This is a genomic window from Microbulbifer pacificus, from assembly GCF_002959965.1.
Taxonomy (GTDB): domain Bacteria; phylum Pseudomonadota; class Gammaproteobacteria; order Pseudomonadales; family Cellvibrionaceae; genus Microbulbifer; species Microbulbifer pacificus_A.
Window position 1 is genome coordinate 238,187 of the sequence record NZ_PREV01000026.1, and the last position, 57,671, is coordinate 295,857.

Below are 57,671 nucleotides of genomic sequence, written 5' to 3' on the forward strand. Positions count from 1 at the left end.
GTCGTTCTTCAGGATCCGCGGCGGTTGCGGGCTGGTGCCATTACCCCCGCCGAGAGCGACCGCCACATCCTGATCGCCATCCCCGTCATAGTCACCGGCCGCAATACCATGTACGTCCCAGCGCATAATCGGGGAACCGTGCTCGCGGTAGCGACCATCAGCACCGCCCCAGAATAGCTGCGCAGGTACCTTGTCATGATTGCTCAGCAACAGCTCGTAGCGGCCATCACCGTTCAGGTCTGCAACCGCAGGCCCCCCATATTTCCAGGTCGGCTCGGTATTCAGCCCCTGCTGCTCACTGACTTCCGTGAAACGCAATTCCGCAAATGCGCAACTGGAGCCTATTAGCGCAAGGACTCCGAGAGGAACACGCAACGACGGAGACAGTTTCATGATCAGTGAGCCTCGCTACTGGAACCCGCCGCTTTTCCGAATCGGCGTTGGTACAGGTTCTCGTTCACTTCCTTGACCGCGTCCACCAATGGTTGATACGGAGTGTCAGTAACTGACACGAAGCCCACGTTATAGTTTTCGCCGTCGTATGCGCGGCCGGTTAGCGGGGAGTCGATGTACTGGAACCAGTGCGCGCCGACAAAGTAAGGATTGTCGATTACGCTGTTCATATACTCGGCGAATTTCTTGCCGCGGTCCGCTTGTGAGCTGGCATGGATCAGACCTGGGTTCAGCAGTCCGGAATCCAGCGATCCGTTGTGGAATTCACCAATAATGGAAGGCCGATCAAGGTCTTCGAGGAAGTGCCAGAACTTATCGCTGACGCCTTCCTTGTAGTAGTTGTAGCTCACTACATCGGCGTATTTCGCCGCAGCACGGCGTACCTCCGGCGTCATACCCCAATCGGCAAAGCGAGCTCCCAGGTACATATGATTCGGCATATAGTGCTTGACGGCTTCCCGCACGATCTTGAAGTACTGCCCGGTGTAATGCTCCAGCATTGTGGAGAAGTCTTCGATCATGGCATCGTTGAAGTCGGTCAGCGCGACACCGTTTGCAAAAGTCTCCCAATCCGTCAATTGAATATTCCAGGCACTATTCAGTTTGCCAATCTCTCCGTATTTTTCCTGCATCAGCTGTACAAACTGTGCCTTGGTGGGACTTTCGCCAGCGGCGCGGCTCAAGGTATTGATCACAATGCCGTACTGAGAAGCGGTAGAACCCTCCTGGCCCCAGCTCTTCTCATTGTCTACAAATACACCCACGCACCAGGGGTTGTTTTCGACTTCTTTGGCAATCTGCTCGGCGGTAATATAGGCACGTTCTTTGAACTGCGGATCGAACGGATCCGGCAACGGGCTCCAATAATCATTGCCGCTACTCACAGTCTTGAAGTTGCCGATGATCCATCCGTTAGCAAAATACGGAATTCGATTCATCTGATAGTAGGCGGGGTCGATCCAGTTACCGAAGGAAGTGAATCCCCAGCTCAGCATGCGATCGATCGTAGTCTCCCGCCACTTCGCCATCAGCCTTTCTTCATCAGCAATATCGTACTTACGCTGTAAATTGGCCCGGTAAAAACTGAACGTCTCACCGTGTTCAATAACGCCGGTGTGCACTTCACGGCGATAGCCAAAGTTCTGCCCCAGGGGCTCATCGTACTCCGGCAACCAGTTAAACATATCCGCACGCAGAGGTGAGCTGATATGACGCGTCGGAATGGCTGTATCGGGCACGCGGTTGAGACCAAGAGAATCCTCCGGCGTCAGGTCGCCGGGGGTACGCTGGGGGACTCTGGCTTTGTCAAAGTCATATCCCGTAATGGTGGAGGTATTGGCCAGGCGCACGTTGGCAATGCCCGTGGAGAAGAACAGGTGCCCCTCCGGATCTACCAGGGCCCATTTGCCATCGACTTTCTCAGTGCGGAAATAGCCGGTAGCCTCCAGCTTAGGCCCATCTGCCCAACCACCGAAGCGAGAGCGGCCATCCATAGGTGTTTTGCGCAGCTGTGATTGCTCTTCTTCGGAGATTGCGCGCAGCTCCTCCAGCGAATCCACCTTATTTACGAAATCCAGCTTGTTGTTCTGGCCAAACTCATCCACAAGACCTTTGAGATAGCTTTCGTCCAGCGACTTGGGCTGAATCAGGCGCACGTTATCGATAATCAGGACTTTGTCTTCAAGTACCCCGGTAACGGTAAAGGCGATGCTCTCAATCGCACTGACATCCAGTTCCTTCTCACCCCACCGGTAAATCATGTCCTGAAACTGGGAATCCCAGCTCGGCGGATTAGAGCGAATCCCGGTCTCTACCGTCAGGTCCGGTCCTTTCAACTCCATAAAGTAGGTGCCGCTGGAATTCTCAGGCACCACAAAGCTGCGGTTGTGTGCCCTTCCATTCTTGTCAGTCGCAGTAACATACACGTGAACTGAAGATGCCTTCGGATTGGCGATATCCAGAGCAAAGGCAAAATCGCCCAACCCACTCCAGTCCCACGGCTGCTCAGGAGCGAAGATGACATTTGCCGAATAATGGGATTTGGTCTGTAACTGAACTTCCAGCGCCTTACCTTTCTCCCCATCAATCATTCGAGCACTCGTATGCTCCAACTGGATTGCAGTGGGCACCTCTCCCTGTTCGAACGTCCACAGGATATTGCTATCGTTATTTTCCGCGGCCACTTCTGTATTTCCAGTGGCAGTCTCCGTAAACGTGGAACGGGAATCGTTACCACAACCACTGATCAGGGATGCCAGGAAGACGGCTGCTGAAATGTGCTTTATCGGGAATTTCATAAATCGACTCATCGTTATTGTCAGGCAGAGTGCTCAAGCCGCTGGTTCGGTAGCTTCGAGATCAGAATTTTGTTTTGGTCTCTGCATGGGAATTTCTTCAATCTTTCCAACCAGAAAGACGTAGGCACACAGTCCCAGCAGTGCCAGGGCTCCAATCAGCGCTAACGCAGGACGGAAATCACCATCCTGTACCAAGAAGCCAATGGCCACGGGAATGGTTACGGCCGAGAGGCCACCAATAAAGTTGAAGCAGCCTCCCACCAAACCGACCATTTGCTTCGGGGCGATCAAAGAAACAAATACCCAGTTGATAGAGGCGAGACCGTTGCCGAAGAAGGCAAGGGATAGGAAAAAGGTAACGGCAGCAATCGAGTCTACATAATTGGCACCAATCACAGAGCCGGAAAGGAGCAAGCCAAGGATCACTGGTGTCTTGCGTGCAAACTCATTCGAGAATCCGCGCCGCACCAGCCAGTCGGAAGTAAAGCCGGAAAGCAGCACCCCGCAAAAAGCAGCCAGAAACGGCACCGAGGCCAGTAACCCGGTTTTCAGGTCCCCCATCCCCCGGTACTCGGCGAGATAGGTCGGAAACCAGGTGAGGAAGAAAATCAGGGTACTGCCCAGGCAAAATTGCCCGATATAGATCCCCCAGAGCTTTCGACTGGAGAAGGCCAGTCGGATATTGCCCCAGCTCAAGGCCACAGAGCTTTCGCTAACGTTCACCGAAGACTTCTGATCCCGCTGCTGGGTCGCCGCGTTACCAATGTCACTCTCGGGCTCACGATACAGCCAGTACCAGATCGCCGCCCACACAATGCCGATAACACCGGAGACAATAAACAGCCCGCGCCAGCCAAACCACTCCTGAATCAAAGCCAGTACCGGCATCAAAAATGCGAGACCGATAAACTGCCCGGAGGTATACACCGCAATCGCACTAGCCCGTTCCTGTTGAGAGAACCATTGGGTAACGATCTTATTATTCGCGGGGTAGGACGGCGCCTCGAAGAAACCGATCGCCATACGGCATCCCGCCATCGCCGCCAGTGAACTGACCAGCCCCTGTACAATGGTCGCCAGCGACCAGGCCACCAGAATAAACGGGTACAGAATCCGCACCCTTACCACATCCACAATCATTCCGCCGGGAATCTGCATGATGGAATAAGTCCAGGCAAAGGCGGAGAAAATGATCCCCATCTGCACCGGGCTAAGGCTGAGATCCTCTGAAATCGCGTTCGCCGCCACCGATATATTGGTGCGGTCCATATAGTTGATCACCACACTGATAAAGATCAGTGCCAGTACCCCAAATTTATTGGCTGCTTTCATACCGCTGCTGCATCGTCGCTGTTATTGGTTGGTGCTGTGGTTAGTCGGTGCTGTTGGCCGGTGTTGTGTCCGACCAATACGGCTCGGGATACCTGGAAGTGCGAGCAAACCCCCGATCCGCACCTGAGTAATCGTCGGCCATCCACAGCCATTAGTATCTACACAACGTAGGAGGCCGGAGCGATAAATCCCTCTGGCCTGTTTCTCAGAAAAATTCAGGAGAAAATGACTCGATAAAGCTCCGCGCCTACAAACCGAGTCCGATTACCCAGACTCCGCTCGATCCGCAGTACCTCATTCCACTTCACCATCCGCTCACTGCGGGCAAAGGAACCCACTTTGAGCTGACCCGCATTGGTGGCAACGGCGAGATGGGCGATGAAGGCGTCTTCGGTTTCGCCGGAGCGGGCGGAGACGACGGGGAGCCAGCCGGCTTGCTGGGTCATTTCGATGGCGGCCATGGTTTCGGAAACGGTGCCGATCTGGTTGAGTTTGATCAGAACTGAGTTGGCGAGCTGATTGTCGATGCCGTTCTGGATGCGTTCGATATTAGTGGTAAACAGGTCGTCGCCGATAACCTGTACGCGCTTGCCCACTTTCGCGGTGAACCGCTTCCAGCTGTCGAAATCGGTATCGGCGAAAGGATCTTCGATGGAAATGATCGGGTACTTGTCGCACCACTGGATCATCAGGTCGCAGAATTCTGCCGGGGTAAAGGAAGTACCGTCTTTTTTCAGGTGGTAGAGCTGGCCGTCGTAGAGATCGCTAGCGGCGATGTCCAGAGAAATGGCAACGTCTTTGCCTGCTTCATAGCCCGCCATGCGCACGGCTTCCAGCAGCACTTCGAAAGGTTCTTCGTTGCTGTCGAATGCCGGCCACCAGCCGCCTTCATCGGCCAGGCCGACGCTTTTGCCCCGAGCCTTCATCACTTCGCCAGCGGCGTGGTAGATATTGAAGGTCATTTCCAGAGTTTCTTCGTAGGTCTTGGCACCCACAGCGATGATCAGGAAGTCCTGAATATCAATGGCCCAGTCGGCGTGTGCACCGCCACCGAGGATTTGAATTTCGTTCAGCGGCAACAGAGTGCCCTGGCCTTTTCCAAGGTATTCATACAGTGGCACACCGCGAGCGTTGGCGGCAGCGCGGGCACACGCCATAGATACACCGAGGGTGGCGTTGGCGCCGAGGCGGGATTTGTTGGCGGTACCGTCCAGCTCGACCAATTTGTTGTCGATGGCTTTTAAATCGGTGACCGGCATCCCCTTTAATACTGGGGCGATTTCTTTCTGGATATTTTCAATGGCCCTGAATACGGACTTGCCGCGAAAGCGCGCTTTGTCGCCATCGCGCAATTCCAGGGCTTCGAATTGCCCGGTAGATGCACCGCTCGGCACCAGGCCCGTACCAGTGATGCCACTTTCAAGGGTCACCTGTACTTCTACGGTAGGAAAACCGCGGGAATCGTAAATCTGAAAGGCGTCAATACTCTGGATATTCATGGTTTTCTTACCGTTATTCATTCAGCGGTCAAAAGCTCGGTCCATTGGTGGACAAGTTGGTTAAGTGTTTTGGGAGAATCAGGAATTACAGCGTACGTGAAATCCCGTACTGTCTGTTGCTGGCTGCTGTCCAGGTATTCCACCGGGGATTTTCCATCCACACGCGCCAACATCAGCATCGGCAGCAGATGGCACAGTCGCGTCTCAAATACGTCGTCGACCACCGTATCTGCTGCAGCGGTGTAGCTTTCCCACACCTTCAGGCCAAGGCCCAGTATCTGTGCGGCATTTTTCGGCCGGTGCAGCGCTTTCAGCAGGAAGTGATTCACCAGAAAGGCAACATCGAATACCGGGTCGCCATACCAGGCGACTTCACAATCCAGTATCACCAACCGGCCACTGCCCACCATCAGGTTTTTGGGGCTGTAGTCACCGTGAATCAGACAGGTACTTGTGCGAGCGATCCGCTCTGCTTCTGCGCTGAAATATGCATTGAGCTGTGGATGCCGGCTGCCGGTTTTCAGCAGGTAGGGATCCAACCGCAGTTCGGTGAAGTCTTTGAGGGTGTCAAATTTTTCCCGGGCAACCGCATCCCCGAGGGATCTGCGGTGAATGGTTCCGAGATAATCACCGGCGAGACGCGCGTACTGTCGGTCGTATTCACCCAACAAGAGGCGTGACTTCCAGTTTTCCAGGCCACCCTCAATCATCTCCATACAGAAAAAGTACTTTTCCGTATCAGAGTAGAGAATGGCGGGTACGGATTCCGGCAGGAATTTACCGACGTAACGGAGGTACTCCTGCTCGGTAATGTTGCGTTTGATGTCCGCAAACCAATCGTCTTTTACCTTGAGCTTGTCCAGTGCGCGCTTCACCACGAAGCGCGACCGGCCGTCATCTACCAACAGAATTTCACAAGAAACCCCGCCGGAGAGCGGGGTAAAGGTTGCATCCTGTGAGTGCAGAAGACCTTTGTCGATCAGGTAATTAGATAACGCTACCTGATCCACAATTATCCCTCTTCGGGTTCGGCGATTGAAAGATTGCGCGTGTAGTCCAGCATGGTTTCACGGCTGTTCACCCCGCCACCCATACCACTGGCACTGCAGGCGCCGTAGGGGAGTCCGTAGGCAAATACGTTGTGGGCATTCACCCAGCTGTTACCGGAAACCATTTTCTTGGCAATGGCGATGGCGCGATCGTTGTTACCGGTCCAGACACTGTTGGCGAGGCCGTAGTCCAGGCTGTTCACCTGACGCAGTGCATCCGCATCGTCTTTGAAGGTGGTGATATAAGCAACCGGGCCGAAAATTTCTTCGCGGAAGCAGATGTTTTCTTCAGAGCCCATCAACAATGTGGGACTGACGTAATAACCGGAGCGCTCAGCATCGGAAATATTCTTGCCACCGTAAACCACTTCGGCGCCCTGTTCCTGGCCCTGTTGGATATAGCCGTTGACGGTATTCAGTTGGCGCTCGCTGACCAGCGGGCCCATCTGGCTGTCTTCGTTCATACCTGCCTTGATCAGTACCTTGTCCAGCTCCGCCTTTACCTTCTCGATAAATTCAGACGCGACGCTCTCATGCACAATCCAGCGAGTCGCAGTGCAGCACACCTGTCCGGTATTCAGGGTAATAGCTCCGGCAAGGCCCGCTGCCGCCGCGCTGACATTGGCATCGTCACAGATAATGGATGCACCCTTGCCGCCCAGCTCCAACTTCACTGGCTTCAGGTTCGCGCCACAGGCTTCGCCGATCAGGCGGCCAACCCGAGAGGAACCGGTAAAGGAGACAAATCGCACTTTCGGGTGGTGGGTGAACACGGTGCCCACTTCCGGACCTTCGCCGGGCAGTACATTAATCACACCCGCAGGGAAGCCCGCTTCTTCCGCCAGTTTGGCAAGATACAAGGTCGAAAGCGGAGTGACCTCAGAGGGCTTGATCACTACCGTATTGCCCGCAGCCAGTGCCGGTGCAATGCCCCACTGGCACAGGGTCAAGGGGAAGTTCCAGGGAAAGATAAAGCCGACCACGCCGTATGGAAGACGTACCTTACGGGCCTGCTTCATACCGGCCAGAGTCAGCGGGGTTTCAAATTCTTCCTTTTCACACAGGTCGGCGAAGTAGCGCAGGCACTCGATACCAAATGGCACGTCGAAGCCGCGGGCATTTTCCACCGGCTTGCCCACATCCAGCGCTTCCAGCTGGGAGAGCTCTTCCGCATCGCGCTCACACAGGTCGGCCAGCTTGCGCAACAGTGCGGCACGCTCAGCAGGTGTAGTGTCCTGCCAGGATTGGAACGCAGTGTGCGCGGCTTCGATGGCCTGCTCCGCATCGGTGGCGACCGCTTCCGCGATGGTAGCCAGGGGAGATTTGTCTGCGGGGTTCTCCACCGCCATGGACTTGCTGGTGCCGCCGGTCACCCAGGCGCCATTGGAATAGAAAGGAACGGGGGATTGTCCAAGGAACGCCTGGACTTTCGCGGTAGTTTCAATCATCACTTTACCCATTATTGTTGGTTATCGACGAAAGGTGGGACTGTTCTGAACCCGACACTACCCCTTTTGTTAACAATCTACAACTATTTTCATATCTATCCTCTACCCCGCTTCCCGTGTCGAATCTTGAATACGCCACCGAAAACCAACCAAAAAGTCACGAATGAGGCGATTGTTCCAACACCCGCAATTTTGTCAACAATTTACCATTTACAAATAGATCGACACGCCATTAGCATCCTATCCAACAAAAATCATAAAGCGAGATTGGAGAGAACGGATGAAGCCACATTCCCTGCCCGCGCGATTTGCCCTACTGACCCTGACCGCTGCTCTGGCCGCCTGTGGTGGTGGCGGCAGCGGTGGTTCCAGCAACGACCAGCCGCCACAAGGCGGGGGCGAAACACAGCAGGACACGCGACCAGATAAGTTCGCCTTTACCGCCGTCTCCGATGCCGAAATGGGCACCATCTACACGTCCGATGCCATTACTGTCTCCGGCATTAACGCAGCGGCCAATATCAGCGTTAGTGGTGGCGAGTACTCGGTAAACAATGGGGATTTCACCAGTGACGCGGGTACCGTGAATAACGGGGACACCGTCTCCGTTCGCATCACCACCAGTACCGAATACAGCACCGCCGTCACTGCGTCACTCACTATTGGCGGCGTAAACGCAGACTACTCGGTGACAACCATGGCAGAGCCTGTGGAACCCGAGCCCCCAACTGGTGATGTGGTAAAAATAGACTTCAACCTGAATATGCGTCACACAGTCGGCGGGGAGTCAAAATTTGATCGGCGTAAGTTTATTACCGTGCATGCGTCAAACACCGAGAACGATTGGTTTGGTAGCAACTCACAAAGTGCTGGCGCCCCCAATGATGACCCGGATCTTATGACCAGCTTTCTGGAAGGTTATGATGTGTATTTCGGGCGCGATACCGGCGGTATGAAATGGCAATTAAGCCAGCTTCCGGAAGATGGCACCCGTCCCGGCTTTATTGACGAAGGAGCAGCATCCACCAACGGCGGCAATGCACGCTGGAACTACACCGAAGGCACGACGGCTAACGCCGCACTGGCGCGCAAGCACGAACACCGGGCAACGGACATGATTGTCGGCGGCCAGCAGCACCCGTACTGGCCCAACGGTGACGACGTGGGCATGGGCTGGTCATTCTCCCAAACCGACACTGAAGAGGAACCACTGGGCACAGCGGTCGGCCACTATATGGCGAACTACCTGTACGAGTATTTCAATCGCGGTAGCAATGACAGCTACGGCCAACCGAAGCCCGTATTTCTGGAAGTAATGAACGAGCCGCTCTATGACCTCGTTGACTATCCGAAAAATAAAGACGCTGGTACCACACCGGAAGACGTATTCAAGTTCCATAATGCAGTCGCGAATGAAGTGCGAGCCTACCGGGATCAGTGGGGCCTGGCCTCCCACGACAATGTACTAATCGGCGGCTATACCGTGGCTTTCCCGGACTTTGAAAAGGACAATTTCAACCGCTGGGAAGAACGGGACAAACTGTTTATTGATATCGCCGGTGCAAACATGGACTTTCTGTCCGTGCATTTTTATGACTTCCCAGCATTCCAGGGTACCCGGCAACTCCGCCGCGGCAGCAATGTGGAAGCCACCTTCGATATGCTCGAACAGTACAGCATAATGGTCACCGGCGAGCGCAAACCCTTCGTGGTTTCCGAAATTGGTGCCACTGTGCACAGCATGATGAATGATCCCTGGAGTCCGGAGCGAGACGGCTACAAACTGCGTGCCCTTAACGGTCTGACCATGAATATGCTGGAGCGCCCGGACCAGATCCTCAAATCCATTCCGTTTGTCACCATCAAAGCCGAATGGGGGCGCACAGAAGTGCCCTACACCAATCGACTGATGCGCCAAAAGTTTGAAGCCGCAGGAGAAACTGGTGATGCCTGGATTTACACAGAGTTAGTAAAATTTTACCAACTCTGGTCCGACGTAAAAGGCACCCGGATAGACAGCTGGGCCAGCGACCTGGATATTCAGGTAAACGCCTATGTAGACGATAAAACGGCCTACTTGGTGCTAAATAACCTGGAACAGGAAAACACCGAGCTAAACCTGGCGGCGCTGGGCACCGATGGAAACAGCCTGCAAAGTGTCACCCTCAAAGAACTCTATTACGACGCGGACGGCAAGCCGGTACTGGATATAAGTGACAGTACAGAACTGCCACAAATGTACACACTGCAGTCCGAAGCAACGACCATTCTGCAATTGACTTACACCAACCCCATTACCATTGATGGCGATGGCACAGAAACAAAATACTACGCCGATACATACAAACAGCCCATCACTGCCGATGCCAAGTTGCAGTTCGCGATCAACGACGTAGTGGTTGGCGATGCTGGTGAAGCGGTACTACGCCTGGGCATTGGCCGCGAGCATGGAAAATCCCTGACACCGAGCGTTACAGTGAACGGCAATGCGCTCACCGTACCGGAAGATTACCAGGGGTACGATCAGTACTACGGGGGTAAAGGCCGCGCACAGTTCTTTGGAGTACTCGAAATTCCCGTGGATCTCGAATACCTGAATGAGGACAACACCGTAGAAATCGTGTTTGAGGACGAGGGGGGCTTTGTAAGTACGGCAACACTACAGGTATTCAATACCTCCTCAGCACTCGTGCGCGGCGCCCGTGAATAATTCAAATTTATAAACAAAAACAACTACGAGCTTTTTCAGCTTTCTTTTCACCTTCTTCAGGCCGGTGGCCTCCTACCCCGGCCTGTTTTTTATTCCCCCTCCACTTCTCGAGAACTAGAGGCAGTTCTCATCCCCGCAAAAAACATGGGCGAATTCCACGACAATTCCAACCAGACATATTGTCGATTGTTAACAGTTTATTGTTTAATAAATGTGACGGCAGATATAACGCTAACAAGCGCCGCACTCCCGAACCATTCATAACAAACGGTTTTCGCGGCAACTGCAGTCGATCTGGAGCCACTCACTGTGTGCTCCGCCATTCCGAGGTACCGGCGGAACGCCTGAGCGGTTCAAAAATAATAACGACACCCGATGTACCGTGTCTCAATCTCGGAGCAAGCGATGAAACTCCCCTACCCCAGGCGCCCACTGGCACTGGCACAATCTGTGCTGGCCGCTGGTATCGCCTTCAGTACGGCAGCGACTGCGGCGGATTACCGCATCGAGGCGGAAGCCTTCAATAGCGTAGGCGGCACCTACGCCGATGGACAGCCGCAAAAAATCAGTGTTTACACTGTAAACGGCGTAACCGCCATCAACTACGTCAACAAAGGCGACTACGCCGAGTACTCCCTGCAAGTCGCCGAAGCGGGTACGTACAACCTACAGTACCTGATTGGTACCAGCGTAGCCTCCGGTGCGGAAATTGATTTCCAGATCGGCACTGGGTCCAGCTGGACCTCGCTGGTTAAAAAATCCGTTCCCGTAGGCCACTGGGATAACTTCCAGCCTCTCGATGCCGGTAACATTTCCCTGCCGGAAGGCACAGTCAATCTGCGCGTGGTCGGCTCTGGCAGTAACAACTGGCAGTGGAACCTGGACGCATTGGAGCTGACCCAGGTCAACACCGGTGGCGGTTCCAGTAGCAGTTCCAGTAGCGGCGGCAGCAGCAGTGGCGGTGGTAGCTTCGACCTTACTGTGGAAGCAGAGAGCTTCTCCCAGGTCGGTGGTACTTATGCCGATGGCCAACCGCAAAAAATCAGCGTTTACTCCGTAAACGGTGCGACGGCGATCAACTACGTCAACAAAGGCGACTATGCGGAATACACCATTTCCGTTCCCCAGGCCGGCGACTACGACTTGACCTATTTCGCAGGCACCGCGATTAACGGCGGCCGCATTGATTTCCAGCACAACAGCGGTGGCAACTGGCAGACTCTGGCACAAACCAGTGTCCCCAACACCGGTTGGGATAACTTCCAGGCGCTGGCCGGTGGCCGTGTCTATCTGCCCCAGGGCACTCAGCAGATTCGCGTGTACGGCGGTGGCGCCCACGACTGGCAGTGGAACCTGGATCGCTTTGAGTTGAGCTATGACAGCGCGGGCTCCGGCTCCAGCGGCGGCTCATCGTCCAGCTCTTCCAGTTCTTCTTCCAGCTCAAGCTCATCCAGTAGCTCCAGCTCCTCTGGTGGTAGCAGCTCAAGCTCTTCGTCCTCCAGTTCGTCTAGCTCGTCCTCAAGTTCCGGCGGCTCCAGTTCCGGCGGCAGCAGTCCCGGTAACGGCAGCCCCGTTTCCGGCACCTTCACGTTGCAGGCGGAAGCGGCGCATGCAGTGGGTGGCGAGATAGATACCTACGCCATCAACGGCGGCACGGCGGTGAACTACTTCAATAGTGGCGACTATCTCGAGTACAACCTGACACTGGATCAATCCGGTCTGTATCGCCCGAAGTATTTTGTCGGCACCGCCAACACTTCGGGCACTGCGGTTGGCTTGATGGCGACTGACCACGAAGGCGAGTTGGTAGTTAAAAATACTACCGACGTCCAAAGTCAGGGCGACTGGGACACGTTCTATCTGCTCAATGCCTCCAGTGAAGTCAACCTGTTTGCCGGTGACCTCACCATCCGTATTTACGGTGCGGGCAGCCAGGACTTCCAGTTCAATATCGACTACGCGACTTTTGAACGTGTGGGCGACGCGGATCTGGCACTCGATGGCGACGGCGACGGCACCCCGGATGTATCCGACCAGTGCCCGAGTACCGACCCGGCGGAAACGGCCAACAGCGTAGGCTGTGCGCCTTCTCAGCTGGATACCGATGAAGATGGCATTACCGACAACCTGGATCAGTGCCCCACGACTGCGGCCGGTGAATTTGTCAACGCCGTTGGCTGTGCCAGCCCGGGGGGTGACGATGACGACTTCGACGGTGTGATGAATAGCGCTGACCAATGCGCCAATACCCCGTTCGGCCAGAATGTTGATCCGTCCGGTTGTAGCGGTTTTGCCGACAGCGACAACGACGGCATTGCCAACAGCGTAGACAACTGCCCGGCCACACCCGCGGGGGCGTTTGTCAACGAGTCGGGTTGCTCCGCTTCGCAAGTAGGCAACAGCAATAGCGCAACGGTAACCGTCAACGCCAACATCAAGCACAGTGTGAACGGCGTGTCTGACTTCGGGCGCAATCGCCATATCACTGCGCACACCACCATTTACGAGAAAGATTGGGACGGCCACGCCGACAAACTCAATTACCTCGTAAATACCCTGGACGTTACCCTGGGTCGTGATAACGGTACGGCCTCGTGGAAATTCCGTGATACCAAAGAGGATCCAAACAAGCCAAGCTGGCCCGATATGGATTACATGGTGGACCGTGGACAGGAACTGCGTGAACTGTACGAAGGCAATCCCTTCTACAAGCGCTTCGATGCGGAAAGCACCGAGCTGATCGCCGGCACCAATCCGCACCCCACTTACCCCACATTGAGCTGGTACGAAAATGGCAAAACCTGGCACAACTGGCAGCCGATGACCATCGAGACTTCTGCTGCCTGGATGGGCCAGTACATGAAACACTACTACGCCAACTCCAGTAACGGTTATCTCGGCGATCCAATGCCGAAATACTGGGAAGTGATCAATGAACCGGACATGGAAATGAAAACTGGTAAGTTCATGGTCACCAACCAAGAAGCATTGTGGGAATACCACAATCTGGTAGCCCAGGAAATTCGTTCCAAACTGGGTAACGAAGCGCCCATGATTGGTGGTATGACCTGGGGCCAGCACGACTTCTACCGTCGCGATGGTATCTCTCGCTATGGAGACAATGCGTACGATCAGTGGATCACCGCAGAAGACCCTGCCGAAGAAGCCGCAGCGGAAGAGTTTTTCCGCAATGCGATGGCCACTACGGTGGATGATACCCGTGCACAGGATTGGTATCAGTGGGACGTAATGTGGAAAGGCTTTATGGACGCCGCCGGTCACAACATGGATTTCTACGCAGTACACGTCTACGACTGGCCAGGTGTCTCAGATGATTCTACGTCACGCCTGCGTCGCAACGGCCATCTGCCCGCCATGCTCGACATGATGGAATGGTACGATGTGTACAAAAACGGGCAATCTAATCGCAAACCGATTGTGCTGTCGGAATACGGTTCGGTACAGGGCGGCTGGGACACCCTTGCCCACCACCCGCGATTCGAATCGGAAGTATTGAAGTCCTTCAACGCCATGCTGATGCAGATTCTGGATCGCCCGGACTACGTCATCAAGTCGATGCCATTCACACCGGCAAAACCTCTGTGGGGTTACTATCCGGGTGGTTGCGGCTATGAAGAACCGCGTACCTGTTCCGCAGCCTACCACTACAGCCTGTTGATCGAGCCGGTACTCAACCAGGGGAACTGGCAGTGGTCTGACTACATTAAGTTTTTCGAACTGTGGGCAGATGTAGATGGTACTCGGGTCGATAGTGTTTCCAGCGACGCCGACGTTCAAGTTCAGTCTTATGTCGATGGCAATGAACTGTTCGTAATCGTCAATAACCTGGAAACCGTAGACACCACCGTAAACCTGGACGTAGCCGGCCTGGGCGGCGCGCAGCTGCAGAATGTTGAAATGCGCAATATGCGTTTCGATAGCGGCTCAGATACCCATGTCGATCGCCAGCATATGAAGCAAATGCCGAGCAACCTGACGCTCGCTGCAAATGCAACTGTTGTGCTGCGCTACACTCTGGGCAACAACATCGCTGTTAATCAGTCCATGAACGAGAAGAAGTACTTCGGTAACAGTGTCAGCGGTGGAACCGAACCACACCGTATCTCTGTCGCCGGTGGAGCAAAAACTCTGCAGGTTAACAACGTGACTGTTCCTGCAGGTTACGCAGAAGCGCAACTGCGCCTCACCGTGGCACTCTACCCTGGTGAAGACGACTCTCCAGACAGCATGCTGCAAATCGATAGCCTGACGATCAATGGCCAGACCGTTGAAACACCGCTGGACTGGCGTGGACGCAAGCAGAACTCTACCGAGCGTTACTTCAACACCCTGGAGATTCCCGTTCCGACTGACGTACTGCAGGCCAACAACACCATCAGCGTCGACTTCCGACACAATGGTGAGTTGACCGTCGCCAACCTGGTTGTCAAAGACTACAGCACCGTGCCGGTGCGCAACTAAGTCTCCTTGACCCCAAGGTAAAACGAAAAACCCCGCCCTGGTAACAGGGCGGGGTTTTTTAATAATCAGAAAACGTAAAACGTAGAGTTCGCCGGAATTTATTCGATGCCTTTCCCAGTAGCGGCCCAGTAAATCCCCCCATACAGGTGCGACAGAAACATAGCGTTACCGTAAGACGCGGGCAAATGGCCGAGGCCAGTATAAAATGCCCGACCTCCGTCGTATTGCTGGTACCACGCAACCGGATGGAACTCCCCCATACCGTCGGACTTCACATCACCCCATGCGGCCTGCGCCTTGTAGGTAGTCTCATCCACCGACAAAAGGTAATTCAGAGCGTCGCTGTGTTGAGGCCCGTAAGTGTAATACTCCTCCGTCCACAGGAAACGGGCGGGCATATACTCTGCACCCGGAAAGCCCGCCTCCAGCACATCCACTTTCGCGGACTGCACTGCCGGATGAATCAGAAAATTCCGCCCAACCAGGCCCCGGTACCAGGACCAGTCGTACTCGGTATCCGCCGCCGAATGCACACCTACATAGCCGTTGCCGGAGCGGATAAACGCCTGAAACGCGTCCTGTTGCCTTTCGTTCAGCACATCACCGGTGGTCAACAGAAAAACCACCACATCGAATTGCTTCAGGTTATCTGGCGTAAACGCCTCACTATCGTCCGTGTGCACCACCTCGAAATCGTGTAAACGGGAAAGTTCCGTCACCGCCGTAACCGCTGCCGGAATACTCTCGTGTTGCCAGCCCGCCGTTTTGGTAAACAGCAGCGCCTTGAACTGAGCCGCGGATACTGGATTGGCAGCCAGCAGCGCGAGTAAGGTTACCGTCCGCTTCAATGTCGACTTTCTCATATTGATATTCGTAACCACTCAGAGTAAACGCTGTTGCATCTGCTGATCCGCATAATCCACCGCCCGCGCGGTGAACGCCATAAACGTGATCGAAGGGTTCACGCAGGATACAGACGAGAAGGCTGCACCATCGGTAACAAATAGATTCTTCACATCGTGACACTGGTTCCACTTATTCAGATATGACGTTTCCACCGAATGCCCCATACAGGCGCCGCCCATTTCGTGAATGGCGCCACCGGGAGGTGCCTCACCCTCAAACGGGCGAATATTCTGTAAACCAGCCGCTTGAAGCATTTCAGCGGCGGTGTCACTCATATCTTTCACCATGGCGCTCTCGTTTGCTCCATAGGCAACATCCGTCACCAGAATCGGCATGCCCCAACGATCTTTCTTACTGGGGTGGAGGGTAACCCGATTTTCGTACCTCGGCAGGCTCTCACCAAAACCCCACATGGTGAAATACCAGTTGCCCGGTTGACGCACCTTCTCCTTGAATGCCTTGCCAATGCCTTTCCCGTTCTTGGCCCAGTGCCAGCCAGCGCGGCTGGCCCCGCACTGGAATCCGTACCCGCGCTCAAAGGCACCGTGCTTTTCGCGAATATTGCGGAACCGAGGAATGTACACACCACCGGGACGCCGGCCCTTGTAATAGTCTTCGAGATAGCCGGGCACCATGCCTGAGGCCCCGCCGCCGCCACAGTGATCCATAATATAGCGACCCAGCAGATCAAAGCGGTTACCAATTCCCTCCGGGAAAGTTTCAGATTTGGAATTCAGCAGTATCTGCACAGAGGCCAGGGTGGAAGCACACATAAACACCACGCGCGCGCCCACCTGCTTGCGCTCGCCACTGCGCATATCTATATAAGCAACCCCACTGGCGCGCCCGGAATCCTGATCGTAGAGCACCTCCTGAACCTGGGCATTCGCCACCAGCGTCATATTCCCGGTGCGCTCGGCGGCCGGCAGTGCCGCAGAATTGGACGAGTAGTAGGCACCAAATGAACAACCGCGAGGGCACTCACTACGGGCCTGGCATTGCACCCGCCCCAGTTCCAGGTGCTGCTTCTGAGGCTGCGTGAGATGCGCGACCCGCGCGGGGATAAAATGACGGTCGGGAAAGGTTTCTTCGATCTTCTTTTTCATATCCCGCTCCACCACATTGAGCGGCAATGCAGGCAGAAACTTGCCGTCCGGCAGAACATCAAGTCCTTCATAGCTTCCGGAGATTCCCACGAACGGCTCCACCCGGTCGTACCAGGGTTCGATATCCTCGTAGCGCACCGGCCAGTCGATCCCATTGCCGTCCAGCTTATTGGATTCAAAATCCAACTTGCTCCAGCGATAACTCTGGCGCCCCCAGATCAGCGACTTGCCACCAACCGTCGCACTGCGGTACCAGATAAACGGCTTCTTCTGCTCATAGGGATGATCACGATCATTGATCAGATGATGGCGGGTATAATCGTTGTAGATATACATATCCTTCTGGATATGCTGCTCCGCCTTGAACTCCTCAGGAACATCCCCCCGAAATGGCATCTGCCAGGGCGCCTTGCCCTCGGTTTTATACTGCCGGTGTTTGACCATCTCGCCCCGGTCCAATACCAGGGTTTTGTAGCCCTTTTCACAAAACTCTTTCGCCGCGTAACCGCCGCTCATACCGGACCCGACGACGATTACGTCATATTCGGTGTTGCTCATTATTATTTTCCTTCAAACCTAAGGGGTGTTACAGCCAGGCGCGCCCTACTTCTGCCAGCTTGATTTCTTTATAGGGGCCTGGAACCGGGTCGTAACGCAGTGCCTGGGTGGCGCCGACTTGGGAGGTGTAATAGCCGATTACGGTAAGTTCTTTGAGTTGCTTGTAGGCAGTGTTCTCTTCGGAAGTGCCAAGCCGGTCATCCAGAGACTTAATTTTTTCTGTTTTACGTTCATCGGATAATGCCAGAAACTCATTTATTGATTGAGCGCACAAGCCCCTCAATCCGTCGACAAATAAACTTCTTGCCTTGGATTCCAGATATTCGCTCAGGTAAAAATCGATATACTCCGGCACCCCTGCCTGACTGGCCGAGGGTGTATCTGACTGAGGAATAATAATATCCGAGACCTGAGAAACGAACTCCAGTTCATCTGGACCTAGAAAGCCGGAAGGTTTCCCGGAAATGGCGAGCGCAGCATCCAAAGCTGCAACATCATTGACGAGCGCGCCATACCCAAGCACAGCCGAGATATTGATCAGAAAGTGTCTTCTCTTCATACAACCACCAGAAAATGGGTAAAAAAAAGCCGCGTCTGTTTCCAGACGCGGCAAGCAATGACAATCAATTGAAGAGAGGACTTAGAAGCGCGCCTGGACACCAAGACGGAACGCACGGCCAGTCTTGTACTCGGTCACGGTACGCGCTGTAGTCGCGTCGCCATCGAGCGGATTGCCTTCATCGTACAAGACCGTTTCGCCTGCACCATTTACATCACCCAGATCCATAAAACGGCTGGTGAAGTAAGTACGAACTTCACTATCTGTCAGGTTTGTGGCCTGGAAGTAGATATCAAAGTTATCGTTCAGCGCATAAGTGGCAGAGAAATCTAGAGTATTGCGACCTTCCTGCCATAGGGCACCATTGTTCCAACTACGCTGTGCAAGCTGATCAGAAGTACCTTGATACGCTAAGCGCAGTTGATGCCCGTTCTGCTCCCAGAATACCGTTGCGTTATAACTATGCTCAGGCGTATAGGCTACTTGCAGTTCAGGTAACGTTACATTCGGATCAAGAGAAGAAACTTCCTGATCGTAGGCACTATCCTGATAGGTGTAGTTAAACATGGTACCGAGACCGGAAAATACGCCCGGAAGCATGTCGTAAGTCTGGGTGTACTGGAATTCAGCGCCGAGAATTTCCGCACCTTTACCATTCTTTATCTGTGTAGTCTGGAACTGGGCACAGAGCTGGCTCAAATCATCTGAATAAACCCAGTCTTCCGCAAGCTCAGGGAAATTCAGGATCCGACGGGGCATACAGCCTTCCAAATCATCCGCTGTCTTGATCAGGCTCGCTGCGTCGTAGGGCTCACCATTCTCATCCAGCCCCAGATCACGCAAGTCATCGAGATAAGTCACAACGGTTTGAGATTCTTCGAAGTTCGTCATGTCTTTATAGAAAAGACCAGTGGCAAACATCGAATTTTCCGCAAAGTACCACTCAAACGACAGATCCAGGTTATTAGACTCCAACGGATCCAATTTGGTGTTGGTCAGAGTTACAATATTCCCTGGGCGATCAAAACCACCCCATACGCTTTCGGTAACCTTGAAGCCGGGACGTAAGGAGTCGATCTGTGGACGTGACATAGTCTTGGACAGCGCCAGTCGACCTACCATTTCATCGTTGATGACGTAATTCAGGTTCAGACTGGGGAGCAATACGTCATAGGTATGCTCATCATCCACCGCGAATGCTCGTCTACTCAGATCATCGGTCGGGAGCAGCTGGCCATTTTCATCGTAACGTCGCTCACCGTATACGTAATACTGTTCAGTAGAGAGGTCAGAGTGACGCCATAACCACCAGTTGCTCGCCGGAGCCCCAGTTTCAGGATCACCTTCATACGCTCCGGGATAAAATCTTTCCGCACGCGGATCGTAGCAAGCACCTTGATCTGGTAGCGGGGTATCATCTTCCTTAGTCGCAGTACCTTTGGTGTCATATCCCTGGCCATCGACACGTCCCCAGCGAACTTCTTCATCCCAGTTGGCACCATACCAGACAGGATCTGCACACGTCGGGAGTGATGAATCTCTGAGTTCTGCGAGCTTTATCGGGTCAAAGGTTCGACCAAGATTAAATGGGTCACTCTGGAAGTTCACGCCGGAATAGCCATTTGTAAATACGTCAGTCTGCACATAGCGCAAACCAACATCACCACTCAGCTTTTCATCCAGGAAGGAAAAATCTGCTTTAATGTAGAACGCCTGGTTATCAAGCTCCGCAAAGCGCGTTTCAGTATCGTCCGGAACAAAATGGGCATCAGCATTACCCTGCGCAACTTCAAAAGCTTTTTGTGCCGAAATTGTGGTCCAACCGTCAGTTATATTGTTGCGACCAAAACCAAGGGACTCCATAAAGTCATTAGCTGGGAATTCGCCAGACTGGATTAAAGAACCGGAAATATCCTGGAGCCCGTTAATAGTAGCAATGCGTTGCCCTGTTTCAGGGTCCACAATAACAACACCTTCTCCTACTGAGAAGAAAGCACCGGCCTGGTTATCAACAAATTTTTCACGATTAGAGAACTTGGCACCAAACTCCAACTGGTGAACACCAGCAAAGTCAACATCCCAGTCAACATCAAAATAGGCGGATTTCTGGGTATCTTCTACCGCGCGAACCGTACGGGCGAGATAAGAAAGATGTTGAGACCCGAGGTCATCAGGGTTAAAGCCGGTTGTCGAAAAGTTATCCCAAACTGCACCAGTGTCAGGGTACTGGGTTATTCCCTGATCCACTTGGCCGGTACCACCGATCAATTCACACACACCTGAAGTACAGTCAAATCCAACCGGCTCAAGCTCCTCAGGAGTAGCATGCTGCATCACCCAGGCATTGATATTTGCGTAGTTCTGCAGGTTGACGTACAGAGACTGGTCTGGAATTTGCTCAGCGCTGGAGTAACCCACACCACCGGTAACCACAATGGAATCACCGATTTCGTGAGTAATATCAAATGAGGCGATTTTATTTACGTTGGAAAACTTGTTTTCGGATTGAGAGATATCGCCCAATGCTGCACGGTTGAGCATTTTGGTAAAGGTTCGGGTCTCGGTATCGTAAACGTGCCAATTTTCCTGAGGGTCACTATACTCTGCAGGATCCAGGCCCATTCCAGGGGTGGAGACTCCCTCGACCTTGTTAGCAAAGTCGCCAATACGTGTACGGATACTGTGCGTAGTGGCCTCAATATCCTGCTTGTTCCAGCTCAGATTGGTGTTGATCTCTGTGGCATCAGTGGCCTGCCACTGCAATGCAACGTTCACACCTTGGCGATCGCGCTGGTTCTGTGCCAATTCTAAATTGGAGAAGGACGGTACAATACCCGTTACATCATTAACAATATTGCCGTTCTGATCGCGTGCAATTCGCGAGGTGTACGAAGTGAAAGTTTCCGCGCGGTACTGATCTTTCCGTCCAGAGTCGGCTTCATCAAATGCAGTTACCAGTACACCCAAGGTGTCATCGAAAAATTTTCCGGTGTAAGTCTGGGAAATCTTATGGCCTTGATCATCTGCGAGATCATTATATCGCCCCTGTGCATTGATATTCAGCCCCTCACCGACTTCCAACGGTTTGGCAGACACCAGGTTGATATTCGCACCCAGGGAACCTTCGTCGTGGTCCGCACTGGGAGTTTTCACAACTTCGATTTTGGAGAGGATATCTGCGGAATATGCAGACAGATCCACCGCCTGACTGAAATCAGTCGCGCCCAGCTGCACACCATTCAAACTGATATTGTTCTGCTGCGCATTCGCGCCGCGCACGGTGATGGTGGTGCCTTCACCGTCAGCGGTCTGCATGGAAACACCGGTCACGCGGGACAGGGCTTCTGCAATGTTCTGGTCGGTGGTTTTACCGATGTCTTCGGCGTTGATGGTGTCCTTGATGTTGCCGCCGTAGCGCTTGTCATCAATGGATTTTTCAATACTGGCACGAATACCAGTCACCTGAACTTCTTCAAGCGCCTCGTATTGGCTTTGTTCTTCGGCTGCATCTTCCTGCGCAAATGCCTGGCCGCTACAAACGGACAATACGGCAACTGACAGTGCAGACATACGGAAGCGATTACGTACAGTGGACGTAGACATGGCTCACTCTCTCCATCGGATCGCATTTTTATTATCAATTCGGCATTCACTGATACCGCTAGTGGCGCCGCCCCTAGATTTCGAAAGAAGACCCGGTTTTGTTATCTAGTGGGTTTCTTCCATCGATGGCTTAATCATCCATCAACCCCGGAAACCATGTCAACTGTTGATTGTTAACAATTTAAATCCGTTGTTTAATGATTAGTGAAGGGGGCGACAGCCGACAGATTGAGGCGATCCAACCCAAAATCTTTCAAACTATTGTTTTATAAGTACTTTTCAACAAACTGCTCATATGTTCGCAGCCCGTTGTTGACAATTTACAAGGTCGCTCTAGGGGAGTAAAGGTGCAATCCTCTCGCCCCTGGCACTCACCGCGCAAGCGGCAAGACTTAACTGTCATTACATCATTTAGTGGCACAAATTGTCCCAGATGGCGCGTATAAGGCAACGTATAAAGGTGACTGCTATGACAGATCTGGTAATTCTGGGAGAGAGCATGGTGGAGTTCAGCCAGCGGGAGCCCGGGGTATTCCAGCAATCCTACGCTGGAGACGTGCACAGCGTGGCAGTCTATTTCAAGAGACTGACCAGTCCCGGTGACCGGGTGCGCCTCATGACCGCGGTGGGGCACGATGCGGCCAGCCATGGGCTGGCGAATGCCCTGGAGCAGGAATCCATTGATACTTCACTGCTTTTCCGCCACCCCACCCGCCAGTTGGGGCTGTATATGGTCAATACCGATAACCGGGGTGAGCGCAGCTTCAGCTACTGGCGATCGGACTCTGCAGCCCGGGAGGTGATGCCACTGTTCCGCGAGGCCACCCAGGTGGCTGGGGATGGCGGTTACCTGCCCTGCGGTATTGCCCCGCGCCCAGACCTGTTTTTCTTCAGTGGTATCTCTCTGGCCGTATTGACCCCAAATACCCGCCCCGCGTTCTGGGAATTTCTGGAGCAGCTGCACGGCGCCGGCACCCGCATTGTGTTTGACCCGAACTACCGCCCCAAGCTGTGGAGTTCTGTAAAAGAGACCAGAGCGGAGTACGCGCGCGCCTTTGAGTACGCGCACCTGGCATTACCCGGTATTGAGGATCTGTCGGCCCTGTATGGAGTGAAGAGCTTTGACGGCGCCTGCGATTTCCTGAATGGCTTTGATATCGAAGAGCTGGTGATCAAGGACGGCCCCAATGGAGTCTGCTACCGCGGGCCGACGGAACATTTTGTGGAGCCGGTTACGCCGGTTACCCAAGTAGTAGATACCACCGCAGCCGGGGATTCATTTAATGGCTCCTATCTCGCCTACCGCAGCCTGGGCTTGAGCCCGCGCGACGCCATTGCGCTTGCGGCCAAAGTGTCTGCGCTGGTGATTCAACACAAAGGGGCGCTGGTGGATGCCGAGGTTTTCCACCATTCAATAACAACTCCTTCACCCTGCAAATAATAAATCCGATCGAGAAAACGGAAACCTGACCATGAAAAGAAGAAGCTTTCTGAAGCTCGGCTCCGGTGCCGCTCTGGCACCGGCCATTTCCCCTTCCCTTGCGGTTGCCATGGCAGCGGCGCGACCGAAGCTGGTCGAAACCACGCCACTGGGCAGCTTGCCACGTGGTACTCAACACTGGCTCGGCGGCCACTTCTGGGGCAACCGCCTGCAGGACTGGCAGTGCCACAACGGGCGTCTGGAGTGCCTGCAAGGGGACAAAACCTTTGAGGTACGCACCGCTGCCCTGCTGACGCGCGAGTTGATAAACACCCACAAACCCGGCCGTATCCGCGCCCGCGTCGGCCTGCTGACACCGGACGCCAAAGGGTTTTGCGGATTTCTACTGGGCGTCGGCGCCGGCGAGCTGGATTACCGGGGCGCAGCGCTAGCACAGCGCGCTGGCGGCACCAACGGCGGCTTTATGGCAGTGCTGGATGAAAGCGGCAATCTCGGCTTCCGGGATTTTTCCGACCAGGACAACAGCATGGGCTTTACCCGGTTGGAGCGGGAAGGCAGCGTGAGCATCGCGGAAGTCGGCCAGCGGGAGATTCTGCTGGACTGCCATATCGACCCGGTGGCTGATGGCCGGTTTGATGTGCGGCTGGTAGCGAGCGATGCACAGAGTGGCGAGGAGTTCGGATTTGCGGTACACACCGAGGTTCCGGCAAAGCAACTGACCGGCGGCATTCTGCTGGTTTCCTCCCCGCCCACGAATGCTGCCGGTGCACGCTGGTGGTTTGCGGATATCGAAACCGGTGGGGAGAAAATTGCCGAGCACCCACAGCGCCAGCTCGGGCAGGTGATGGGTTGTATGCACAGCCTGAACTGCAGTAATGATCAGGCGGTGATGAAGCTTTCCGCCCAGTTTATGCCGATTGATCTGACGGCGACTTCGAGCGCTATCCTGGAGTATCGAACGGTTGGCACGAAACAGTGGCAATTGGGCGCCGAGCGACCCATCGAGGACGGCTATGTTGCTGCCTTCCGTATCGCCGGTTGGGATGCGAGCGAAGACCACGAATATCGCGTGCGATTTGCCAATGACGAAGCGGCGCTTTATTCCGGCACCATCGCCCGCGATCCTGGCCAGTCCCGCCCGCTTAAAATCGCGCTCTATTCCTGCATCATTCCCACGGCTAAAAGCCTGGATGAAACGGAGTTCAAAAAGCATATTCCGGAAGAACGTAGTCTCGGGCGCTACACCAAGGACAGTATTTTCTTCCCGCACAAAACCCTGGTTTCCCACTGCGACAGTCATCTACCGGACCTGTACGTGTTTGCCGGGGACCAGTACTACGAGACTTTCCCCACCCGCTACGGCCGCGATACTCCCCAGGCGAAGCTGGATACCCTGTACCGCTGGTACCTGTGGTACTGGACCTTCCGCGAATCCGTGCGCAACCGCCCTTCCATTGTGCTGGTAGATGACCACGATGTTCTGCAGGGCAACCTGTGGGGTAACAAGGGCGACGCCACCGGTGGTCCTCGTGAGGAAGACGGTGGCTTCAAGCACGATATCGAGCTGGTAAAAATGGTGTACCGCATTCAGAGCAGTCACACGCCGGACGCCTATGACCCGACACCCATTCGCCACGGGATTCCTGTGACCTATACACACTTTGTTTACGGTGGCACCAGTTTCGCGATGGTGGAGGACCGCAAGTTCAAATCCGCTCCGGACTATGAGGCGAATCGATTGACGGTTACCGGCGAGTTGCTGGGGCAACGGCAGGAGCAGTTCCTGCAGGACTGGGCGCAGATGGACCCAGGCCTGCCGAAAATCTGCCTGACGGCCTCTATCTGGGGTTCACCGAAGACGGATGAGGAAGGCAAGGGGCTGATTGATTACGATGCTAACTGCTATCCCCCCGATGGGCGTACCCGTGCGGTGAAGCTGGTGGAAAATGCGAAGGCGCTGGTGCTTGCGGGGGATCAACATCTGGGGTTGGTAGCGCGGCAGTACAGTGGCGCATTCCCTGTGGGTGATGAGAACGCGGGAGCATTGTTCTTCTCAGGGCCTGCTTCGGCGGCGTTCTGGCAGCGCTGGTTTGAGGGTTTTGGCAAGCTGGAAGGCCGTTACGGTGACGATCCCAATACGGGGAATTTTACCGATCCGTTTGGAAATAATATGCGCGTACTGGCGGCGGCGAATCCGAAGATTACCCACGCGGAGTTCAGCGATGACAATACGACCTGGGGTAAGTTTGTTTCCGATCGCAATCTGAAAAGTGAGGGATACGGGATTGCGGTAGTGGATCATTCGGAAGGGCAATATCGGCTGGAGTGCTGGCCGTGGGATGCCGATCCAGCACAGGACCGACAGTTCGCCGGATGGCCGCAGGTGCATCCGATTGAGTCTTTAAGTCGCCGCGAGGCATCTGGTTAAGGGTTTTTAACAAGCCCCGTGGCGCCGGCGCCACCGGGTATTGCTTTGCAAGACACGCCGTAAACCCATCCATGGGGGCTCTTCTAAAACGTCCCTGTTTTAGAAGGTCTAGCAAAGCAATACCCGGTGTCACCGTCTTCACATTTGACTGTATACTACTTACGGCTATTTTTTTTTCGTATTTTTTACCGCTATCAACTTCCGCACCTGCCCCAAAGAGGCCCCCAACCAGTAAGCCGCCTGCAAATACCCATGTTGATGGAAGTGTACGAGCTTGTCCGCTTCGAGCTTCTGCAGTTTTTCTTCATTGACCGTATAGAGGCCTTCGTAACGCTTCTGTTCGCCACTGGCGAACTGTACGTTGATATGGGCGGGTTCGATCAGGTCGTTGTCGGCCAGAGTTTTGAGGAATGCTGTGGTGGATTCCATACCCGCCATCAATTGCCCCATCAGGTCGCTGACCTGCTGCATGAATGGGGTATTGTTGCCTTGCTCGTCGAACAGGCGCTCGCCCTCCCCTCCGTTTTCATGAATCCGTTTACTGCTCAGGTCCAGGGTAATGACCGCGCCTTTGTCCTCGCCGGCGCCGGCCTGTGGATTTTTGTAGCCGACCATAAAAGGCTGGCGGCGGATGTGCATGGGAATGTATTGGGCATCCCAGCTTTCACCGTTCAGGTAGAGGTTTTCTCCCGGTTCGAAACCCAGCAATGCGCACAGGGAGAACTGGCCGTTGCTGGGGTCTTTGGTGATGCAGACCGGGTATTCGAGCACTAGGTTGCGCAGCTCGTTGGCCACTACGGGCACCAGGTGGGTGGCTTCGCCGTATTCGGCGCCGCGCTTGGTAACGACGGTGAGGTTGCGGTGGCTTTCGTTGTTGAGGGCAACCACGTTGCTATTTTGTGGGTTTGCTTGGGCGCTCATGGGTTTTCTCTCCTTCAGATTCTTTGCAGGCCGTGTTGGCAGATTTTGTTGATCAGGTCCCGGTGATTATCCAGGCCGGCGAGCATCTGCTGTGTGGCCTTATGTTTTTGCTGTAACAACTGCTGTGCCTGCTCCCGATACTGTTTCGACAGGCCGAAGGCATTGGGTTCTGTCTCGAATCCCATTCCGTAAAGCACATACTGGTAGCTGGCTGCGGGGAAGACTTCTACCGCGCGGTCGAAGTCATCGTGCCACGGGGGCTGGTAGCGCCACAAGGTAAGTAACTCTTTCAGGCTGTCTGGGATAGTTTCGGGGTCGCAATTGTCGAGCCAGAAACGGCTGTCGGTGCGTTTGGTGAGTACATAGTGCAACTTGAGAAAGTCGATAATACGGTCCCAGCGGTACAGGAAGGTATCGTTGAATCGCCGTGCCACGACATCCATTGCAGCCCGGCTTACGGGGAACTGCTCGGCAATCATGTTCGCAGAGATTTCTACCAGTACCAGCGCTGAGGCTTCCAGCGGTTCCAGGAAGCCGGCAGAGAGGCCAATGGCGACACAGTTGCGGTGCCAGAATTTTTCCCGGTGGCCGGGCACGATGGGGATTTTGCGTACCCCCATGCTATCCAGCTCTGCCTCACTCAGGTTCAGGTAGGCGGCGAGCTCGCGGTAGGCTCCAGTTTCGTCGGTGTGTGCACTGGAAAATACATGCCCTACTCCACGACGGCTCTGCAGGCCAATATCCCACACCCAACCGGCGCTCTGGGCAGTTGAGATGGTGTGGGTGGCAATGGGGCTTCCTTCGTCCTCGTAGGGGATCTGAACCGCCAGCGCGTTGTCGATAAATAGCACGTCTTTGCAGGAGCGGAACGGCACACCGTAGTGATCACCAAGCAAGCGCGAGCGGAAGCCGCTGCAGTCGATAAACAGATCACCCTGAATATCGCCCGCAGTCTCTGTCTGCAGGGACTCAAGATCGCCGCTCTCCAACTCGGTAACGCCGGTGACATCCGCCAGGATATGGCGCACATGCAGATGTTCTGTACAGTGTTTTTGCAGGAAACCCGAAAACTTACCCGCATCCAGGTGGTAGGCGTAGTTGGCAACGGCGGCGAATTCCGGGGTGCCGATCTGTTTCGGCGCCCGGTTGTGCTCACACAGGGCTTCCTGCGGGCACACCATATCGGAGAAAGATTGATTCCGGTCGCCAGACAACCACTGGGGAGCGAGATTGAACTGATTGAAGTTCTCCGGCAGTACTAGTGGGTGGTAGTAAAAATCGTCCTCAGCACCCGTGGTCCAGCGCGCAAATTTTGCGCCCTGCTTGAACCCCACATTGCACTCGCGAATGAAGTCGGTTTCGCGGATCCCCATTTTTTTAAGGGTTGTACGCATGGTGGGCCAGGTACCTTCGCCGACACCGATGGTTGGTACATTTGGCGATTCGACCAGAGTGACGCTAACCGGATTGGCATGGTCTCTGTTAAAGCGTGCAGCGAGAGTGCCCGCAGTAATCCAGCCTGCGGTGCCACCACCGAGAATCACGACAGATTTTATTGGATCAGTCATTTCTGACCTCTGGTTTTTCTTTTCTGAAAACAATTTTGAAAACTGCTGTTAAAACAAAGAGGGCCGCCACATATGTGGCAGCCCTCCCTGGTACTACTTGAACAATCCAGCTCTCACTTAGAACTTGGCACGTACGCCGATGTTGTAGCGAGCTCCGTATTGTTGGGCGCTGACGAGCTGGTTGGCGAAACGGCCGTGGCGACGGATGGTTTCTTCACCAATGTTCAGCCCCTCAAAGAAGACAGTAATGTCGTCGGTAACGTTGTAGCTGGCATTCAGGTCCCACTGGCCGTAAGCCTCATTGAATACCGGCTGACCGCCAATTTGAGATTGGCGCGTATCCAGCAGGAAATCATCCCGCCAGTTGTAGGCCAAACGCGCCTGGAAGGCATCTTTCTCATAGAAACCAATCAGGTTGGCGGAGTCACTCATACCGGTCAGAGCGAAGGTGTTCTCATTGTCATACACGTCGTAGCCAACGTCGCCGTCTACGATTGTCGCATTGAAAATGGTACCGAAGCCGCTGTCACCAAACATGTGCTGCACGGCAAACTCCCAACCGTATACTTCAGCATTTTCCATGTTGCCCGGGGTCGCTACTGACCAGGTGATAACTGGGTCACTCGCCGTACCCAGACACGCGGGATTGACACCAGAGGAATCAGGACAGCCAGGACGCGGGTTGGCACTCGGATCGGTGATCGGGTTGCCATCCACATCGTAGATTACGCGGTCTTCTGTAGTCGCGCCGATAAAGTTCTCCACGTACTTCTTGAAGAAGCCCAGAGAAACATAGCTACCTTCGTCGTAGTAATACTCTGCAGAAAGGTCGAAGTTATCGGAGGTAATGGGCAAAAGTCCCGGGTTACCCTGGGATGCATTGAACGGACCACCGGGACGAGATACATCCAGAGAGGTGGAGGGAAACATCGCAGAGATATCCGCACGACTCAGAGTACGGCTGTAAGACGCACGCGCGACGATGTCGTCGGTCAAATCAATGCTGGCATCCAGATTCGGCAGGAAGCGGGTGTAGTCACCTTCCAGGGTATCTGCACTGGGCATGTCATCGTTGACTTCGCGTAGCTCTTCATCGTGCCAATAACTCAGGCCAAGAATACCGTTCTGAATGGAGGTACCGACCACTTCAGTATCCTCAAAACGCAGGCCAGTGTTCAGGCGCACCGGGTAGCCGTTGAATTCAGTTTCGAAGTCCATGGCAACGTAAGCCGCCAGGGTTTCTTCACTCACTTTGTCGAAAGTTGGTGTAGCTTCGTAGTACTGCTGGCTCGCTTTTACTGCATCAATGAAGTCGGACGCCTCATAGTCGCCCAGCAGCGGGAAAAGCCCGCTGTTGTTGCCCATCTGGTCACCAAAGTCACTGAGATCTTCAAACTTGATGCCCAGGGCTTGGAGATCACCCAGGTCTACGAAGGCGAAAGACTGGCTTTCATACACATCCACCTGGTAATCGGTGCTTGCTACACCGAACTTGACGGATTTCAGCGCACCGTCATCCAGGTTTTCCCAGGTACCACTGAGATTGAACTGCTGAATATTGTTCTCGATTTCATAGCCCCGCTCCTGGAACAGGTCAGACACGATATTGTCTGGTGCGAAAGCGCCACCAGCCAGGGCAGAATCGTCAAAGCTGATACCGGGGAGGCCGCTACTATTGGAAAAATCCGCCTCTATATTTACAAGCTTGCCGGGGTTTTTGGTATTGGCGATGGTTTCCGCCGGAACACCTCCCGGCTGGGATTCTGAGGTGGAGTCGTGCACGTCCAGTGCAAAACTCAGTGAGTCGGTCGCATCCCATTTGACATTCAGGCCGACAGAATCGTTTTCCGTAACGAAGTCGTAGTTCCACGCCCAGAAGTTCAGTTCGTCGTTCTGTACGCTCGGGTTGATTACGGTACCGTTGCTGTCCGTTACACCTGTAGAGCTGTCAAACCACACACTGGTGCGGTTCATAGAAACCTGCTCGTCGTATCGGGAAGCGGTGTAATCCAGAGTTGCGGTGACGCTGTCGATCGGCGCGAATTGCACAACAAGCTGGCCGTTCTGGCGTACGCGATCGTGGTCGGCAACATCTACGTCAAAAGTCCAAGGGGCCCAGTAAGTGCCTTCCGGGTTTTTACTGCGATCGATCGCAGAGGTATCGGCGGTACCGTAATTCGGGACCCAAGCCTGGGTGCCAACGGCTTCGCTGCGGCTGTTGCGCTCGGCGTGGGACACAGCCAGCAGCACACCCAACTTTTCTTCAAAGAAGGTGGCGCTCACCATGCTAGCGATTTCTGGAGTTACAGAATCGCCCTTCTCGACGCTGGTATCCATAACGCCCTTCACACTCGCGCTGGCGACAAAACCGTCGTAATCGAAAGGGCGCGCGGTCTTGATATTAATGGTGGAACCGATACCGCCAGAATACACATCTGCTTTACCGGTCTTGTATACCTCAACGCCGGATACGCTCTCCGCCGAAATCTCAGCGAACTTAAAACTACGGGTAATACCTTCCGACTGCAGTGCAGTGGAGTTCGGCATCTGGCGGCCATTCAGAGTCACCAGATTATAGTTGGGGCCGAAACCACGCACGGTAACCTTGTTACCTTCGTTGTTGCTGCGATCAATGGAAACGCCGGTGATCCGCTGTAGGGACTCTGCGAGGTTGGTGTCTGGGAATTTACCGATGTCTTCCGCGGAAATGGCGTCCACCACGCCGGCGGAATCACGCTTGATATCCATGGCATTGGTGAGGGACTGGCGGATACCGGTCACGGTGATCACTTCCAAGGTTGCGTCACCATAGTCCGTCGCTTCTTGAGCCTGCAAATTCACACTCGCAGCCATCACAGCAGCTGACACCGCGCTCAAGGTAAAGCGCTTGTTATAGATAGGCATTGGATGCTCTCTCTCCATCTGGAGGCTCGAAGCTCAGACCTCACACCACACGGGTGACCAAGCATCGAGCGCTTATTTGTTATTGAGTTGAACCTTCCGATGCGGCCCGCGCGGCGATGAATGAATATCGCGCCTATCGCAGACTGCGCAGCCATCCTGTGCGCCCCACCACGCAATGTCAATAGTTAATTGTTAACAAAGAACGGTGATTGCGGTAAAGTGCCCGGGAATAACGATAAAAAACCCAAGGAGAAAAAAGCGATGAACCGTTTAACTATCACCCTGCTCGCATCCCTGCTGGGCACGGGAGCAACCGCAGCGGACTGGGATGGCATCCCGGTACCGGCAGACCCAGGTGAAGGCAATGTTTGGGAGCTGCACCCGCTTTCCGACGATTTCAATTACGAGGCCCCGGCTGCCGGTAAAAGCACGGCATTTTACGAGCGCTGGAAGGAAGGCTTTATCAACCCCTGGACCGGGCCGGGCCTGACCGAATGGCGCCCGGAATACTCACTGGTCAGCAATGGCCGCCTGCAGATCAAATCCGGCCGCAAACCGGGCACCAATCAGGTGTATCTGGGCAGCATTACCTCAAAGACCACCCTCACCTATCCGCTATATATGGAAGCACGTGCCAAACTGAGCAATATGGTGCTGGCTTCCGATTTCTGGCTGCTGAGTGCGGATTCCACCGAAGAGATCGACGTGATTGAGGCCTACGGCAGTGACCGCCCGGGGCAGGAGTGGTTTGCCGAGCGCCTGCACCTTTCGCACCACGTGTTTATCCGCGAGCCATTCCAGGACTACCAACCAACCGATGCCGGTACTTGGTACGCCGATGGCAACGGCACCCGCTGGGCCGATGGCTATCATCGTGTCGGGGTTTACTGGCGTGACCCCTGGCATCTCGAGTACTACGTGGATGGGCAGCTGGTACGCACGGCGTCCGGGCCCGACATTATCGACCCCAACGGCTTTACCAACGGCACCGGCCTGAGCAAACCGATGCACGCCATTATCAATATGGAAGACCAGAGCTGGCGCTCCGACAACGGCATCACCCCTACAGATGCCGAGCTGGCCGATCCAAATCGCAATACCTACAACGTGGACTGGGTGCGCTTTTATAAGCCAGTGGCGACCGGCGGCGGTTCCAGCAGTGGCGGCAGCAGCTCTGGTGGTAGTTCAGGTGGCAGTTCCGGCGGCAGCACAGAGGGCGACGTGACCACCGTTGAGTTGGGAGATTTCTATAGCACCGGGAAAGACGGGGCGAGCGTGTCCGGCGATACGGTCCCGGGCTTCAACCGCAACGGCAGTAATATCAATTACAACACCAGCGGCGACTGGGGCGATTACACAGTCACCCTACCGGAAGCCGGCGATTACCGGGTAGAGCTGGTCACTGCTTCCCCCATGACCGGCGAACTGGGTGCAGAACTGCAGTTTAACGGCAGCACACTCGTAACGGCGCTCGGTAACACCGGCGGCTGGGAGTCGTACCAGGCCTTCCAGTTTGCGCAGACTGTATCGGTCAGTGCTGCCGGTGACTACGGCTTCAGGGTGAAAAGCATCGGTACCAGTGCCTGGCAGTGGAATGGCGATGCCATCCGCTTTGTAAAACAGTCCTCTCAGCCACCGGCGGAATCCATCACACTGGAGCTTTCGGACTTCGTCACCACCGGCAAAGTCGGTGCAGCGGTAGCCGGTGATACCGTGATGGGCTTCAACCCCAATGGCAGCAATATCAATTACAACACCAGCGGTGATTGGGCCGAGTACCAGCTGGATGTGACCACCACTGGTAGCTATGTAATCACCCTTGCCACAGCAACCCCAATTTCCGGTGACGTAAACGCCCAGATTTCCATCAACGGGCAAACAGTCGGCACTCTCGCCATCAGTAATACCGGCGACTGGGAAAGCTACGTAGACTTCGTCCTGCCCTCCCCGGTTACCCTGTCCGCGGGCACGCACACGTTACGTGTACAAAGCAGTGGCAACAGCGCCTGGCAATGGAATGGTGACAAGGTGACGCTCACTGCGGATTTACGATAATCTTACCTAGCACCATTCGACCTATTTCTGTTACTAGTAACAGAAATAGTGGCTAGTATTTTCCGCAACAAATACTAAGTTAATTGGATTAGTTCAGATATGATCTGGACTAATCCTGCTGAAGCCATGGGCTCCGAAGCCTTTACAGGTTTTTAGTTCGCGAATTAACCATTATGGTCTCTACAGAGCAGCCCGAGCAGGAGCTGGAGGACTGGCAGGGACTGAGCGCCGTGAACAGTCGGGGGAAAAAATAACTGCCGGGTTTTCTGCTCCCTGGGTGACGATAAGTCGCCACCCGCGTGCGTTCCAGTGTGTCGTACGGACGTTGTTCTGGCTAATCGGGACCCTTGGTCATGCCGAACTGAACCCCCATCCCAATCACGATTGCCTCGCCATGCCGGCCGCCCATTGCAAATAGGCGCCGGACACTGACCTGTTGATATTGCCCTGAACGCCACCTCATTATTTGCGCATCGTTAGAGAAACATGCCGCCGGAAGCCTCCAAACGCTGGCCGGTCACCCAGCTCGCCTCATCACTGAGCAGCATCGCCACCGCCTTGCCGATGTCCTCCGGCAGACCCGCTCTGCCCAGCGCGGTCTGGCTGGCGATAAACTGGTTGAGCTCGGCATTGTCGCGTACCGCGCCGCCGCCAAAATCCGTTTCGATTGCACCGGGCGCCAGGGTGTTTACCCGGATCTGTCGCCCGCCCAGCTCCTTGGCCAGGTAGCGGGTCATCACCTCGATACCGCCTTTCATCATCGCGTAGGCGCAATAACCCGGCAGGCTGAAGCGCGCCAGGCCAGAGGAAACGTTGATAATGCGACCGCCATCCTCGATCAGCGGCAGCAGTGACTGGGTAAGGAAGAACACGCCCTTGAGGTGGACATTCACCAGGCTGTCGAACTGCGCCTCGGTGGTTTCTGCAAACGGTGTATGGATCCCCATGCCCGCATTGTTGAGAAGGGCGTCGAGGCGGCGGCCATCGAACTCATTGTTCAGGGTTTGCTGCAATTCGCTCACAAACCGGGCGAAGCCCGCGGTATCGGCCACGTCCAGCTGCAGCGCCACAGCTTTTCGCCCGCGGCGCGCCACCTCAGCGACAACCTCGTCGGCGGCGCCCCGGTTACTGTGGTAGGTAATCACGCTGTCGGTGCCTCGCTCGGCGAGCGCCAGGGCGCTGCTCCGTCCCAGGCCGCGGCTGCCGCCGGTAATCAGTGCAAGATTGCTCATCTCTGTCTCCTGTTGGGATTGGGTACAGGGCCAGCGTAGGCGTTTTAGCCTTCCGCAAAAACCGCACAAATCCGATATCATTGTTCGCCTCAGGCGAACAATAGAGATTGGCGATATGGACAAGTTCGAGGCGATGCAGCGCTTTGTACTGGTGGCGCAAACCAACAGCTTTACCCGGGCGGCGGAGTTATTGGGGCTCCCCAAGTCCAGTATCTCCAGTGCGATTCAGGCGCTGGAACAGCAGCTGGGCACGCGGCTGCTTCACCGCAGCACCCGGCGCATCACCCTCACCCAGGATGGCGAAGCCTATTTGCCGCAGTGCCAGGCGCTCTTGGCAGAACTGGATGCGCTGGAAAGCCAGTTCCAGCATCAGGGTGAGGAGGTCCGCGGGATTTTGCGCGTGGACATGCCCAGCCGCTTTGCCTCCACCGTGGTTCTCCCCCATCTGCACCAGTGGCTGGATCGCTACCCCAACGTGCGGCTTCAGATCAGCTGTACCGACCACGATATTGACCCGGTGAAGGAAGGGGTGGACTGCGTCATCCGCGTGGGCTCCCTCAAAGACAGCACCCTGGTCGCCCGACCGCTGGCCTCGTACCAGCTGCTCAATTGCGCCAGCAAACGCTACCTCGAGCGATTTGGCGTTCCCAAGAGCCTTGCAGACCTGCAGAAACACCGGCTCATCGATTACGCGCAAAAGATCGGCGACCGCCCAGCGACATTTGAATATCAGGAAAATGGAGAGGTGCGGCAACTGGCGATGCCCAGCGCCCTGAGTGTAAACAGCACCGACGCCTACCTTGCGGCGTGCCTGTCCGGATTGGGGATCGCACAGATACCGGAAATCGGTATCGCGGACTATTTGGAGAGCGGGGCGCTTGTCTCGGTGCTCGATCAATACATCGCCGAGCCCATGCCGGTGTCCGTGCTCTACCCCTCCCGCCGGCAGATTTCCAAACGCCAGACGCTGTTTATGGACTGGCTGGATACTCTGGTTGCGCAACTGGCAAAACAACGCGCTCGTAGGGAGACTTAATCATTGGCATCACCGTAAAAATCTGGCCGGCGGAAACATTGAGGATCGAGACACCCAAACGTTACTTCGCCCGCAACCTTCCGACATTGTTTTGCCGAATCCGCCTGATGCAGGCATTATCAGGAAGTTCAGAACAACCCGTGCTTGCGCAAAGAAATGATCTACGTACTTGTCTCCCTGGCCATCGCCGCACTGATCATCGGCCCGCAGTTGTGGGTGCGCTTCGTGCTGTGGCGTCACTCCTCCGAGATTGGCGATATGCCGGGGTCCGGCGCCGAGCTGGCGCAGCACCTTATTGAGCGGTTCGAGCTGGATGGGGTAAAGGTTATCAAGGCAGGGCCGGATCAGAACTACTACTCCCCTTCCGAAAAAATCGTCGCGCTCAGCCCCGATGTCTATCACGGCAAATCGGTGACCGCGGTGGCGGTGGCCGCACATGAAGTCGGCCACGCGATCCAGTTCTGCAAGGAAGAGCCCGTTTCCAAGCTGCGCGACAAGTACCTGACGCGCGCCCATCACATCAAACGGATTGGGGCCGGGATACTCCTGTTCGCCCCCATACTCACTCTCCTGATCAAATCACCGGTCATCTTCCTGTGGATCGGCGTGGTGGCGGTAATCACCGTACTCGCGTCCGCACTCATGTATGTGGCGATATTACCGGAGGAGTATGATGCGAGCTTCAACAAAGCCCTGCCGATACTCAGGGAGGGCTACCTTCCGGAGCATCTGCTAAGCAAGGCGCACAGCGTACTGAAAGCCTGCGCCCTCACCTATGTGGCAGGCGCCCTGCTGGATGTGTTGAGGTTGTGGCGCTGGATACGATTTTTCCGATGAGCACGGCCGCAATTTATGCCCCATGCAAAGCCAGGCCCGTAGAAATTCACAAACCATAACAAGAAGGTGAAAACCGAGGTGCCGCCATGCTGGAGGAAGTCGTTGTCACTGCCGCCCGTGAATCCAAAAGTGATTATGACTCACCATCGAACGCTGCACCGGTCACACCTTCATTCGATGAGGTAAAGTACGAGGCCGATCTGTTTGTGGATTTCAAAATCGAAGCCGAATGATTCACAGGGTTGCCCCGAACCTAACGATTGCAGCCGAATAACAATCAGGAGTGCCAATGCACTGTCCAAAATGTCGACATGAATATCTGAAACCGACCAAAATCGAAGAAGGCCTCCCCGTAATGGGTTGCCCAAAGTGCGAGGGCGCCCTGCTGTCGCTACTGTACTATCGGGACTGGTCAGAGAGAGTAAGCCTCGATACCGAGGATCAAGCGACGCCAGGTGAAATCTCTACAGATTCCGATACCAAGACCGCCGTCAACTGCCCCAAATGCAGTCGACTGATGACCAAGTACTCGGTATCCGGCGCACTAGATACGAGGCTGGACCTGTGTGGAAATTGCGACGAAGCCTGGCTGGATGGCGGGGAATGGCAGCTGCTCAAATCGCTTGAGCTGGGAAACCGTTTGCCCAGCGTATTCACGGAGCAATGGCAGCGCAGGGTGCGCTCGGAAAAAACCGAATTGGACCGGATCAACCGTCTGAAGAAAATCGTCGGCGACTCCGATACCAACCGGGCGGTAGAGATTAAAGCCTGGCTCAAGGGCAATAAAAACAAAGCCACGATTTTGCACTTCCTGGGCACAGATTAACTACCAACGGAACTTCCGTTCACTCACCCGTTCTGACGGTGTCCAGACATCAAGGAATGAATCAAGGTGACTTACGCCCCCCCGGCGCCCACGAAAAAGTGCGCGAAACCAGTCTTGGAGAGTAACAAATGCCGATAAATCTGATGGAAGTGGATGGCGTTAGCATACAACCTAAGCATCGGGCGACCTGCCACTGCGGTGCTGTGGAACTGGAGCTCGATTTGCTGGAAGGGCTGGTTGATGTCCGCCGTTGCGATTGTTCCATGTGCCGCAGGCGGGGGGCTGTTGCGGCTTCGGTGACGCTGGATGGCATCAGGATCGTGAAGGGCGAGGAGCACCTGAAGCTGTATCAGTTCAATACCAACACCGCGAAGCATTACTTCTGCGAAATCTGCGGAATCTACACCCACCACCAAAGGCGTTCGAATCCGACACAGTTTGGATTTAACGTGGCCTGCCTGGAAGGTATCAATCCGCTTAAGATCGAAGGAATTCCAACCTACGACGGGGTAAATCACCCGGCGGATCGACGGTAACGTACCTGCCGGCTCGAATTCCTGCAGAAGCACTGGCCAGTCATTTGAGAACGCATGGGCAGCGCTGCACGCCGCGAATACGGAATCCTGAATAACGTCAGCAGGGCGGGGGGTATTTACTACACTTCCCCAAAAGAGGTGCCAATGATGCTGAAACTTCAGTTCTCCCCGCTGTGTTACGGTCTGCTGATTTTTACGGTGCTTTCCGCTGCATTGCTGCAGCCCGCTGAGGCGTGTACCCGGATTTTGTGGAACGACAATGGCCTGGCGGTAGTGGTCGGCCGCACGATGGACTGGCCAGAATCTACCGAGCCGGTATTGACCGTATTACCCCGGGGCATGAAACGCGATGGCGGCCGCACCGGAGATACCGTGACCGTTAAAGAAAACCCTGCCCGCTGGACCTCCAAGTACGCGAGCCTGGTAACCACCCTCTATGGCGTCGGTACCGCGGACGGCTTCAATGAAAAAGGGCTGGGTGGTCATCTGCTCTATCTCCAGGCGACCGATTTCGGAACGCGGGACACCAGGCTCCCCGGTGTTCAGGCCGGGCTCTGGTTACAGTATCTGCTGGATAATGCGGCCAGTGTGAAAGAAGCGCTGGCCCTGATGAAAACCGTCCAGATTGTGATGACCGAAGCGCACGGACACAATGCCACGGTGCACCTGGCCATCGAAGATGCCAGTGGAGACTCCGCAGTGGTGGAGTACATTGACGGCAAGCCGGTGATACACCACGGCAAGCAATACCGTGTAATGACCAATGACCCCACCTACGACGAACAACTGGCTCTCGTCGAAAAACAGGACTACTCCAACCCGAGCAGTGATACTCCCCTGCCCGGCAATGTGAAAGCGACCGATCGCTTCCAACGTGCCACTTACTACGCCGCCATGCTGCCCAAGCCAAACAATGAACGGGAAGCGATCGCGAGCATCCTCGCCATCGCGCGCAACGTTTCCGTGCCCTTTGGCGCGCCCTACAAGGGATTTGGCATTTACAACACGGAATACCGCACCGCGATCAACCTGACCGACCGCCGCTACTTCTTCGAGCTGACTACCAGCCCGAATGTAATCTGGGTAGACCTGAACAGCTTCAAGCTGGGGCCCGGATCCCCGGTTATGCGGCTCGATCCCGACAACCCGCAACTGTCGGGCAATGTATCCGGCGAGTTCCGCAAAGCCGACAAGCCCCCCTATTGAACACACAGGAGACACCCGCTCACTCTGGCGGCAGTTTCCGGCACAGCCACCCCTGTGGAACCACGCTAACCGCAGGGGTTACCGACAACACTCCCGCCTTACAGCCTCGCGGCTCTGTCTCCGCACGTACTTCCCCGGTTAAAAGCGGCAATCACTCGAACGCATCCCAGTAGGGTGGATCGCCAAAATAGCTGCTTATGTAATCGATAAATACCCGGAGTTTGGTGGCCAGTAATTTTCTGTGGGGGTACACCGCGTAGAGCGCCATCGCTTCCGGCTCGAATTCCTGCAGAATCACCTTCAGTTTTCCGGTCTTGATCGCTTCGCCGACGATAAAAGTAGGTTGCAGTACATAGCCTTCCCCGGCGATGGCGGCCTGCATCAGGATTTCGCCGTTGTTGCTCGCCAGGCTCGCGGTACCGGTTGTGTTGTTTCTTTTCAGGGCGACCATCAGCGGGGACTCAGCCGGGCCGGATTCCAGATAGCTGTAGCGCAGGTAGTGCTCCGGCCGCAAATCCTCCGGCGTTTCGGGCACGCCTTCCCGTGCCAGATACTCGGGAGAGGCACACACCACTAGCCGCACCGGCGCCAGGCGCCGTGCTATGAGTGACGAGCTTTTCAGCTTGCCGATGCGCAGCGCCACATCAAACCCCTCCTCCACTACATCCACCTTGCGGTCATTGAGCTGCAGCTCGATACCCACCGCCGGGTGCGTTTTCTTGAAGTCGCCGATCAGCGGCGCCAGATGGCGTGTGGCAAAGGTCACCGGGGCGCTGATACGCAGCTGCCCCTGCGCCTCGCTCTGCATCTCGCCCAGCTGGCTCTCCATGTCGGTCAGACTCTCCAGGATCTGCTGGGCAAACTGATAACACTGCTCCCCCTCTTCCGTGAGGCGCACACGGCGTGTGGTGCGGTTGAACAGGCGCACCTTGAGGTGCTCCTCCAACTGCGACACGTACTTGCTCACCAGCTGGTTCGACAGATCCAGCTTGTCTGCAGCCTTCTTGAATCCACCTTCATCGGCGACCGCCACGAAGGCGTTCAATGCGCTAATCCGGTCCATGGGGTATCGCCCAGCCCTATTACCAACAATTCATTGATAATAGACCAACAGAATGCACGTTTATACGTACAAATGTTGCCACTAGACTGCATCCCAAGCTGGTGAGGTTCCTACACCACGCCCAAACCCAACAATGTGGAGAACGGTTATGAACACTCATGTGATCAACAAAGTTTTGAACTCGAACGCGGGCCTCGGTGCACTCGCCCTGCGCGTACCGGTCGGCATCATCCTCGCGGCCCACGGCGCCCAGAAGCTGTTTGGCTGGTTTGGCGGCTACGGTCTGGATGGCACCGGCCAGTGGATGGCGAGCATCGGCCTGGAGCCCGGTTACCTTATGGCCCTGCTGGCGGGCAGTGCGGAGTTCTTTGGCGGACTAGCGCTGCTGCTCGGTCTGCTGACCCGCCCGGCAGCGGCGGTGAGTGCCTTCACCATGCTGGTGGCGATCTTCAGCGCACATATCAGCAATGGCTTTTTCATGAGTAACAACGGCTATGAATACGCGCTGGCGCTGCTCGCGGCCACGGTGGCGCTGGCCATTCAGGGTGGTGGTGCCTTCGCCCTGGACAAGGGTCTGAACAGCATTCTGAAAGACACCAGTAACGAGGATGCGGTGCTATCCACTGGTCGCACCGCCTGATCACAAGCATCGACATTCGCCTCCGCTCCGGGGGCGAATGTCTGCAGGAAACAACGGTGAACACTATGTTGGTAAATGGCATCTGGAAAGAAAACTGGCAGCCCGTGCAACAGGCGGACGACGACGGCCGCTTTATCCGGCAGACATCCTCGTTCCGCAACTGGGTGACGGCGGACGGATCCGCCGGGGTAACCGGAGCCGGCGGTTTCAGGGCAGAACCCGGCCGATACCATTTGTATGTGGCGTATATCTGCCCCTGGGCGAGCCGCGCCCTGATGGCGCGACAGCTGAAGGGACTCGCGGAACTGGTCAGTGTTTCCGTCGTAAACCCGGTGCTGACCGATCAGGGCTGGGCCTTCGGTGGTTTTGCCGGCAGCGACGAAGATACGCTGAACGGCGCACGCTATATGCACGAACTCTACACCCGCGCCGACCCGACATTCAGCGGGCGCGCGACGGTACCGGTACTCTGGGACAAACAGACGGCCACCATCGTCAACAACGAGTCTGCGGATATTGTGCGCATGTTCAACAGCGCATTCCGTGACTATGTCAACGACGGACCCGATCTCTACCCGGCCGCGCTGGCAACGGAAATCGACGCGCTGAACACCTACCTCTACACCGAACTGAACAACGGCGTTTACCAGGCCGGCTTTGCCACCACGCAGTTGGCCTATAAAGAGGCCTATGGCCGCGTATTCGCGGCACTGGATGCGATGGAATCCCGGCTTGCCGATGGCCGCCGCTATTTATTCGGTGAGGTGTTTACCGAGTCCGACATCCGCCTGTTCGTCACCCTGGTGCGGTTCGATGCGGCCTACTACAGCCTGTTCAAGTGCAATCGGAATTTACTGAGGGAGATGCCGAATCTGCACCGTTACCTGCACAGAGTTCTCGCCTTCGACGACGTGAAAGCAACGGTTAATCTCGCACACATCAAAGCGGGCTATTACTCGATCAGGGCCCTCAACCCCACGGGTATTGTTCCGGAGGGGCCAGGGGAATGCGTTTTGCCCATCACCTCTCACGGGTGTCACTCCGTTCCCGATAAATACTGAGGCACCGCTCCCGCGCACCGGCTGGATCGCGGCCCGACCATTAAACGCTATGGATTCGAGGCGCACAGCGCCGCCAGTCGACTGAGCGCCTGCTCCCTTGGCGGGTCCCAGGGGTGGGCAAAGCTGATGCGCAGACAATTCCTGAATTGTCCCGATGCTGAAAACAGCGGGCCGGGCGTGATCACCACCTGCTGTTGCAATGCTTTGGCGTAGAGCGCGAGCGTATCCTCTCCGTCGGGTAGTTCCACCCAAACCGCCAGGCCTCCTTGTGGCTTACTCACGCGGATACTTCCCGGCCAATCGTTCAGTAACTGCAACAGGCGGTCTCTACGTAATCGCAGTTCCGTGCGCAGCCGGCGCAAGTGCGCGGTGAAGCTGCCGTCGGCCATGAACTCCGCCAGGCCGCGCTGCACAAACTGGCTGCCGGATAACTGCGTCACCAGTTTCAGGTGGAGAATGCGCCCATGCCAGCGGGCACCGGAAATCCATCCGAGCCGCAGATCCCGGGAGAGGCTTTTCGAGAAGGAACCGCAGAGGATCACCCGCTGGTCCCGGTCCAGCGCTTTGAGCGGATCGGGGACGGCCCCCAGTGCGGTATCGGCATAGATATCGTCTTCGATAACGGCCAGGTCATAAGACTCCGCCAGGGCCAGCAGCCGGCGCCTGGAGGATTCCGGCATCAACGCGCCACCGGGGGTGGCAAACGCGGGAGAGACAACGCATGCCCGCACTTGCCAGCGCTGCAAAACGTCTTCCAGCGCATCGATATCCATCCCGGTTTCGAGCGAGGCCGGCACTTCGACCACCTGCAGTCCCAGCTGCTCGATGATCTGCATCACGCCGTAAAATCCCGGCGACTCCACCGCCACCACATCGCCGCGATTGCAGCAGGCCATCAGGGCGAGAAACAACGCGTGCTGACAGCCCGAGGTAATACACAGCGCATCCGCCTCGCACGGCCATCCCCGCCGGGCCATGTGCAGCGCGAGTTGCTCGCGCAACGCGACGTTGCCGGCGGGCTCATCGTAGTACTGGAAATCCTGGCCGCTTTGCCGCCGGAGCGAGCGCCCGATGGCGCGGTTGAGGGCGACGATGCCGGCAGGCAGATCGCCGGGTGATTGCTGTGGCAGCAGATCGAAGGCCGCACTGCGGCGCATGATGTCCTGCAGCAGTTCACTGACCGTTACCGGCCGCGGCGCCTCGATGCGGGCGCGGCTGACGGGCCGGTTTACCGCAGGCGCCTGCAGGGATACGAAATAGCCCGCCTTGGGCCGAGCCTCAACCAGACCCTGTACTTCGAGCCGCTGCAGCGCGTGCTGCACCGTGGCCTTGGAGAGCTTGTGCTCCCGGCACAGGGTCCGAATCGAGGGCAAGCGCTCTCCCTGCCGCCAGCGCTGCTCCTCGATGCCCTGCAACAGCCACGCTTCCAGCTGCTGGTAGCGAAATTCCTGTGTCACCCACCCAACTCCAGAGCCTCAATCTGTACCCATTGTATTTAATTTTTTTAGGCCTGCACCTATCGAGTGGGCCGGCGTAGTCTGCCGCCGTCTAAATCTGCGCGGATGAGTTGCCATGGAAAAAATTCCCGTTGTTCAGGAACCGGTTGCCCTGGACCCTGCCCCGCCACGCTCCCCGACATCGGGCCGCGACGGCAAGTTTCATGTGCGCCTGACAGAAGGTTACTTCCAGAATGTGCGGCGCCTGGTCAGCTGGCCGCTGCTCGCGCTGTACTTCGGGCTGGTGTGGGTGCAGTTCGACGGCCAGCCCTGGCTGCTGTTTTCGTTTGAGCAGCACCGGATCATCCTCTTCGGCCACGCGCTGTCGTGGCGCGATCTGTCCCTGCTTGCGGGATTGCTGATCGCCAGCGCCGCCCTGCTGTTTTTTCTCGCGGTGGCCTGGGGGCGCGTGTGGTGCGGCTTCGCGTGTCCGCAGAGTATCTGGACCTGGCTGTTCATCCGCGTTGAGGATCTGACCGAAGGCCGGGCAGACAAACGGGCCCGGCAGGCCGGCGCGCCAATGGCGTTGCCCACCCTGCTCCGCCGGCTGCTAAAGCACCTGCTCTGGCTACTGCTCGCGCTCGCCACCGCCATCACCTTCACCGGCTATTTCGTGCCGGTACGCGAGATCCTGTCCGCCGCCATGCAGCTTGAATTGTCCGCAGCGGTTTCCGGTTGGATCCTGATCATGGCAGGGCTGACCTATCTGAATGCCGGGCTGGTGCGCGAGAAAATCTGCCTGCACGCCTGCCCCTATGCGCGATTCCAGGGTGTGATGTTCGACGAACATACACTGACCGTCAGTTACGACACACGCCGTGGCGAACCCCGCGCGAACCGGCGCAAGGGGAGTGACAACAGTGGTGACTGCGTCGACTGTGGACTCTGTGTGCAGGTGTGCCCCGCCGGTATCGATATTCGCGATGGCCTGCAAGCCGCGTGCATTGACTGTGCCGCGTGCATCGATGCCTGCGACAGGGTCATGTCGAAACTCGAACGCCCCGCGGGGCTCATCCGCTTCGCCTCCGAAGCGCAGCTGCAAGGCGAAAATTCCCGCTTCCTTCGCCCGCGCCTGGCCGGCTATGCCGCGGTAATGCTGCTGGCCTTTACCGCGGTCTTGTACGGCTTCACCCAGACTACCCAGTTGCTGGTGGAAATCAGGCGCGACCGCGGCGCGATGTTCCGGCAGGTGGATCAGCACACGGTGTGTAACGTGTATCAGATCAAGGTGGAGGGATACAGTGAGACTCAACGCTTTGTGGATGTGTCAATTACCGGGGAAGGCGAGTTCAGCCTGTTTGGCCCGCGGAAAATTGACCTCGCGGAAGACAATGCCTACTGGCTTCCCTACCGCATCTGCGCCCGCGACCTGAAATTGCCGAAGGCCGAATTGACCTTCCACTTCAGAGGAAACACGCTGTCCACTTCAAAAAACACGACGTTTTTGACCGGGACCTTTTGATCCGGCCCTTGTGCGCGGAACACAAAAACGCAAAAAAAACGCAGCCCGAAAGCTGCGTTTTTTTTGCCTAGTCTTCCATATAGGAATCCAGCGGCGGACAGGAACAGATCAGGTTCTTGTCTCCGTAGACATTGTCCACCCGCCCCACCGGCGGCCAGTATTTTGCCTGGCGCAGCGATGGCAGCGGGAATACCGCCTCGGCGCGACCGTAGGCATGCTCCCAATGTTCCACCGCCAGCACCTCGGCGGTATGGGGGGCGTTGACCAGCGGGTTGCTGTCGAGCGGCCAGTCACCGCGCTCCACCTTCGCAATCTCTTCACGGATCTGGATCATCGCATCGCAGAAGCGATCCAGCTCCGCCAGGGATTCACTTTCCGTGGGCTCGATCATCAATGTACCGGCAACCGGGAAGGACATGGTCGGCGCGTGGAAACCGTAGTCGATCAGGCGCTTGGCGACGTCGTCGACAGAAATTCCACTGCTGTCCTTGATCGGCCGCAGGTCGACGATGCACTCGTGCGCCACCCGCCCATTGGCACCGCGATACAGGATCGGATAGTGCGCCTGAAGGCGTGTAGCAATGTAGTTGGCATTGACGATGGCAAGCTCAGTCGCCTTGCGCAGACCGTCACGCCCCATCATGCGGATATACATCCAGGTGATCGGCAGAATGCTGGCGCTGCCCGCGGTCGCTGCGGATACCGGTGCACCGCGGCGATTGCCCGGCGCCATACCCTGGCTGCCGGCGGACACCGCACCGGGCAGGAATTCCGCCAGATGCGCACCCACCGCCACGGGCCCGACACCGGGACCACCACCGCCGTGGGGAATACAGAAGGTTTTGTGCAGGTTCAGGTGCGACACGTCGCCGCCGAACTTGCCCGGCTGGCACAGGCCCACCATGGCATTGAGGTTGGCGCCGTCGATGTACACCTGACCGCCGTGGTTGTGCACGATGTCGGCGATCTCGCGAATCGCCTCCTCGAACACGCCGTGGGTGGAGGGATAGGTCACCATGATGGCGGCCAGGCGCTCCGCGTGCTCGCTGGCTTTTGCGCGCAGGTCTTCCAGGCTGACATTGCCGTTATCGTCGCACTTCACAACCACCACGCGCATGCCGCACATCTGTGCTGACGCGGGGTTGGTGCCGTGGGCAGAGCTCGGGATCAGGCAGATATCGCGCCCGGCTTCACCGCGGCTGGCGTGATAGGCGCGAATGGCCAGCAGGCCCGCATATTCACCCTGGGAGCCCGCATTGGGCTGCAGGGAAACCGCATCGTAACCGGTGATCTCGCACAGCATGGATTCCAGGCCTTCGATCAGGGCGCGGTAGCCCGCTACCTGTTCGGCCGGTGCCAGCGGGTGCACATTGGCAAATTCCGGCCAGGTCACCGGCAGCATTTCCGCGGTCGCGTTCAGCTTCATGGTGCAGGAACCCAGCGGGATCATCGAGCGGTCGAGGGCGATGTCCCGGTCCGCCAGCGCGCGCAGGTAGCGCAGCATTTCGGTCTCGGAGTGATAGCGGTTGAACACCTCGTGGCTGAGCAGCGCACCGGTGCGCAGCAGGTGGCCGGGGAGAACCGGTGCCTCGCGGGATTCGACGGCCTCAAAACTCAACGAATTGTCGGCACGGCTATTAAAGAGCGACCAGAGTGCTTCCACATCCGCGCGCATGGCGGTTTCGTCCAGGGAAATTCCCACGCGTTCGCCGTCGATCACCCGCAGGTTCAAACCCCTGGCGTTCGCGGCCCGGTGCAACTCTGCCGCATTGCCATTTACGCGCACGGTGATGGTGTCAAACCAGCAGTCGTTTTCGATACCGGCGCCAAGTTCCTGCAAGCCGAGCGCGAGCACGCTGGTCAGGTGATGCACCCGGTTGGCGATAGTGCGCAATCCCTGCGGGCCGTGATACACCGCGTACATGGAAGCCATCACCGCCAGCAGTACCTGTGCGGTACAGATGTTGGAAGTGGCCTTTTCCCGGCGGATATGCTGCTCGCGGGTTTGCAGCGCGAGGCGGTAAGCTGGCTTACCGTTGCTGTCGATGGACTGGCCGACGAGGCGCCCGGGCAGCGAGCGCTTGTAGGATTCGCGGGTAGCCATATAGGCCGCATGCGGGCCGCCAAAGCCCATGGGTACACCAAAACGCTGGGTGGAACCCACGGCCACATCAGCACCCAGCTCGCCCGGCGAGGTCAGCATCACCAGACTGAGTATATCCGCCGCCATCACCACCAGGCCGCGCTGCGCGTGTACCGCCTCTATTACCTGACGGTAGTCGCGCACCGCGCCGCTGACGCCGGGGTATTGCAGCAGCACGCCGAACACCTTGCTCGCGTCCAGCTCCGCCAGCGGATCGCCAATGATTACCTCGATACCCAGCGGTTCCGCGCGGGTTTGCAGCACCTCGATGGTTTGCGGCAGGCAGTCGCGATCCACAAAAAACGCCTGCGCTCTGGACTTGGCCATGCGCTGGCAAAGGGTCATGGCCTCGGCCGCTGCGGTGGCCTCATCCAGCATCGACGCATTCGCCAGATCCATACCGGTAAGGTCGCTGACCATGGTCTGGAAGTTGAACAACGCTTCCAGGCGGCCCTGGGAAATTTCCGGCTGGTAAGGGGTATAGGCGGTGTACCAGGCGGGGTTTTCGAGAATGTTGCGCAACACCACATTGGGTGTGCGGGTGCCGTAGTAGCCCTGGCCGATAAAAGTGCGGAACGTTTTATTCTGCTGCGCCAGCGTGCGCAGCTCCGCGAGGGCCTCGTGCTCGGGCACGCCCTCCGGCAGCGCCAGCGGCGCCGGCATGCGGATGCCTGCCGGCACCACTTCAGCGATGAAGTCATTGATACTGGTATGACCCAGGGTCTCCAGCATACGCGCCAGATCTTCGCTCGACGGGCCGATATGACGCCAGGTAAATTCGTCGCGCCCTTCGAGGTCGCGCAGGGTTTGCTTTGCTTGCAGCATAATTCTCTTCCTCCGCAGGTGCGTGTTACTCGCCGTCAATCAGCGCCGCATAGGCATCGGCGCTCAGCAGGTTTTCCAGGTCCGCAGCATTTGCAGGGCGCACGCGCATAAACCAGCCATCGCCCATCGGATCGCTGTTTACCAGCTCCGGTTCATCCGGCAGTGCAGCGTTGACCGCGACCACCGTGGCAGCGAACGGCAGAGAAATATCGCCAGCCGCTTTCACGGATTCGATCACCGCGACCTCATCTCCGGCCGCCAGCTCGGCACCCTCTTCCGGCAGCTCGACAAACACCACATCTCCCAGTTGGGACTGGGCAAATTCGGTGATGCCCACGATGACCTCATCACCGTCGACGGCAAACCACTCGTGGCTCTCACTGTATTTCACGTTGCTCATGTATTTTTTCCCTGAATTTGAATGTGTGACTCTGATGTGACTCTGCGGTGATTGGGGCGCGGCTCAGCCGCGGTAGTAGCGCTGGGGTACGAACGGGGTTTTGACAACAGTGATCGGCACCGCTTTACCGCGCACCAGAGCCTGCAGGCCGGTGCCGGTTTGCTCGTAGCCGCGATCTACATAGCCCATTCCGATAGCGGCACCGAGGGTGGGGCCATAACCGCCACTGGTAACTTTGCCGACCACATTGCCCGCTTCATCGATAATGTCGGCGCCGGCGCGCACCGGGATCTTGCCCTGCACGGAGAAGCCCACGCGCTTGCGAGAAACACCTTCTGCAATTTGATTCAGCACGATATCGGCACCGAGGAAACCGCCGGCCCGGGCACCGTCGGCTCGACGCGATTTGGCAATGCTCCACAGCAGGCTCGCTTCCACCGGAGTGGTGCCGCTATTCATATCATTGCCATACAGGCAAAGCCCCGCTTCCAGGCGCAGGGTGTCGCGGGCACCGAGCCCGATCATCTGCACGCGGCCGTCTTCCAGCAGTTTGCGTGTGAACGATTCCACCGCGCTGGCGGCAATGGAAATTTCAAAACCGTCTTCGCCGGTGTAGCCGGAACGCGTGACATAGCAGTCCTCGCCGAAAATCTCGGTGCGGGTGCCGTGCATAAACGTCAGCGCGCGCGTGGCCGGTGCCAGCTCGCCGATCAATTCACCGGCCATGGGACCCTGCACCGCCAGCAGCGCCTGTTGGCCGAGCACGCGGATATCACAGCCGCGCAAGTGCTGCTGCAGGTGGGCGATATCCGCCGCTGCCGTGGCCGCATTCACCACCAGGAAAAATTCGTCTTCGGCCCAGCGGGTGATGATCAGGTCATCGAGAATGCCGCCCGCTTCCGAGGTCATGACCGCGTAGCACTGCTGATGGATTTCCAGCGCCTGCACGTCGATGGGCAGCAGCTTTTCCAGAGCGGTTGCGGCGTTATCACCGCGCACCACCAGCTGCCCCATGTGGGAAACGTCGAATACGCCCACCGCTTCGCGGGTGTGCAGATGTTCCTGCACGATACCGGCGCGGTACTGCACCGGCATGGCGTAGCCGGCGAACGGCACCATCTTGCCCCCGAGTTCCACATGCAGGTCGTACAGCGGTGTTTTTTTGGATTCGTTTTTCATGACTCGCTCTTCTTGAGTGATTGGTCCTCAGCATTCAACAATGCTGACCGGCAGATCGATCGCGTTTACCGCCAGTCCACCGCGTGCGGTTTCTTTGTATTTGTCCTGCATATCGCGACCGGTATCGCGCATGGTGCGGATGACTTTGTCCAGGGAAATAAAGTGTTCACCATCCCCCCGCAACGCCATGCGCGCCGCGCTGATGGCTTTTACCGAGGCCATGGCGTTGCGTTCGATACAGGGCACCTGTACCAGGCCGCCCACCGGATCGCAGGTGAGCCCGAGGTTGTGTTCCATGGCAATTTCCGCGGCGTTTTCCACCTGCTGCGGGGTGCCATTGAGCACTTCCGCGAGGCCCGCCGCGGCCATGGAACAGGCGGAACCGACTTCGCCCTGGCAGCCAACTTCGGCACCGCTGATGGAGGCGTTTTTCTTGAACAGGAAGCCCACCGCGGCCGCGGTGAGCAGGAAACGGATAACGTCTTCTTCCGTGGGGTTTCTGGAGAAGCGCATAAAGTAATGCAACACTGCCGGTATGATTCCGGCGGCGCCGTTGGTGGGCGCAGTAACAATGCGGCCGCCGGCCGCATTTTCTTCATTCACGGCCAGCGCATACAGGGTTACCCAGTCCAGCGCCGACAGCGGATCGGACAGGCAGGCCTCGGGACGACTGCGCAGTTGCCGGTAGAGATTGGACGCACGGCGTTTCACCTTAAGACCACCGGGCAGAATGCCTTCGTTGTGCATGCCGTTGGTCACGCAGTCCTGCATCACCTGCCAGATTTTCATCAGGCCCGCTCGGGTTTCCGCTTCACTGCGCCAGGACGCTTCGTTGGCCAGCATCACATCGCTGATCTTGAGATTTTCGCGCGCGCAGATTGCCAGCAGTTCTTCCGCGGTGTTGAACTCGTAGCGCACCGCACACGCCTGCTCCAGAGCGTGGTCCGATTGCGCCTCGGCCTCGGTTACCACAAAGCCGCCACCGACGGAGTAATACACCTCTTCCGCCAGCACCCGCCCGCAGTCATCGAGCGCGGTAAAGCGCATGCCGTTGGCGTGTAGCGGCAATTCCTCTTCACCGATCAACAGCAGGTCCTGCTCCGGGTCAAACGCAATGACACGCTCGCCATCGAGGTTCAGGCTGCGGCATTGCTCGACCGCGGCCACGCGCTGGTCGACGGTATCGGTATCCACCAATTCCGGTTGCTCACCCTCGAGCCCCAGCATCACCGCCTTGGTAGTGCCGTGGCCGATTCCGGTGGCGCCGAGGGAACCGAACATGTGTGCAGATACCCGCGCTACGTCATCAAAGCAGCCCTTGTCGCGCAGTAACTGCAGAAATTGGCCGGCGGCCTTCATGGGCCCCACGGTGTGGGAACTGGAGGGACCGATGCCGATCTTGAACAGATCAAAAACACTCAGCGACATGTTCAGTCCGCTCCGTGTGCCCGGTAAACCGGGAAGCGCGCACACAGTTCAGTAACCTCACCGCGAACCCGCTGCTGTACTTCCGCCAGTGCTTGCGGTTGCTCGAGCTGCTCCAGGATGTCGCATATCCAGCTCGCCAGCTGTTCCGCTTCCGCAGTGCCCATACCGCGGGTGGTAATCGCCGGCGTGCCGATGCGTACACCGCTGGTAACGAATGGCGATTGCGGATCGTTGGGCACCGTATTTTTGTTGACGGTGATATGCGCGGCACTCAGTGCGGCGTCGGCCGCCTTGCCGGTAATACCGCGCTTGCTGAGATCGACCAGCAGCAGGTGGTTCTCGGTACCGCCGGAAACAATATCGAAACCGCGCCCCATAAATACCGCGGCCATCGCCCTGGCATTGTCGATCACGCGCTGCTGGTAAGTAACAAACTCCGGCGCCAGCGCCTCTTTAAATGCCACCGCCTTCGCTGCAATCACATGCATCAGCGGGCCACCCTGTATGCCGGGGAAGATCAGCGAATTGAACTTCTTGCCCAGCCCCTCGGCATCGCGGCACAGGATCAATCCACCGCGCGGTCCACGCAGGGTTTTGTGGGTGGTGGTGGTCACCACATCGGCGACTGGTACCGGGTTGGGATACAGCCCCGCGGCAACCAGTCCGGCCACATGTGCCATATCCACAAACAGGTAGGCGCCGACCTTGTCGGCAATGGCGCGGAAGCGTGCCCAGTCCATCACGCGGGAATATGCGGAGAAACCGGCCACGATCATTTTCGGCTTGTGCGCCAGCGCCAGCCGCTCGACCTCGTCGTAGTCCACCTCTCCGGTTTCCGGGTTGAGGCCATACTGCACCGCGTTGTACAGGCGACCGGAGAAGTTCGGTTTGGCCCCATGGGTCAGGTGACCGCCATGGTCCAGGGAAAGCCCGAGGAAAGTGTCGCCCGGCTGCAGCAGCGCCATATAGACCGCCGCATTAGCCTGGGAACCGGAGTGCGGCTGCACATTGGCGTACTCGGCGCCGAACAGCGCGCAGGCGCGGTCAATGGCCAGCTGCTCCACCACATCCACATGCTCGCAGCCACCGTAGTAGCGCTTGGCAGGATAACCCTCGGCGTACTTGTTGGTGAGTACCGAGCCCTGGGCCGCAATCACCGCCTGACTGGTGTAGTTCTCGGACGCGATCAACTCGATATGTGCTTCCTGGCGTGCGGCTTCGGCCTGAATGGCCGCAAATACTTCGCTATCAACGGCTTTGAGGTGGGTCTCTACGGGATCCATGGGTAGCTCCTGCTTTTATTTATCGGGCGATGCTAGTCCCGACAGTGGAATCTGTTAAATTTATACTTCTTATTCATCTATCAGATTTTCTTATGCGACTTACTCACAAGAATCTTCCCACCGAGTGGTTACGGACACTGGTCACCGTGGTCGACAGTGGCGGATTCAGCCAGGCCGGTGAGCTGCTCGCGCGCACCCAGCCGGCGATCAGCCGGCAGATCAAGGAACTGGAAGAGCGGCTGGGAAGGCAATTACTGTTGCGGTCGGGACGCACCCTGAACCTGACGGAAAGTGGCCTGCGGGTCTACGACCAGGCCAAAAGGATCCTCGCCCTCAACGACGAGCTGGTGTTCGAATTCAGCGGCGCGTCGGTGACCGGAAAGCTGCACCTGGGAATTCCCAGTGAATTCGCCTCGGTACTGCTGCCGCGGATTATCGGCCAGTTTTCACAGAGCTATCCCGAGGTCTCGCTGCAGGTCACCAGCGACCTCAGCCGCAACCTGCTGGCGAAGGGAAACCGGGACCGGTTTGACCTGATTCTGGCACTGCAGGAGAAACCGGATACCGCCGAAGGCCAGCTGGTTATCCGCGATGATCTGGTATGGGTTGCCAGCCACAAGCACTCCGCGCACCTGTTGAAACCGCTGCCCCTGGTGCTGGCCCCTGAAGGTTGCATCTATCGCAAGCGTGCAGAATCCATATTGCAATCTGCCGGTATCGCTTCCCGCAATGTATTCACCATCCCCGATCTGAACGGCATTCAGTCCGCGCTGGAGGCCGGCCTGGGCATCACCGCCCTGTGCCGCAGCACCGTGCCTGAATCCCTGCGGGTACTCCGCCCCTCCCGCGGTTTGCCCAAACTGGGGGAAATATCCATCGGGCTGCACTTCAAACACCGTCGCCCTTCGGCCGCCGCCATGCGCTTGGCGGAGCATCTGCAGACCGGCCTGAATACGCAGTGACCTGATCCCAACCGGTTGTTGAAAAGGCCATCCACGGCCTTTTTCAATCCGGATTGCGGCGTTTGTGTGCAAGCCCTACCCGACCGGTCGGCTCTCCATCACCGCTCTTTCATCTCCCCCCGACGAGTTCCCCAAAACCACCCTGATTCGGCCATTCATCAGTTGATCCGGTGCTGCCCTGCACGCGGAACAACACCCACATAAGGAATTTCCCGCCAATTGCCACATAAACTGCGCATTAGCGCATAAATCTTATTGCATACAATGTTATGTTTATGCGCCCAAAGGACAAACAGGAGAACCCATGCCGATAACAGCCTGACCACCAAGCCACAGCTGTCGGGGTACTGTTGCAGCTGCGGTAAAAATAAAACATCTAATGAGTAAAGAGAGAACATGAAAAATAATCACCCGATACTCTCCATGCACAGCCTGATCACCGGGCTTGCGGCTTCACTGCTGGGCGCGGCTATCCAGGTCCACGCCGCCCCAATGCCAGCCAACCCACCCAGCAGCACCGCCGTGGACATGACCATCCGCGCCCCGGTGGAACCCAGATACAACCCCCAGCAGGTAACGCCGCAAGTCGTTCCCCTGCAATGGCAGAACTTCTCACTGCTCGCGGCGGAACCATTGGATACCTGCGATGCAGCAGGCTATGCACAGAACAGTGGGCAGGCATTGGTTGACCATATCCTTCAGTCTGAAAGCAGCTGCATCAACGATCTGTACGATGGCAACAGTACGAGCTTCGCCAGTTTCACCAGCCAGAAGATGATCACCGTCGCCAACGCTGCCCAGCAGATGGCGGCAAACTACCGTGCAGCCGATGGCGACACCAGTATCAACAAGCTGTTTTATTTTCTTCGCACGGGTTACTACCTTCAGTACTACTATCCGGACAACGTGAGCTTTTCCGGCAATGTGCAAAACTCGGTCACCGGCGCACTGGATACTTTTGTAGCCAATCCGGATTTTTATGCGCTTTCAAGCAGCAACGGGAGCGCAACGATTGATGCGATAGTCCTGATTGACAGCGCCGAAGAGAACGCGCGCTACCTTCCTGTTGTGAAAGAGTGGCTCCAGCGATGGAACCCGCAGGCGGCCGCAATCAGCAGCCTGCGCGCATCGGTGAACGGGATCTTTAACGTGCTGTTTCGGGGTCACTATTCCAGCACCTTTATCAACACGGCGGGAAGCGATTCCCAGCTGATTCAGCTATTGGGAGGATTCGCCCGCGCGGACTGGATGCTGGATTCCGATGCGCAGTTCATGCAGGAGAATGCCGCGCGCGAACTCACGCGATTCCTGCAATACACTACGAGTCCCAACTACAACACCGTCGTTGCGGAAACCCACCTGCTTCTCGATCACTACAGCATGACAGGTACCGGCCAGGGAGTTTGGATCGCTGCCGCCAGCAACGCGGATTACTATGGAGATTGTGCAGAGTTCGATATCTGCGGATTTGAGGAAGATCTGCAGCAGTATGTGCTGGCGTATCACCATACCTGTAGCAACAGCCTGAAGATTCTCGCTCAGGATATGAATTCAGTAGAGTTTGCCGATTCCTGCGCTCAGCTCTCCGACCAGGAATCCTACTTCCATCAACTACTCAACACCAATTACAACCCCGTGGCGGACGATCTGAATACCGACCTTGAGGTTGTGGTGTTTGATGATTGGAATGAATACAACACCTATGCATCCCTGTTCTACGGCATCAACACCGACAACGGCGGCATGTACCTGGAAGGTAACCCGGCGATTGCCGGCAATCAGGCCCGCTTTATTGCACACGAGGCGGACTGGCTGAGACCGGATTTTGAAGTGTGGAATCTGACCCACGAATATGTGCACTACCTGGACGGGCGCTACAACCTGTACGGCGGTTTCGCCGATGCTAAAACAGAAAGCCACAAAACCGTATGGTGGATCGAGGGGCTTGCGGAATATGTCTCCAAGAAAAACTACAACGACACCGCGGTCAATCTCGGGCGAAGCGGTGCCTTCAATCTGAGCGAAATCTTCGCGAACACCTACAGCAGTGGTCAGGACCGTGTTTATCGCTGGGGTTATCTCGCAGTGCGCTTCATGTTTGAAAAGCATCACAATGACGTTGTTCAACTGCTTGCGTATCTGCGCGCCGGTAATTACGACGCGTACCTGAACTACCTGAACAACATCGGCACCAGCTATGACAGCGCGTGGCAGACCTGGCTGCAGCAGGTGGAAAGCACCACCGATGACGGCGGTGACAACGGTGGGGATACCCCCTCCCCTATTGAAAATAACCAGGAAATTAACGGCATCTCTGTGTCCACCCAGGGCGACGACGTCATCTACTACATAGACGTACCCGAGAATACCGAGACGCTCAGTATCGCCATCAGCGGCGGCAGCGGTGACGCGGATCTCTATCTACGTCACGGCAGTGAGCCCACAGACAGTGCCTACGACTGCAGACCCTACATCGGAGGTAACGTGGAGGTGTGCGATGTCGAGAATCCACAGGTTGGACGCTGGTATATACGCATAAAAGCCTATCAGGCATTTTCAGGGGTGAACCTGCTGGCAAGCTATGTTGCCGCCAGCACACCAAGCTGTACCGGCACTCCGGTGGGTTACGGCAATCTTGAGCTCAATACGAGTACCTGTATCAGCGACGGGAACAGCATCAACTATTACTACACCTATATTCCGGCGGGCACCAACTCCCTGACGATTAACCTGTTTGGTGGCGAAGGAAATGCGGACCTGTATGTGAACGATGCAACCTGGGCGACCAGCAGTGACTATGATCAGCGCTCCACCAATGGCGATAACAGCGAGTCCATTACCGTAAACACCCCGGAAACGGGCTGGTATTACATCTCGGTGCTGACCAGTGAAGGTTTCACCGGCGCCGGTATCCAGTTGATTGCCAATTAATTACTGAGTATTTCAGATCCCGGTCCGGACGGCCGGGATCTGTCTTCGCCGGCTCGCCAGCTCCTGCCAATAAAATGTAACTTCCGCTACTTGTTTTTCGCATTATTTGTTATTGTACACACAATAATAATATGGAGAAAAACAAATGCCGACACACGATATATCCAAACTTCCGGGAACCATGCGCGCTGCCGCAATGGCCATTTCAATACTGGGTTTTTCACTACTGGGCCTTTCAACAGGCTGCAGTAAAAATCCGGCCGACAACTTCCTCTCACAACTGAATGATCCCGACACAACGCTCTGGGAAGCTGGCCATCTCCACCAACCACAACAGTTTTCGGCCGCACTGAGCCAGCTGGACCGGTTATCCGCGGACGCTGAGGCCGATTTCAACGACCTGGATTCACTGCTCTACTATCTTCGTGCCTACAGCTACCTTGGCAGCCTCGAAGGTATCGACGACCTGCAGTGGTTTACGCTCGATAAGATCCTGACCCAACTGCGACAACACCCCCTGTTCACTCAACGAACCGACGAAGGTGCCCGGTTGCAGGAGCATTTTGTGGTCGCCCTCTACCGATACTACAACCGCGCACCGCTGTCAGCCCGTCTCACCCCGCACCTGGATTCCATATACGGTATCCTCAGCCGATATACACCGGAAGTGGCGGGACTGAGCGAGCAAGCAAGCTACAGTCTTTGGGAGGCCTATCGCGCGATCGGGTTTCTCGCGTATGAAGCAAGAAACAACCCGCTGATAAAGCAGGCACTGCTGGCCAAAACCCCCGCGACCGATGTGCTGCTCAACAACGCGCAAGCCATACCCGATTCGGCAAGTGCCGGGCTATGGCGTCTGCAACATGCGCTCTGGGCACTGGGAAACCTCCAGATACTCGTCGACGATGACACAAAGACTTCTGAACTGGATGAGGCCGTCTGGCAGCTGCTGTCAAAAGATCTGCCCTTCCTCGCGCCGAAGGACCAGCGCAAGCTCTATACGCGCCCCTATCTGGTTACCTCGTTTCGCGGGAAAAGCGCCTGCGAAGAGCAGTTTTCCGGTCGATGCCACTTTCCAGACGAGGAAGTGGCACTCCCCATCAAACACGGCTGCTCACCTTCCATTCTGATCCGTGCCAACAGTATCAGTGAATCCGCATTAGCCGCGGCCTGTGACACCCTGCTTGCCCAGGAAAGCGATTTTCACCATAAACTGCAGAGCCATCACAAACCCGTGCACGAAGATCACAACGACCGGTTGGAAGTGGTCGTTTTCGACAATTACAGCCAGTACAACGAATACGCCGCATTACTCTTTGATATCAACACCAATAATGGCGGTATGTTTCTGGAAGGCGATCCGGGGAAAGCGGAGAACCAGGCACGATTTATCGCCTTCGAAGCATTCTGGATCAATCCCGACTTCCGCATCTGGAATCTGGAGCACGAATACGTGCATTACCTGGACGGCCGATTCAATAAATGGGGTGGCTTCGGGCATTTCCCCAGCCATATGGTCTGGTGGTCAGAAGGGCTCGCCAATTACATAGCCCATGGAGAAGACTACGACAGTGCAGAGCGCGACCTGGGGAGCACCCGACCGTCTGAATATCCCACCCTGCAACAGATTTTCTCGACAACCTACGACGACGGCACCGCGCGGATTTACTCCTGGAGTTACCTGGCAATTCGTTTCCTCTATCAGCGGGATCCGGATAGCCTCAACAAGCTGGCGACGTACTTACGCGAGGACAATTTCCAGGGGTATCGCGATCAGTTGGACCAATTCGCCCAACACTGGCAGGG

Annotated in this window: 38 protein-coding genes (2 of these 38 running past the window's edge); 17 read left to right on the top strand and 21 right to left on the bottom strand. The window is 56.4% G+C overall.

The window, feature by feature from the left end:
* The 6 genes from C3938_RS18015 to C3938_RS01650 form a co-directional block, all read right to left on the bottom strand.
* A protein-coding gene (locus C3938_RS18015; protein WP_199775466.1) for an FG-GAP-like repeat-containing protein crosses the window boundary here: on the bottom strand, window positions 1–393 show its 5' portion. The gene continues 4,035 nt to the left of window position 1, outside the view; the window shows 393 of its 4,428 coding nt (coding positions 1–393); it begins with the start codon at window positions 391–393; the stop codon falls past the left edge of the window.
* 2 nt (window positions 394–395) lie between these two features.
* A complete protein-coding gene (locus C3938_RS01630; protein ID WP_105101534.1) occupies window positions 396–2,750 on the bottom strand; it encodes a beta-galactosidase in 2,355 nt (784 codons plus the stop codon).
* Window positions 2,751–2,783: 33 nt separating this feature from the next.
* Complete coding sequence (locus C3938_RS01635; protein WP_105101535.1) at window positions 2,784–4,082, bottom strand: MFS transporter; 1,299 nt, start codon at window positions 4,080–4,082, stop codon at window positions 2,784–2,786.
* Between the two features lie 215 nt (window positions 4,083–4,297).
* Window positions 4,298–5,602: a phosphopyruvate hydratase gene (gene eno, locus C3938_RS01640; protein WP_233998592.1), complete on the bottom strand. Its 1,305-nt coding sequence runs from the start codon at window positions 5,600–5,602 to the stop codon at window positions 4,298–4,300.
* Complete coding sequence (locus C3938_RS01645) at window positions 5,599–6,591, bottom strand: phosphotransferase family protein (protein ID WP_105101536.1); 993 nt, start codon at window positions 6,589–6,591, stop codon at window positions 5,599–5,601. Before C3938_RS01645 ends, eno begins: the two co-directional genes overlap by 4 nt.
* 2 nt (window positions 6,592–6,593) lie before the next feature.
* On the bottom strand, window positions 6,594–8,078 hold the full coding sequence (locus tag C3938_RS01650; protein ID WP_233998594.1) for an aldehyde dehydrogenase family protein: 1,485 nt from the start codon (window positions 8,076–8,078) through the stop codon (window positions 6,594–6,596).
* A gap of 280 nt (window positions 8,079–8,358) precedes the next feature.
* Here C3938_RS01650 and C3938_RS01655 point away from each other — a divergent pair, with 280 nt between their 5' ends.
* A complete protein-coding gene (locus tag C3938_RS01655; protein ID WP_105101538.1) occupies window positions 8,359–10,788 on the top strand; it encodes an agarase in 2,430 nt (809 codons plus the stop codon).
* Window positions 10,789–11,193: 405 nt separating this feature from the next.
* Window positions 11,194–15,270 carry a carbohydrate-binding protein gene (locus C3938_RS01660; protein ID WP_105101539.1) on the top strand — a complete coding sequence of 1,359 codons (4,077 nt, stop codon included), beginning with the start codon at window positions 11,194–11,196 and terminating at the stop codon, window positions 15,268–15,270.
* 98 nt (window positions 15,271–15,368) lie between these two features.
* On the opposite strand, the gene C3938_RS01665 is transcribed toward C3938_RS01660, so the two are convergent.
* The 4 genes from C3938_RS01665 to C3938_RS01680 all read right to left on the bottom strand — a co-directional run bounded on the left by C3938_RS01665 (window position 15,369) and on the right by C3938_RS01680 (window position 22,002).
* The gene (locus C3938_RS01665; protein ID WP_105103158.1) at window positions 15,369–16,133 is read right to left on the bottom strand and encodes a ThuA domain-containing protein; all 765 of its coding nucleotides are present in this window, start codon (window positions 16,131–16,133) and stop codon (window positions 15,369–15,371) included.
* Window positions 16,134–16,151: 18 nt separating this feature from the next.
* On the bottom strand, window positions 16,152–17,840 hold the full coding sequence (locus tag C3938_RS01670) for a GMC oxidoreductase (protein ID WP_105101540.1): 1,689 nt from the start codon (window positions 17,838–17,840) through the stop codon (window positions 16,152–16,154).
* 28 nt (window positions 17,841–17,868) lie between these two features.
* Window positions 17,869–18,399, bottom strand: a complete 531-nt coding sequence (locus C3938_RS01675) for a gluconate 2-dehydrogenase subunit 3 family protein (protein ID WP_105101541.1) — start codon at window positions 18,397–18,399, stop codon at window positions 17,869–17,871.
* A gap of 81 nt (window positions 18,400–18,480) precedes the next feature.
* Window positions 18,481–22,002, bottom strand: coding sequence for a TonB-dependent receptor (locus C3938_RS01680; protein WP_105101542.1), 3,522 nt, complete (start codon window positions 22,000–22,002; stop codon window positions 18,481–18,483).
* Window positions 22,003–22,471: 469 nt separating this feature from the next.
* Here C3938_RS01680 and C3938_RS01685 point away from each other — a divergent pair, with 469 nt between their 5' ends.
* Complete coding sequence (locus C3938_RS01685) at window positions 22,472–23,443, top strand: sugar kinase (protein WP_158681516.1); 972 nt, start codon at window positions 22,472–22,474, stop codon at window positions 23,441–23,443.
* A gap of 31 nt (window positions 23,444–23,474) precedes the next feature.
* Window positions 23,475–25,871 carry an alkaline phosphatase D family protein gene (locus C3938_RS01690; protein ID WP_105101544.1) on the top strand — a complete coding sequence of 799 codons (2,397 nt, stop codon included), beginning with the start codon at window positions 23,475–23,477 and terminating at the stop codon, window positions 25,869–25,871.
* A gap of 165 nt (window positions 25,872–26,036) precedes the next feature.
* Here C3938_RS01690 and C3938_RS01695 read toward each other — a convergent pair whose 3' ends face one another.
* From C3938_RS01695 to C3938_RS01705, 3 genes are all read right to left on the bottom strand, one after another.
* On the bottom strand, window positions 26,037–26,792 hold the full coding sequence (locus C3938_RS01695; protein ID WP_105101545.1) for a SapC family protein: 756 nt from the start codon (window positions 26,790–26,792) through the stop codon (window positions 26,037–26,039).
* Between the two features lie 14 nt (window positions 26,793–26,806).
* Window positions 26,807–28,360, bottom strand: a complete 1,554-nt coding sequence (locus tag C3938_RS01700; RefSeq protein ID WP_105101546.1) for a tryptophan halogenase family protein — start codon at window positions 28,358–28,360, stop codon at window positions 26,807–26,809.
* A gap of 117 nt (window positions 28,361–28,477) precedes the next feature.
* The gene (locus C3938_RS01705; RefSeq protein ID WP_105101547.1) at window positions 28,478–31,264 is read right to left on the bottom strand and encodes a TonB-dependent receptor; all 2,787 of its coding nucleotides are present in this window, start codon (window positions 31,262–31,264) and stop codon (window positions 28,478–28,480) included.
* 261 nt (window positions 31,265–31,525) lie between these two features.
* Between C3938_RS01705 and C3938_RS01710 the strand changes: the two genes are divergently transcribed.
* Window positions 31,526–33,319 carry a carbohydrate-binding protein gene (locus C3938_RS01710; RefSeq protein WP_105101548.1) on the top strand — a complete coding sequence of 598 codons (1,794 nt, stop codon included), beginning with the start codon at window positions 31,526–31,528 and terminating at the stop codon, window positions 33,317–33,319.
* A 476-nt stretch (window positions 33,320–33,795) separates the two neighbouring features.
* Here C3938_RS01710 and C3938_RS01715 read toward each other — a convergent pair whose 3' ends face one another.
* Window positions 33,796–34,551, bottom strand: a complete 756-nt coding sequence (locus C3938_RS01715) for an SDR family NAD(P)-dependent oxidoreductase (protein ID WP_105101549.1) — start codon at window positions 34,549–34,551, stop codon at window positions 33,796–33,798.
* Window positions 34,552–34,666: 115 nt separating this feature from the next.
* Here C3938_RS01715 and C3938_RS01720 point away from each other — a divergent pair, with 115 nt between their 5' ends.
* From C3938_RS01720 to C3938_RS01740, 6 genes are all read left to right on the top strand, one after another.
* The gene (locus tag C3938_RS01720) at window positions 34,667–35,587 is read left to right on the top strand and encodes a LysR family transcriptional regulator (RefSeq protein ID WP_105101550.1); all 921 of its coding nucleotides are present in this window, start codon (window positions 34,667–34,669) and stop codon (window positions 35,585–35,587) included.
* A 156-nt stretch (window positions 35,588–35,743) separates the two neighbouring features.
* A complete protein-coding gene (locus tag C3938_RS01725; protein ID WP_105103159.1) occupies window positions 35,744–36,424 on the top strand; it encodes a zinc metallopeptidase in 681 nt (226 codons plus the stop codon).
* Window positions 36,425–36,510: 86 nt separating this feature from the next.
* Window positions 36,511–36,657, top strand: a complete 147-nt coding sequence (locus tag C3938_RS17725) for a hypothetical protein (RefSeq protein ID WP_158681517.1) — start codon at window positions 36,511–36,513, stop codon at window positions 36,655–36,657.
* Window positions 36,658–36,713: 56 nt separating this feature from the next.
* On the top strand, window positions 36,714–37,250 hold the full coding sequence (locus C3938_RS01730) for a zf-TFIIB domain-containing protein (protein ID WP_105101551.1): 537 nt from the start codon (window positions 36,714–36,716) through the stop codon (window positions 37,248–37,250).
* 128 nt (window positions 37,251–37,378) lie between these two features.
* Window positions 37,379–37,786 carry a GFA family protein gene (locus C3938_RS01735; protein ID WP_105101552.1) on the top strand — a complete coding sequence of 136 codons (408 nt, stop codon included), beginning with the start codon at window positions 37,379–37,381 and terminating at the stop codon, window positions 37,784–37,786.
* 144 nt (window positions 37,787–37,930) lie between these two features.
* A complete protein-coding gene (locus C3938_RS01740) occupies window positions 37,931–38,992 on the top strand; it encodes a linear amide C-N hydrolase (RefSeq protein ID WP_105103160.1) in 1,062 nt (353 codons plus the stop codon).
* Window positions 38,993–39,143: 151 nt separating this feature from the next.
* Here the strand turns inward: C3938_RS01740 and C3938_RS01745 are convergent, their stop codons facing one another.
* Window positions 39,144–40,055, bottom strand: a complete 912-nt coding sequence (locus tag C3938_RS01745; protein ID WP_105101553.1) for a LysR family transcriptional regulator — start codon at window positions 40,053–40,055, stop codon at window positions 39,144–39,146.
* Window positions 40,056–40,203: 148 nt separating this feature from the next.
* Between C3938_RS01745 and C3938_RS01750 the strand changes: the two genes are divergently transcribed.
* On the top strand, window positions 40,204–40,695 hold the full coding sequence (locus tag C3938_RS01750) for a DoxX family protein (RefSeq protein ID WP_105101554.1): 492 nt from the start codon (window positions 40,204–40,206) through the stop codon (window positions 40,693–40,695).
* Window positions 40,696–40,760: 65 nt separating this feature from the next.
* The gene (locus tag C3938_RS01755) at window positions 40,761–41,756 is read left to right on the top strand and encodes a glutathione S-transferase family protein (protein ID WP_105101555.1); all 996 of its coding nucleotides are present in this window, start codon (window positions 40,761–40,763) and stop codon (window positions 41,754–41,756) included.
* Window positions 41,757–41,803: 47 nt separating this feature from the next.
* Here the strand turns inward: C3938_RS01755 and C3938_RS01760 are convergent, their stop codons facing one another.
* The gene (locus C3938_RS01760) at window positions 41,804–43,213 is read right to left on the bottom strand and encodes a PLP-dependent aminotransferase family protein (RefSeq protein ID WP_105101556.1); all 1,410 of its coding nucleotides are present in this window, start codon (window positions 43,211–43,213) and stop codon (window positions 41,804–41,806) included.
* 115 nt (window positions 43,214–43,328) lie between these two features.
* On the opposite strand from C3938_RS01760, the gene ccoG reads away from it, so the two are divergent.
* Window positions 43,329–44,714 carry a cytochrome c oxidase accessory protein CcoG gene (ccoG, locus tag C3938_RS01765; RefSeq protein WP_105101557.1) on the top strand — a complete coding sequence of 462 codons (1,386 nt, stop codon included), beginning with the start codon at window positions 43,329–43,331 and terminating at the stop codon, window positions 44,712–44,714.
* Between the two features lie 67 nt (window positions 44,715–44,781).
* On the opposite strand, the gene gcvP is transcribed toward ccoG, so the two are convergent.
* The 5 genes from gcvP to glyA form a co-directional block, all read right to left on the bottom strand.
* On the bottom strand, window positions 44,782–47,682 hold the full coding sequence (gene gcvP, locus C3938_RS01770; RefSeq protein WP_105101558.1) for an aminomethyl-transferring glycine dehydrogenase: 2,901 nt from the start codon (window positions 47,680–47,682) through the stop codon (window positions 44,782–44,784).
* Between the two features lie 25 nt (window positions 47,683–47,707).
* Entirely contained in the window at window positions 47,708–48,082 is a 375-nt protein-coding gene (gene gcvH, locus C3938_RS01775; RefSeq protein ID WP_105101559.1) for a glycine cleavage system protein GcvH, read from the bottom strand.
* A 63-nt stretch (window positions 48,083–48,145) separates the two neighbouring features.
* Complete coding sequence (gcvT, locus tag C3938_RS01780) at window positions 48,146–49,261, bottom strand: glycine cleavage system aminomethyltransferase GcvT (RefSeq protein WP_105101560.1); 1,116 nt, start codon at window positions 49,259–49,261, stop codon at window positions 48,146–48,148.
* 27 nt (window positions 49,262–49,288) lie between these two features.
* A complete protein-coding gene (locus tag C3938_RS01785; RefSeq protein WP_105101561.1) occupies window positions 49,289–50,689 on the bottom strand; it encodes an L-serine ammonia-lyase in 1,401 nt (466 codons plus the stop codon).
* Window positions 50,690–50,691: 2 nt separating this feature from the next.
* Window positions 50,692–51,972 carry a serine hydroxymethyltransferase gene (glyA, locus tag C3938_RS01790; RefSeq protein WP_105101562.1) on the bottom strand — a complete coding sequence of 427 codons (1,281 nt, stop codon included), beginning with the start codon at window positions 51,970–51,972 and terminating at the stop codon, window positions 50,692–50,694.
* 92 nt (window positions 51,973–52,064) lie between these two features.
* Between glyA and C3938_RS01795 the strand changes: the two genes are divergently transcribed.
* From C3938_RS01795 to C3938_RS01805, 3 genes are all read left to right on the top strand, one after another.
* Complete coding sequence (locus C3938_RS01795) at window positions 52,065–52,934, top strand: LysR family transcriptional regulator (RefSeq protein ID WP_158681518.1); 870 nt, start codon at window positions 52,065–52,067, stop codon at window positions 52,932–52,934.
* A gap of 396 nt (window positions 52,935–53,330) precedes the next feature.
* Window positions 53,331–55,865 carry a M9 family metallopeptidase gene (locus tag C3938_RS01800; protein WP_105101564.1) on the top strand — a complete coding sequence of 845 codons (2,535 nt, stop codon included), beginning with the start codon at window positions 53,331–53,333 and terminating at the stop codon, window positions 55,863–55,865.
* Window positions 55,866–56,010: 145 nt separating this feature from the next.
* Window positions 56,011–57,671, top strand: partial view of a collagenase gene (locus C3938_RS01805; RefSeq protein WP_105101565.1) — the 5' portion only. The gene runs 154 nt beyond the window's last position; 1,661 of the gene's 1,815 nt are visible here — the first part of the coding sequence; it begins with the start codon at window positions 56,011–56,013; the stop codon falls past the right edge of the window.

What these genes read in the sequence shown, in the direction of transcription:
- C3938_RS01660 (WP_105101539.1), top strand. Translation starts at nt 11,194, where the DNA reads ATGAAACTCCCCTACCCCAGGCGCCCACTGGCACTGGCACAATCTGTG.
- C3938_RS01755 (WP_105101555.1), top strand. Translation starts at nt 40,761, where the DNA reads ATGTTGGTAAATGGCATCTGGAAAGAAAACTGGCAGCCCGTGCAACAG.
- C3938_RS01800 (WP_105101564.1), top strand. Translation starts at nt 53,331, where the DNA reads ATGAAAAATAATCACCCGATACTCTCCATGCACAGCCTGATCACCGGG.
- C3938_RS01785 (WP_105101561.1), bottom strand. Translation starts at nt 50,689, where the DNA reads ATGTCGCTGAGTGTTTTTGATCTGTTCAAGATCGGCATCGGTCCCTCC.
- C3938_RS01685 (WP_158681516.1), top strand. Translation starts at nt 22,472, where the DNA reads ATGACAGATCTGGTAATTCTGGGAGAGAGCATGGTGGAGTTCAGCCAG.
- C3938_RS01630 (WP_105101534.1), bottom strand. Translation starts at nt 2,750, where the DNA reads ATGAAATTCCCGATAAAGCACATTTCAGCAGCCGTCTTCCTGGCATCC.
- C3938_RS01740 (WP_105103160.1), top strand. Translation starts at nt 37,931, where the DNA reads ATGATGCTGAAACTTCAGTTCTCCCCGCTGTGTTACGGTCTGCTGATT.
- ccoG (WP_105101557.1), top strand. Translation starts at nt 43,329, where the DNA reads ATGGAAAAAATTCCCGTTGTTCAGGAACCGGTTGCCCTGGACCCTGCC.
- C3938_RS01720 (WP_105101550.1), top strand. Translation starts at nt 34,667, where the DNA reads ATGGACAAGTTCGAGGCGATGCAGCGCTTTGTACTGGTGGCGCAAACC.
- C3938_RS01635 (WP_105101535.1), bottom strand. Translation starts at nt 4,082, where the DNA reads ATGAAAGCAGCCAATAAATTTGGGGTACTGGCACTGATCTTTATCAGT.
- gcvH (WP_105101559.1), bottom strand. Translation starts at nt 48,082, where the DNA reads ATGAGCAACGTGAAATACAGTGAGAGCCACGAGTGGTTTGCCGTCGAC.
- C3938_RS01705 (WP_105101547.1), bottom strand. Translation starts at nt 31,264, where the DNA reads ATGCCTATCTATAACAAGCGCTTTACCTTGAGCGCGGTGTCAGCTGCT.
- C3938_RS01695 (WP_105101545.1), bottom strand. Translation starts at nt 26,792, where the DNA reads ATGAGCGCCCAAGCAAACCCACAAAATAGCAACGTGGTTGCCCTCAAC.
- C3938_RS01680 (WP_105101542.1), bottom strand. Translation starts at nt 22,002, where the DNA reads ATGTCTACGTCCACTGTACGTAATCGCTTCCGTATGTCTGCACTGTCA.
- C3938_RS01735 (WP_105101552.1), top strand. Translation starts at nt 37,379, where the DNA reads ATGCCGATAAATCTGATGGAAGTGGATGGCGTTAGCATACAACCTAAG.
- eno (WP_233998592.1), bottom strand. Translation starts at nt 5,602, where the DNA reads ATGAATAACGGTAAGAAAACCATGAATATCCAGAGTATTGACGCCTTT.
- C3938_RS01665 (WP_105103158.1), bottom strand. Translation starts at nt 16,133, where the DNA reads ATGAGAAAGTCGACATTGAAGCGGACGGTAACCTTACTCGCGCTGCTG.
- C3938_RS01795 (WP_158681518.1), top strand. Translation starts at nt 52,065, where the DNA reads ATGCGACTTACTCACAAGAATCTTCCCACCGAGTGGTTACGGACACTG.
- C3938_RS17725 (WP_158681517.1), top strand. Translation starts at nt 36,511, where the DNA reads ATGCTGGAGGAAGTCGTTGTCACTGCCGCCCGTGAATCCAAAAGTGAT.
- C3938_RS01650 (WP_233998594.1), bottom strand. Translation starts at nt 8,078, where the DNA reads ATGATTGAAACTACCGCGAAAGTCCAGGCGTTCCTTGGACAATCCCCC.
- C3938_RS01675 (WP_105101541.1), bottom strand. Translation starts at nt 18,399, where the DNA reads ATGAAGAGAAGACACTTTCTGATCAATATCTCGGCTGTGCTTGGGTAT.
- C3938_RS01700 (WP_105101546.1), bottom strand. Translation starts at nt 28,360, where the DNA reads ATGACTGATCCAATAAAATCTGTCGTGATTCTCGGTGGTGGCACCGCA.
- C3938_RS01670 (WP_105101540.1), bottom strand. Translation starts at nt 17,840, where the DNA reads ATGAGCAACACCGAATATGACGTAATCGTCGTCGGGTCCGGTATGAGC.
- gcvP (WP_105101558.1), bottom strand. Translation starts at nt 47,682, where the DNA reads ATGCTGCAAGCAAAGCAAACCCTGCGCGACCTCGAAGGGCGCGACGAA.
- C3938_RS01655 (WP_105101538.1), top strand. Translation starts at nt 8,359, where the DNA reads ATGAAGCCACATTCCCTGCCCGCGCGATTTGCCCTACTGACCCTGACC.
- C3938_RS01715 (WP_105101549.1), bottom strand. Translation starts at nt 34,551, where the DNA reads ATGAGCAATCTTGCACTGATTACCGGCGGCAGCCGCGGCCTGGGACGG.
- C3938_RS01730 (WP_105101551.1), top strand. Translation starts at nt 36,714, where the DNA reads ATGCACTGTCCAAAATGTCGACATGAATATCTGAAACCGACCAAAATC.
- C3938_RS01725 (WP_105103159.1), top strand. Translation starts at nt 35,744, where the DNA reads ATGATCTACGTACTTGTCTCCCTGGCCATCGCCGCACTGATCATCGGC.
- C3938_RS01750 (WP_105101554.1), top strand. Translation starts at nt 40,204, where the DNA reads ATGAACACTCATGTGATCAACAAAGTTTTGAACTCGAACGCGGGCCTC.
- C3938_RS01745 (WP_105101553.1), bottom strand. Translation starts at nt 40,055, where the DNA reads ATGGACCGGATTAGCGCATTGAACGCCTTCGTGGCGGTCGCCGATGAA.
- C3938_RS01690 (WP_105101544.1), top strand. Translation starts at nt 23,475, where the DNA reads ATGAAAAGAAGAAGCTTTCTGAAGCTCGGCTCCGGTGCCGCTCTGGCA.
- glyA (WP_105101562.1), bottom strand. Translation starts at nt 51,972, where the DNA reads ATGGATCCCGTAGAGACCCACCTCAAAGCCGTTGATAGCGAAGTATTT.
- gcvT (WP_105101560.1), bottom strand. Translation starts at nt 49,261, where the DNA reads ATGAAAAACGAATCCAAAAAAACACCGCTGTACGACCTGCATGTGGAA.
- C3938_RS01710 (WP_105101548.1), top strand. Translation starts at nt 31,526, where the DNA reads ATGAACCGTTTAACTATCACCCTGCTCGCATCCCTGCTGGGCACGGGA.